General features: G+C 71.5%; 39 protein-coding genes and 2 pseudogenes (1 of these 41 only partly in view). 6 read left to right on the top strand and 35 right to left on the bottom strand.

Going from position 1 to position 53,266, the window contains the following annotated elements; all coding sequences use genetic code 11:
- Positions 1–158: 158 nt before the first annotated feature.
- A complete protein-coding gene (locus tag ACGFYV_RS18070; protein WP_393879380.1) occupies positions 159–1,844 on the top strand; it encodes a hypothetical protein in 1,686 nt (561 codons plus the stop codon).
- A gap of 125 nt (positions 1,845–1,969) precedes the next feature.
- Here ACGFYV_RS18070 and ACGFYV_RS18065 read toward each other — a convergent pair whose 3' ends face one another.
- Positions 1,970–4,495 (bottom strand): NB-ARC domain-containing protein, encoded by a 2,526-nt coding sequence (locus ACGFYV_RS18065; RefSeq protein ID WP_393879365.1) that lies wholly within the window; start codon positions 4,493–4,495, stop codon positions 1,970–1,972.
- 156 nt (positions 4,496–4,651) lie between these two features.
- On the bottom strand, positions 4,652–5,362 hold the full coding sequence (locus ACGFYV_RS18060) for a DUF998 domain-containing protein (RefSeq protein ID WP_393879364.1): 711 nt from the start codon (positions 5,360–5,362) through the stop codon (positions 4,652–4,654).
- 189 nt (positions 5,363–5,551) lie between these two features.
- Between ACGFYV_RS18060 and ACGFYV_RS18055 the strand changes: the two genes are divergently transcribed.
- Positions 5,552–6,256, top strand: coding sequence for a phosphatase PAP2 family protein (locus tag ACGFYV_RS18055; RefSeq protein ID WP_393879363.1), 705 nt, complete (start codon positions 5,552–5,554; stop codon positions 6,254–6,256).
- Positions 6,257–6,263: 7 nt separating this feature from the next.
- Here the strand turns inward: ACGFYV_RS18055 and ACGFYV_RS18050 are convergent, their stop codons facing one another.
- The 23 genes and pseudogenes from ACGFYV_RS18050 to ACGFYV_RS17940 all read right to left on the bottom strand — a co-directional run bounded on the left by ACGFYV_RS18050 (position 6,264) and on the right by ACGFYV_RS17940 (position 39,873).
- A complete protein-coding gene (locus tag ACGFYV_RS18050) occupies positions 6,264–7,574 on the bottom strand; it encodes a glutamate-1-semialdehyde 2,1-aminomutase (protein WP_393879362.1) in 1,311 nt (436 codons plus the stop codon).
- A 76-nt stretch (positions 7,575–7,650) separates the two neighbouring features.
- Positions 7,651–8,202, bottom strand: a complete 552-nt coding sequence (gene rfbC / locus ACGFYV_RS18045) for a dTDP-4-dehydrorhamnose 3,5-epimerase (RefSeq protein ID WP_393879361.1) — start codon at positions 8,200–8,202, stop codon at positions 7,651–7,653.
- The gene (locus ACGFYV_RS18040) at positions 8,199–9,491 is read right to left on the bottom strand and encodes a polysaccharide pyruvyl transferase family protein (RefSeq protein WP_393879360.1); all 1,293 of its coding nucleotides are present in this window, start codon (positions 9,489–9,491) and stop codon (positions 8,199–8,201) included. The genes rfbC and ACGFYV_RS18040 overlap by 4 nt, the downstream gene beginning before the upstream one ends.
- Positions 9,488–10,435: a glycosyltransferase family 2 protein gene (locus ACGFYV_RS18035; RefSeq protein WP_393879359.1), complete on the bottom strand. Its 948-nt coding sequence runs from the start codon at positions 10,433–10,435 to the stop codon at positions 9,488–9,490. The genes ACGFYV_RS18040 and ACGFYV_RS18035 overlap by 4 nt, the downstream gene beginning before the upstream one ends.
- The gene (locus ACGFYV_RS18030) at positions 10,432–11,742 is read right to left on the bottom strand and encodes a hypothetical protein (RefSeq protein ID WP_393879358.1); all 1,311 of its coding nucleotides are present in this window, start codon (positions 11,740–11,742) and stop codon (positions 10,432–10,434) included. Before ACGFYV_RS18030 ends, ACGFYV_RS18035 begins: the two co-directional genes overlap by 4 nt.
- 5 nt (positions 11,743–11,747) lie before the next feature.
- The gene (locus ACGFYV_RS18025; RefSeq protein ID WP_393879357.1) at positions 11,748–13,028 is read right to left on the bottom strand and encodes a DUF4910 domain-containing protein; all 1,281 of its coding nucleotides are present in this window, start codon (positions 13,026–13,028) and stop codon (positions 11,748–11,750) included.
- Positions 13,025–14,050 carry an NAD-dependent epimerase/dehydratase family protein gene (locus ACGFYV_RS18020; RefSeq protein WP_393879356.1) on the bottom strand — a complete coding sequence of 342 codons (1,026 nt, stop codon included), beginning with the start codon at positions 14,048–14,050 and terminating at the stop codon, positions 13,025–13,027. The genes ACGFYV_RS18025 and ACGFYV_RS18020 overlap by 4 nt, the downstream gene beginning before the upstream one ends.
- 3 nt (positions 14,051–14,053) lie before the next feature.
- Positions 14,054–14,701, bottom strand: a complete 648-nt coding sequence (locus ACGFYV_RS18015) for a PIG-L deacetylase family protein (RefSeq protein WP_393879355.1) — start codon at positions 14,699–14,701, stop codon at positions 14,054–14,056.
- On the bottom strand, positions 14,698–15,495 hold the full coding sequence (locus tag ACGFYV_RS18010; protein ID WP_393879354.1) for a glucose-1-phosphate cytidylyltransferase: 798 nt from the start codon (positions 15,493–15,495) through the stop codon (positions 14,698–14,700). The genes ACGFYV_RS18015 and ACGFYV_RS18010 overlap by 4 nt, the downstream gene beginning before the upstream one ends.
- The gene (locus tag ACGFYV_RS18005) at positions 15,492–16,745 is read right to left on the bottom strand and encodes a class I SAM-dependent methyltransferase (protein ID WP_393879353.1); all 1,254 of its coding nucleotides are present in this window, start codon (positions 16,743–16,745) and stop codon (positions 15,492–15,494) included. Before ACGFYV_RS18005 ends, ACGFYV_RS18010 begins: the two co-directional genes overlap by 4 nt.
- Positions 16,742–17,989 (bottom strand): glycosyltransferase, encoded by a 1,248-nt coding sequence (locus ACGFYV_RS18000; protein ID WP_393879352.1) that lies wholly within the window; start codon positions 17,987–17,989, stop codon positions 16,742–16,744. The genes ACGFYV_RS18005 and ACGFYV_RS18000 overlap by 4 nt, the downstream gene beginning before the upstream one ends.
- A gap of 2 nt (positions 17,990–17,991) precedes the next feature.
- Positions 17,992–19,389, bottom strand: a complete 1,398-nt coding sequence (locus ACGFYV_RS17995) for an O-antigen ligase domain-containing protein (protein WP_393879351.1) — start codon at positions 19,387–19,389, stop codon at positions 17,992–17,994.
- 1 nt (position 19,390) lies between these two features.
- On the bottom strand, positions 19,391–20,944 hold the full coding sequence (locus ACGFYV_RS17990) for a right-handed parallel beta-helix repeat-containing protein (protein WP_393879350.1): 1,554 nt from the start codon (positions 20,942–20,944) through the stop codon (positions 19,391–19,393).
- 8 nt (positions 20,945–20,952) lie between these two features.
- The gene (locus tag ACGFYV_RS17985) at positions 20,953–23,010 is read right to left on the bottom strand and encodes an alginate lyase family protein (RefSeq protein WP_393879349.1); all 2,058 of its coding nucleotides are present in this window, start codon (positions 23,008–23,010) and stop codon (positions 20,953–20,955) included.
- Complete coding sequence (locus tag ACGFYV_RS17980) at positions 23,007–25,274, bottom strand: bi-domain-containing oxidoreductase (RefSeq protein WP_393879348.1); 2,268 nt, start codon at positions 25,272–25,274, stop codon at positions 23,007–23,009. The genes ACGFYV_RS17985 and ACGFYV_RS17980 overlap by 4 nt, the downstream gene beginning before the upstream one ends.
- Before the next feature lie 29 nt (positions 25,275–25,303).
- Positions 25,304–27,238, bottom strand: a complete 1,935-nt coding sequence (gene asnB / locus ACGFYV_RS17975) for an asparagine synthase (glutamine-hydrolyzing) (RefSeq protein ID WP_393879347.1) — start codon at positions 27,236–27,238, stop codon at positions 25,304–25,306.
- 3 nt (positions 27,239–27,241) lie between these two features.
- Positions 27,242–28,762: a Wzz/FepE/Etk N-terminal domain-containing protein gene (locus tag ACGFYV_RS17970; RefSeq protein ID WP_393879346.1), complete on the bottom strand. Its 1,521-nt coding sequence runs from the start codon at positions 28,760–28,762 to the stop codon at positions 27,242–27,244.
- On the bottom strand, positions 28,759–30,126 hold the full coding sequence (locus tag ACGFYV_RS17965; protein WP_393879345.1) for a Wzz/FepE/Etk N-terminal domain-containing protein: 1,368 nt from the start codon (positions 30,124–30,126) through the stop codon (positions 28,759–28,761). Before ACGFYV_RS17965 ends, ACGFYV_RS17970 begins: the two co-directional genes overlap by 4 nt.
- Positions 30,123–31,387, bottom strand: a pseudogene (locus ACGFYV_RS17960) (glycosyltransferase family 4 protein). The gene ACGFYV_RS17965 and the pseudogene ACGFYV_RS17960 overlap by 4 nt, the downstream one beginning before the upstream one ends.
- Entirely contained in the window at positions 31,377–32,702 is a 1,326-nt protein-coding gene (locus ACGFYV_RS17955) for a nucleotide sugar dehydrogenase (RefSeq protein ID WP_393879344.1), read from the bottom strand. The pseudogene ACGFYV_RS17960 and the gene ACGFYV_RS17955 overlap by 11 nt, the downstream one beginning before the upstream one ends.
- Before the next feature lie 74 nt (positions 32,703–32,776).
- On the bottom strand, positions 32,777–34,255 hold the full coding sequence (locus tag ACGFYV_RS17950) for a sugar transferase (RefSeq protein WP_393879343.1): 1,479 nt from the start codon (positions 34,253–34,255) through the stop codon (positions 32,777–32,779).
- Between the two features lie 651 nt (positions 34,256–34,906).
- Positions 34,907–35,497 (bottom strand): two-component system response regulator, encoded by a 591-nt coding sequence (locus tag ACGFYV_RS17945; protein ID WP_393879342.1) that lies wholly within the window; start codon positions 35,495–35,497, stop codon positions 34,907–34,909.
- A complete protein-coding gene (locus ACGFYV_RS17940; protein ID WP_393879379.1) occupies positions 35,494–39,873 on the bottom strand; it encodes a HAMP domain-containing protein in 4,380 nt (1,459 codons plus the stop codon). Before ACGFYV_RS17940 ends, ACGFYV_RS17945 begins: the two co-directional genes overlap by 4 nt.
- A gap of 292 nt (positions 39,874–40,165) precedes the next feature.
- Between ACGFYV_RS17940 and ACGFYV_RS17935 the strand changes: the two genes are divergently transcribed.
- Complete coding sequence (locus ACGFYV_RS17935; protein WP_393879378.1) at positions 40,166–41,998, top strand: SpoIIE family protein phosphatase; 1,833 nt, start codon at positions 40,166–40,168, stop codon at positions 41,996–41,998.
- 76 nt (positions 41,999–42,074) lie between these two features.
- Here ACGFYV_RS17935 and ACGFYV_RS17930 read toward each other — a convergent pair whose 3' ends face one another.
- The 6 genes and pseudogenes from ACGFYV_RS17930 to ACGFYV_RS17905 form a co-directional block, all read right to left on the bottom strand.
- Positions 42,075–42,638: a hypothetical protein gene (locus ACGFYV_RS17930; protein WP_393879341.1), complete on the bottom strand. Its 564-nt coding sequence runs from the start codon at positions 42,636–42,638 to the stop codon at positions 42,075–42,077.
- Positions 42,639–42,774: 136 nt separating this feature from the next.
- Positions 42,775–43,011, bottom strand: a pseudogene (locus ACGFYV_RS17925) (recombinase family protein); the annotation flags it as partial.
- 246 nt (positions 43,012–43,257) lie between these two features.
- Positions 43,258–43,704, bottom strand: a complete 447-nt coding sequence (locus ACGFYV_RS17920; protein ID WP_393879340.1) for a DUF6262 family protein — start codon at positions 43,702–43,704, stop codon at positions 43,258–43,260.
- Positions 43,694–43,897, bottom strand: a complete 204-nt coding sequence (locus ACGFYV_RS17915; protein WP_393879339.1) for a hypothetical protein — start codon at positions 43,895–43,897, stop codon at positions 43,694–43,696. Before ACGFYV_RS17915 ends, ACGFYV_RS17920 begins: the two co-directional genes overlap by 11 nt.
- Positions 43,898–44,581: 684 nt before the next feature.
- Positions 44,582–45,697, bottom strand: a complete 1,116-nt coding sequence (locus tag ACGFYV_RS17910) for a tyrosine-type recombinase/integrase (protein WP_393879338.1) — start codon at positions 45,695–45,697, stop codon at positions 44,582–44,584.
- 254 nt (positions 45,698–45,951) lie between these two features.
- Entirely contained in the window at positions 45,952–46,245 is a 294-nt protein-coding gene (locus ACGFYV_RS17905) for a muconolactone Delta-isomerase family protein (protein ID WP_393879337.1), read from the bottom strand.
- Positions 46,246–46,402: 157 nt separating this feature from the next.
- On the opposite strand from ACGFYV_RS17905, the gene ACGFYV_RS17900 reads away from it, so the two are divergent.
- The 3 genes from ACGFYV_RS17900 to ACGFYV_RS17890 all read left to right on the top strand — a co-directional run bounded on the left by ACGFYV_RS17900 (position 46,403) and on the right by ACGFYV_RS17890 (position 48,662).
- A complete protein-coding gene (locus tag ACGFYV_RS17900; protein ID WP_393879336.1) occupies positions 46,403–47,335 on the top strand; it encodes a LysR family transcriptional regulator in 933 nt (310 codons plus the stop codon).
- 194 nt (positions 47,336–47,529) lie between these two features.
- On the top strand, positions 47,530–48,246 hold the full coding sequence (locus ACGFYV_RS17895; RefSeq protein WP_393879335.1) for an SDR family NAD(P)-dependent oxidoreductase: 717 nt from the start codon (positions 47,530–47,532) through the stop codon (positions 48,244–48,246).
- Positions 48,247–48,287: 41 nt separating this feature from the next.
- A complete protein-coding gene (locus tag ACGFYV_RS17890; RefSeq protein ID WP_393879334.1) occupies positions 48,288–48,662 on the top strand; it encodes a hypothetical protein in 375 nt (124 codons plus the stop codon).
- 297 nt (positions 48,663–48,959) lie between these two features.
- Here the strand turns inward: ACGFYV_RS17890 and ACGFYV_RS17885 are convergent, their stop codons facing one another.
- The 4 genes from ACGFYV_RS17885 to ACGFYV_RS17870 all read right to left on the bottom strand — a co-directional run.
- Complete coding sequence (locus ACGFYV_RS17885) at positions 48,960–50,084, bottom strand: transposase (protein ID WP_393879333.1); 1,125 nt, start codon at positions 50,082–50,084, stop codon at positions 48,960–48,962.
- A complete protein-coding gene (locus ACGFYV_RS17880; RefSeq protein ID WP_393879332.1) occupies positions 50,081–52,171 on the bottom strand; it encodes a DUF4158 domain-containing protein in 2,091 nt (696 codons plus the stop codon). The genes ACGFYV_RS17885 and ACGFYV_RS17880 overlap by 4 nt, the downstream gene beginning before the upstream one ends.
- A gap of 266 nt (positions 52,172–52,437) precedes the next feature.
- Positions 52,438–52,893 carry a tellurite resistance TerB family protein gene (locus ACGFYV_RS17875; RefSeq protein WP_393879331.1) on the bottom strand — a complete coding sequence of 152 codons (456 nt, stop codon included), beginning with the start codon at positions 52,891–52,893 and terminating at the stop codon, positions 52,438–52,440.
- A 235-nt stretch (positions 52,894–53,128) separates the two neighbouring features.
- Positions 53,129–53,266 carry the 3' end of a DUF899 family protein gene (locus ACGFYV_RS17870; protein WP_393879330.1) on the bottom strand. Its footprint extends 645 nt past the window's final position, so the window shows 138 of its 783 coding nt (coding positions 646–783); its start codon lies beyond the right edge, outside the window — the gene reads right to left on this strand; the stop codon is at positions 53,129–53,131.

Below are 53,266 nucleotides of genomic sequence, written 5' to 3'. Positions count from 1 at the left end.
CCGCGAGCCGCGAGCCGCGAGCCGCGAGCCGCGAGCCGCGAGCCGCGAGCCGCGAGCCGCGAGCCGCGAGCCGCGAGCCGCGAGCCGCGAGCCGCGAGCCGCGTGGGGAATTGGGCCTGTCGGAGGGGGCGGCCTTGTTCGGTAGCCGGCCGCTGCGGGTGCCCGTGGGGCATGACGCCCACCGGTGGAGCACCTTCCACGGCGAACGAACCCTGGTCGTAGCCGTCCGTACGGTCACCTCGGCCGTGCGCGTCCTCGAAGCGCTGCCGCCGCTCCTGCGCGACGACAGCCGCGTGACCGTCGTCTTCGCCTACGACCCCACCTCCGCGTTCAACGCCGGCGTCCTCGATCTCCTCCACGCTGCCGGGTGCCGGGTCGCCCCCTGGGAACAGCTGGGGAGCATCGCCCCCGATCTCATCCTCTCCGCCAGCGAGAACATCGACGTGCCGGAGGGCGACTGCCCGGTACTGGTGCTGCCGCACGGGGTCGGCTTCCAGAAGCTCGTGCCGGATTCACGCAGCGAGCGCGAGAGGCTTTCCGGGGTCGTTCCGGATTCCCTGCTGGAGAGCGGGCGGGCATGGCTCGCCATCTCGCATCCGGCGCAGGAGGAACAGCTGCTCGCCGCCCACCCGAAGGCTGCCGGGCGCACACTGCTGGTCGGCGACCCGTGCTTCGACGAGCTGGTCGCCAGCCGGACGCACCGGAAGGCGTACCGGGAGGCGCTGGGCGTCGCGGACCATCAGCGTCTGGTCGTGGTCAGCTCCACCTGGGGACCGACCTCCCTCCTGGGGAGTCATCCGGACCTCCTCCCGCGTCTGCTCGCACAACTGTCCTGCGACGAGGCCAGAGTCGGCGCGATCGTCCACCCCAACGTCTCCTCGGCCCACGGAACCTGGCAGCTCCGTACCCTGCAGGCCGCCGCCCTGGACGCAGGGCTGCTGCTGATGCCTCCCGTCCATGCGTGGCGGCCCGCGCTCGTCGCCGCGGACGTCCTCGTGGGCGATCACGGATCGGTGACGCTGTACGGGGCGGCGGCCGGCACCCCGCTGCTGCTCGCCGCGTTCGGCAGCGACGCGGTGCCAGGTACGGCCGCCCACGCGCTGGCGGCCGTCGCGCCCCGGCTCGATCCGCGCGGGGACCTGCGCCGGCAGGTGGAGGATGTCGTACGCGAGCACACGCCCCAGCGGTACGCGGCAGTCGCGGCTCAGGCCTTCGCCGAACCGGGACATGCTCTCGCCCGGCTCCGTGCCGCCCTCTACCAGCTGCTGAAGCTTCCGGAGCCGTTCTCCCCTCCGCCGGCGTCCCTGGCGCTGCCGGTTCCGGATCCACCGGCCGCGCCGGTCACCTCGTGGCAGGTGACCACGGACGTCACCGGGAACGGCATCGCACCGACGGTCACCGTGCACCGCGTTCCGGCGACCGTCAGCGCGTACGGCGCGGCACGCCCCGACTCCCCCACCCGCTTCACACACCTGGCCTGCACCGACGACGAACGCGACCACCGGCTCACCGAGAGCGCCTCGGTCCTCGTCCAGCGGCACCCCGCACCCACGTCGGTCGGGGCGCTGCGCTGGATCGAGGACACGCTCACCCGGCTGCCGGGCAGCCTGCTCGCGGCATCGGCGGTGCGCGGGGGCGGCCATCTGGTCGGCCTGCGGGACGGCCGGGTCGTGGAGGCGGCGATCACGGGCCCGGCGGTGGATCCCGGTCTGCCGGCGGCGGTCGTCCACGCCTGCCTGCTCGTGGGCGCTCCGCTGGACGACACCCAGGCGACGCTGCGGATCGGTGGTTCGCGGGAGGAGGACGTCGTCCTGCGGATTCGTCCCGCCTGGCCGATCGGATAAGCCGGCGGCCCGCCTCCACCCGTCAGGGGAGTCGGCCTCCGCCCGTCCAAGCAGCCGGCCTCCGTCCGGGCAGCCCGCCTCCACCCGTCCAGGGAGTCGGCCTCCGCCCGCCCCGGGAGCCTGCCTCAGTCGCCGAGGCCCTCCGAGCGCCGCCGCAACTCCTGCGCCCGGGAGAGGTTGCCCAACGCCTCGTGCACCTCGGCGGCCCGGGTCAGGCACTCACGCACCAGTTCCGAACGGCCACCCACCCGCTGGGCGATGTCGGCGAGCCGCTCCCTGGCCTCCGCCTCGTAGGCCATCCATTTCGCCTCCGCGCCCAGGGCCTCGGCCGCGGCCCGCAGTTCGCGGATCGCTTCCTCGGTCTCACCGAGATGGCCGTGTGCGACACCGATGGCGGCCCTCACCCGGGCGGCCATCCGCCGGTCGGGCTCCGCACGGCTTTCGAGTTCCCGCTGTGCACGACGCAGCAGCGCCATCGCGTCCGCGTGATCGCCCCGGGCGTCCAGCGCGCACCCGAGGAAGAAGGTGGCGAGCGCGACTCCACGGGTTTCCCCGGCCCGCTCGTTGAGGTCGAGGGAACGCTGATACGCCCCGACGGCGCCGGACGGGTCGACGACGTCCAGGTAGCGGCCGAGGAACTCCTGCACCGAAGCGCGCAGTGCGAGGTGATCGGTCGTCTCGGCGAGGGCGACGGCCTTCTCCAGCTGGTCTCCCGCCCGGTCGTTCTCACCGAGATCCAGCAAGGGACGCGACAGCAGGCTGCGCAGCCGGGCCTCCCCCGCTCGGGCAGCCGCCGCGACCTCCTGCGGCGTGTCCTCGCGGGCCGCTGCCGCCCCGGCCGCCTCGATCCCCAGCTCCAGCGACTCCTGCCACGCCCCGAGGTAGCGGTGGTACAGGAACAGCACCGAGAACGCCTCGGCGAGCTGCCAGCCCAGGACGTACAGACCGCACCCGACGGACATGCGCAGCACCGCCAGGATGGCGGGACGCTCGGTGTCCAGCCATTCCAGCGGAGGTGGCCCGCCGGCCGTGGTGAAGGGATCGGCGGCATCCCTCAGCAGATCCGTGAGGTCGGCGATCCGCAGCCGCTCCCTCCTGAGCGCCCGGTCGGCGAACGCGGTCAGGACGAGGTAGTGCGTGCCCACCCGCTCCGCCAGCGCCGCCCGCTCGCTCTCCGGCTCCACCTCGGCGGCGCACTCCCCGGCGTGCAGCCGGACCAGATCGTGCAGGCGGTACCGGCCGTCGCCCGTGGCCTCCACCAGGCTCGCCTTCGCCAGGACGCGCAGCAGGCGTTTCGCGCTCCTCGTGTCGATGTCGGCGGCGACCGCGGCCACCCCGGCATCGAAGACACCGAACGGCAGCCACCCGAGCAGTCGGTAGAGCCGAGCGGCATCAGGGGGCAGCAGCCGGTACGAGGGACCCAGAACCGCGGACACGGAGGACTCCTCTCCGTCCAGCGCCAGACCGGCCAACCGGCCGGCCTCCGCATCGAGTTCGGTGACCAGTTCCGCCATGGTCAGACCCTCGTCGGTGACCAGACGCGCCGCGACGACCTGCAAGGCCACCGGCAGGCCGCCGCACAACTCCACCAGCCGTTCCGCGGCCTCCCGTTCGGCCTCGACCGCTTCCACTCCGCAGCGGTCCGTCAGCAGCTCCAGCCCGCCGTGCGCGTCCAGCGGCCTGACGGAGATCAACCGGGCACCGTCCTGCATCGCCAGTTCACTCAGCCTGCTTCGGCTCGTGGCCACTACCGCGCTTCCCGGCCCCTTGGGGATCAGCGCACGAACCTGTCCGGGCTGGTTCACATCGTCGAGAACGAGCAGGATCCGCAGGTCGGCCGTGCGCGACCGGAACAGATTGGCCCGCTCGGCTAGAGAGTCCGGCATACCGAGGTCGCCTCCCGGCAGCGACCTCAGACACATGGCCAGCGCCTCGGACACGTCCCCACCGGGACCGGTCATCGGCGTGACCTGGTCGCGCAGGGCGGCGAAATCCACGTACAACTGGCCGTCCGGGAAGCGGCTGCGGACCAGCTCCGCGTGTCGGCAGGCCAGAGCCGTCTTCCCGACACCGGGAAGTCCCTCCAGCACGTCGATGCCGACAGGCCCGGGGACTCCCTCCCGTGCGCCGGGCGTCCCGTCCAGGTCCGCGAGTTCGGCTCGCCGATTGCTCCACGGCACGGTCACGACGGGCACCTGGTCGGGTCTGACGGGACGACCCGCCGCGGGCGCCGGTGCCGGCCGGACGTTGAAGGTGATGCCGCCGTGGATGTGCGAGCCCTGGAAGGCCGGGCCGTAGTTCACCCCACCGCTGACCAGGTTGACGAAGGTACGTGACGCGTCGGGTGCCTGTGCGGACAAGAACTGCGCCAGTTCCTCGGCCGAGCCGGGGTCGTCCTGGAAGATCTCTTCCAGTCGCTGCCGCAGGCGCTCGTGGACCTGTTCCCGGGCGCGGGTGTCCCCTGCCGCGCGCGCCCTGTCCAACTCCTCCCGCTCCGACTGCAGTTCCTCCTGGGCGGCAGCCTCGTCCGCGGCGCGTCGCCCGAAGAACCGGACCAGGCCGTCCTTCGCCCGCCCCCAGGACTCCGACACGATCAACCCGACCAGCGTCGTCGCCCCCGACGTGGCAAGAGCCGCCAACTCGGCTTCCACACGGCCCCCTTCGACCATCCAGCCCCTCAGAGCATGCGCACACCAACCCTAGAGAGATCTTGGACGGTTGGACAGTCGGGCTCGCCGCGCGTCCCCCGAATGCGTTCCGCCGCGCGAAGCCCATGCGCGAAGCCCCACGGAGGGCAGTACCGTGCCTCACGCCGTCGAGATGCCGTCCTTCGTGCCGAGAACCGCGCTGGTGGTGGCCGCGCGCAGCAGGGAGACGCCGGTGACGGCCTCCCAGGCCACGATCGTGTAGACGGCGATGCGCTCGGGGACGCCGCCTGCGGCGACGTAGAGCGTGTGGTCGGCCTGGAGCAGCGCGAACGCCGCGAGGCCGATGACGCCGAGGGTGATGCCCAGCGCCTTGTGCCAGGTCGGGGCGCCGAGTTGACGGTCGCCTGCGGCGCTGACGAGCAGAAGGACGTTCCCGCCGACGATGGCGCCGATCGCGCCGACGCTGTGGGCGATGATGACGCCGTTGGTCAGTGCGGCGGCGGATTCGGGGAACAGGCCCACCATGCCCACGCCGATGCCGTGGATGAGGGCGAGGACGAGGACGGCTTTGGCTTTTCGGCCCTCAAGTGACCGGTACACCAGCGCTGTCGCGGCGATGAACAGCGCTCCCTGCGTGAGGAACGCGAGGTCCATCAGCAGGTGCAGGGGCGAGTCGATGGTCCGGCCCTGGAACACGTCCCCCGGGACGGGGTTGCCGAGGTCGGAGATGAAGTTGACCGCATAGCTGTAGCGCGGATGTCGCCAGGCGGCAGCGGCGACGGCTTCGAGGGCGAGGTACTGGACGGCTGCGACGAGCAGGAGCAGGCCGGCTGTCGCGTGTGACCGCGAGCGAGAGTTTTGGACCTCCATACCCAAAAGCTTCCCGCCCCCAGCTTGGACTTTCAAGTCCAAAATGTAGACTCGTCGCATGAACACGGCGGCGAGGGGCGAGGCGAGGGGTGCGGCGACCAAGGCCCGGCCCTCGCGCGATGCGGCACTCCGGCCGGGTCGGGCCTGACACGCTACGAACCTGACACGCTACGAAACAGGGGGCTCGCGATGGAACGCCTGGCAGGAGCGGACCGCCCGACAACGACCGGCCGGCCGGCGCCCGCGGCGCTGCCCCCGTCGCTGCGCGGCCGGCTCGGGCCGATCGCGGCGCTCGCCGTGGTGGTGGTCGTCGCGCTCGGGGTCCTGTACGCCGGCCACAGCGAGCCCGGCAGGGTGGACAGGTGGATCATCCGGCCGACGGCGGACAGCGTGGGACCGCCGTGGCGGCACGTCGCTCTGGCCCTGGACTTCCTGGGGGAGCCCTCTGGAGCGGCCCCGCTGGTGGTGGCGATCGTGGCGGTCTGCCTGCTGCTGCGGCGTCCTCGTGCGGCGGTGCTCGTCGTTGCCGGGGCCGCTCTGGCCGTGGGGACGACGACGTTGCTCAAGTCCCTGGTGGGACGCACCATCCACGGCGGGCATCTGTCCTACCCGAGCGGGCACACCGCCTTCGCCACCGCGATCGCCCTCGTGGTGGCGCTGCTCGCGGCCGGCCGGCTCGGCCTCGGCAGGACGGCCGGCACGTCGCTCGTGCTCGCCGCGGCGCTGGTCGCCGGCGCCGCGATGGGATGGGCGCAGGTCGCCCTGGGCGCGCACTACCCGACCGACGTCCTCGGCGGCTGGTGCACCGCGCTGGCGGTGATTCCCGCGACCGCATGGCTGGTCGACCGGATCGCCGACCGGATGGCCGACGCCGGCAGGCGGGCGCCTCGCTGACGTCACGTCAGGCCAGGCGGCGGAATACGGGCTTCACCGGGCGCCCGCCCAGCCAGGGGGCGGGGTCGCCGGCCTCCAGCGCCTTCCTGTACACCGCGCATGCCTGGGCCACCACGTCGACGGTGCGGTCGATGTCGGCGTCGTCCAGTGCGCTGCTCACCACGAACGACGGGGCCAGCACTCCGCCCGCGAGGAGCCGGCGCAGGAACAGCGTGCGGTACCGCTGGGACGGCTGCCGGTTCTCGTCGAGGGTGGCGAAGACCAGGTTGCTGGCCCGGCCCCGGACGACGACGTGGTCGCCGACGCCCGCGGCGGCCGTGGCATCGCGGACACCGGCGGCCAGCCGCTCGCCGAGGGCGTGCAACCGCGCGGTGATGCCCTCCTCGACGTAGGTGGTCTGCACGGCCATCGCGGCTGCCAGGGAGTGCGTCTCCGCACCGTGCGTGGTGGAGAGGAGGAACACGCGCTCGCCGGAGTGGCGCAGCCCGCCCCGCTCCATCAGCTCGCGGCGCCCGGCCAGCGCGGAGACGGCGAACCCGTTGCCCAGTGCCTTGCCGAACGCGGAGAGGTCGGGGACGACGCCGTACAGGCTCTGGGCACCCGCCTCGGACCAGCGGAAGCCGGTGATCATCTCGTCGAAGATCAGGACGCAGCCGTGCCCGTAGGCCAGCTCGCGCAGGCCGGCGAGGTAGCCGGGCGGTGGCTCGGTGTGGCCGGCGGGTTCGAGGATCAGGCAGGCGACCTCGTCCTGGTACCGGGTGAGCAGTTCCTCCGTGGCGGCCAGGTCCCCGTACGGGAACGCCACGGTGAGGCCGGTGGTCGCCGCCGGGATGCCGGCGGACATCGGCGTGGTGCCGATGAACCAGTCGTCGACGGAGAAGAACGGATGGTCGCCGCAGACGGCCACCCGTGGGCGCCCGGTGACGGCGCGGGCGAGGCGCACCGCGGCGGTGGTGACGTCGGATCCGTTCTTCGCGAACTTCACCATCTCCGCGGTCGGCACCGTGGCCAGGAAGCGTTCCGCGGCCTCGGCCTCCACGACGGACGGGCGGACGAAGTTGCTGCCGCGGCCGAGTTCCCGCCGCACCGCCTCGATCACGCGCGGGTGGGCGTGGCCGAGGCTGACCGACCGGAGCCCGGAGCCGTACTCGATGTAGCGGTTGCCGTCGACGTCCCAGACGTGGGCACCGCGGCCGTGGCTGATGACCGGGGCCAGGTTCTCGGGGTACTGGTCGTCGCCCTTGGCGTAGGTGTGCGCGCCCCCGGGGATCACGGCGTGCAGCCGCTCGTTCACCTCCCGCGACCGGGGCAGGAGCAACTCCCCGGTCCCTTCAGTGTCTTCGGTGTCTTCGGTGTGTTCAGTGTGTTCGGTGTGTTCGGTGTCCACGCCGGCCTCACTTCTCACTGTGCTTCAGTACCTCGGCGAGGCCCGGCGCCTCCCGGTCGCGCCGGGACATCGATGTGACCGGCAGCGGCCAGTCGATGGCCAGCTCCGGGTCGTCGAAGGCGATCGTCACGTCCTCGGCCGGATCGTGCGGGCGGTCGATCCGGTAGGAGGTGTCGGCGGTCCCGGTCAGCGCCTGGAAGCCGTGCGCGCACCCCGCCGGGATGTACAGGGTCGCCTGCGTCTCGCCGGACAGCTCGAAGGTGGCCACGTTGCGGTACGTCGGCGAGTCGGGTCGCAGGTCCACGGCGACGTCGAAGATCCTCCCGTACGAGCACCGCACCAGCTTGGCCTCGCCGGCGCCGGAGCGCAGGTGCAGGCCGCGCAGCACGCCCCGGACCGAGCGGGACACGCTGTCCTGGACGAAGGCGTGCGGGTCGAGGCCCACCGAGCGGACCATGTCGGCGTCGAAGGTGCGGCAGAAGAAGCCGCGTTCGTCGGCGTACGGCGTCGGCTCGAACAGGTACGCGCCGGTGATCTCCGGGACTTCGGTCGCCTTCATGGAGCCTCCCGCGGGGCATGAGCGTGGGCGTCTGCGTGAGCGTGGCCGTCGGCCTGGGCGTGGGCGTGGATGTCGGCGTCGGCGTGGTCGGCCGCCGGAAACAGGGTCTCGGTCAACTCGGCGAACTGCTGCTCCAGTTGCCGGGCGGCGACCACGTTCCGCTCGGCGAGGGCCCGCCGCAGCTCCGTCGACCGCTTCTCCAACGCCCGGAACTGTTCCAGCAGTCGGTCGGCGTCGACCTCGCGGGCCGGGTGGCAGTACGCGCCGAGGCCCATCCGGTCCATGAGCGCGTCGCTCTTCGCCGCGTAGCAGAGGGCGAGCACGGGCGTTCCGGTCTTCAGCGCGCAGATCAGGTTGTGATAGCGGACGGCCACCACGGTGTCGGCGACCGCCATCTCGTTCATCAGGTCCGCCAGTGAGGTCGGTTCGGCCGCGGTGACCAGCGGTGAGTCGACCGCGTCGAGGATAGCGGCGACCACCGACCCGTCGCACGTGTCGCCGGTGAGCAGCCGGACCGGTCTGCCCTCCTCGACCAGCGCCCGGACGAACCGGATCGTCCCGTCGAGGTAGCGCCGGTGGATCTCCTCGGCCCGCGCACGGTCGTCGTTGCCGCCGTGGAAGTCCATGACACCGAGGCAGACGGGACCCGGCGTGCCGGTGGGCGCGTTCACCTGTGGCGTCGGCAGGGAGAACGCGAGGTCCGGGTAGACCTCGTCGCGCGCGGTGTCCACGCCCATCGCCCGCATCGCGTCGCGGGACTGGGCGTCCCGGTACGAGCGGTAGGTGGCCAGCCGCGCCGACCAGCGCACCAGGGCCCGGGTCGGCCGGTTCCCGATCGTGGCGGCGCCGACGCTGACGAGCGCGACCCGGGTGCGAAACAGCCGGCCGGACGCGCAGAGGAGGAACAGCGCGTACGGAAAGCCCCACGGCCGCAGCGGCAGGGTGGCCTCCAGGACGCCCATGCCGGGCACGATCACCACGTCGTGCCGGCGCACCCAGGCGGCGGTGCGGTAGACGTCGACGAGTTTGCCCAGGCCCTTCGACGCGATCGCGCCCGCACGGGACGCGGTCCGGTACTCCGCGCGGTTCCAGTGCAGCCGTGTCGCGGGGATCCCGAACTTCGCCGTCACCGCCTCGGGTCCGCCGCACAGCGCGTCCACGACCGCGTCCGGATGTTCGGCACGGAGGTATCCGAGTACGGCTTCCAGCGATCCGTCGTTGCCGAGGTTTCCGGAGCCGAGCAGGCCGAACAGCCCTACGCGCACCGGAGTTTCGTGCGTCGGTGTCATGCCTTCCTCCCTTCGCGGCCGGCGACGAGGGCGTCGACGCAGACGGTGAACAGGCCCGGGTCGACGGGGTCGCGGTCCTCGACCCGTTCGCCGGCGCCGGGCCGGGCCCGGCTGGTCATCCACGCGGCCAGGTGGCGGTAGCACGCGCGCCGGTCGGCCGGGGACAGCGGCGCCCGCCGGATCGCCGAGGCGAAGCCCCAGACGTACTCGGCGAGCAGCCGGGGTGTCGGGTGCAGCGGGCCTGCCCGGCGCGGGTCCAGGTTGACGCACCGGGCCCGCTTGGAGGGGTTCGCGCGTTCGGCGCGGGTGGGGTGGTCGCGGCGGAAGTACAGCAGGTCCGGCACCTGGTGGAAGGGGCCGTGCAGGGTGATCTCCGCGACGAACGTGCGGTCCGCGTGGTGATAGCTGTCGAGCGGCTTCACCCGGCGCAGCACGTCGGCCCGCATCACCCCGTAGAAGTCGTCGCCACCGGGCTCGAACAGCAGGCTGCGAAAGCGCTGCGGCGCGTGCGGCGAGTCGGTGGCGAGGGTGTACTCGTAGGGGACCTTCACCTGGCCGTCGCCGTCGATGACCGCCTGGCCGGTGTGCGCGAGGATGATGTCCGGCCGTGCGTCCAGCGCCTCCACACAGCGCCGCAGCAGGTCACGGCCGTACAGGTCGTCGTGCGAGGCCCACTTGAACAGTTCGCCGCGGCACTCGGCGAAGACCCGGTTGTGGTTCGGGGTGGCGCCGATGTTCCGGGGCAGGCGGAGGTACCGGATGCGTGAGTCCTTCGCCGCGTACGTGCGGCAGATGTCCTCGGTCCCGTCGGCGGAGGCGTTGTCGGAGATGACCAGCTCGAAGTCCTCGTAGGTCTGGCCGAGGAGGGCGTCGAGCGATTCGGCCAGGTACTCCTCGCCGTTGTAGACGGGCAGGCCGATGCTCAGCCTGGGGTGGGCGGTCATGAGGTCCTCACTTCGGGGATGGGGTTCTGGTGGCGCTCGCGCAGGGCGGAGCGCAGTTGCAGCCACCACACGGCCGAGCCGCTGACGGTCGCGACGGCGACGCCCCAGGCCGAGCCGACCGTGCCGGCGGCAGCCGCGCCGCCGAGCCCGCCGCCGACGTAGCAGGTGGAGGCGAACAGCTGGCAGCGCAGGCTGCGCCGGGCCGCGCCGAGCGCGCGCAGCCCGGCCGCCGCGCCGGTGCCGAGTCCGGCGCCCGCGACGCCGAGGGTGATCGCCGCGATGAGCTGTGAGGCGGAGTGCCAGACACCGCCGAGCGCCAGCTCGCCGAGCCGGCCCGGCATCAGGAGCAGCGCCGTGCCCCAGACCAGCGCACCGGCGGCCTGTCCCCCGCCGAGCAGGAGGCAGAACGTGCCGAGCCGGTGCGGGGCCTGCCGCAGCACTCGTGCCGCCTCCGGGACGGTGACCAGCGACAGCCCCATCAGCACGGCGAGGAACGGGCCCATCAGGAGCTCGGCGCCCCGCACGGCGCCCACCGCGCCGACCCCGGCGATCGCGCCGAGTCCGTACGCCCGCAGCTGGCTCGCGCCGCTGAGACTGACGTTCTCGACCAGGTACCGGTAGCCGAGGTCGCGCTGCTCGCGCAGCCAGCCGCGCGCCCGGGACATCCTGGGCCGGATGCCGGACTGGAGGCAGCCGTACCCCGCCGCGACCGCGGCGGACGCGCCCCAGGCGAGCACGAAGGCGGCCACGCTGCCCACCCGGGCCGCCACCACCATGGCCGGGACGAGCGCGACGCCCCACACGACGTCGTTGACGAACGCCTTCCGGCCGGCGCCGGCGGCGAAGAACGAGAACCGCCAGGCGTCCTGCAGCAGCAGCCCGGGCAGCAGGACGCCGAGGGCGGCGAACGCGGGCCCGACCCGGCCGCCGAGGCCGAGCCCGGCCGCCAGACACACCGCGCCGATGCCGGCGCCGACCGCGAGTGCGGTCCCCGTCGACCGGGCGACCGCCCCGCGCCAGTCCGCCTCCGGCGCGCCGCTGAAGCGCACCACGAGCGGATCGGTGGCAAGGCCCCGGGAGACGTTGAGCACCACGCCGTAGGTCACCCAGGCGAGGCTGAACACGCCGAAGGCGGTCACCCCCAGTGAGCGGGCGACGTAGATGCCCACCACGAAGTTGCTCACGCTGGAGGCCGCCTGGTCGGCCAGTCCCCAGGACAGCCGGCCGACGAGGGCCCGGCGGGCGGAGCGCCGGGCGGGCTGGGCCGGGGCCGCCCGTGCCGTCGTCTTCTCCCCCTCGATGGTCATCGGCGTCACGCCTTGATCAGCCCGGCGCCGTGCAGGGCGCCGGCCGCGTCGGCGACGGTGTCGAACGGCAGCCCGGCCCGCTCGGCGACGTCCAGCAGGCTGTGCTCGCCGTCGGAGAGGCTGAGCACCCAGAGCATGGCCATCTGGGCCTGCTTGGCGTCGCTGCGGCCACCGAGCGAGCCGTACAACCCGCGCCGGCCCAGCTGTGGTTCGCCGTAGGGGCTGAGGTTGAGGTAGCGCCGGTTGCGGTCGAGCACGGCGAATGCCTCGCGGCAGACGGCGAGCGTGTCCGCCATCGCCTCCGGGCGGACGAAGTCCACGTCGTCCGCCGAGGTGTGGTACTCGGGGTAGCCGGCGTACGGGGTCCGGCTGAGCGAGCCGACGCCGAGATCGAACCCGGGCGAGCAGAACTGCCGTTCGTCGTAGCCGTACGGGGTGAACTCGGTGATGTGGTGCGGGCGTTCGGACGCGCGCAGCACGTGCCGCAGCACCCGGTCGATCTCCGCGTCGCCGCGCCTGCTCTGCTTGTACGTCAGTCTGCCCGGGTCGCCGGCGCAGGCCAGCACGAGGCCGTGCTTGACCCGGTCGACGCGCTCCGAGTTGCGGGCCAGCCAGGTGATCGCCCCGATGGTGCCGGGCGCGAACAGGAACCGGTAGGTGTAGTACGGCGTCCGCTCGGCCAGCTCTCGGGCGAGGAACGCCGCCACCGCGATGCCGGCCAGGTTGTCGTTGGCCAGCGACGGGTGGCAGACGTGGCAGGAGACGATCACCTCGTCGGGGACCTGCCCGGGGACCACGTGCTCGGCGTAGGTGAGGTGGCCGTCGGCGAGCGTGGAGTCGATGCGCACCTCGTACTCGCCGTCCGGCAGCGCGTCCAGGGTCTCCTGGGCCAGGCAGAACCCCCACTGCGGCTGGTAGTAGCTGGTGCGGTACGGCACCCAGGACGGGTGGTCGGGAAGCGTGTGCAGGTGTGCGCGGAGTTCGGCCAGCGGCATGGTCGCCGACACCGGCACGCTGTAGCCGAGCACGTGCAGGCTGGACGCGGCGAAGTCGACGACCCGCTTGCCGTCGGCGTCGGCGATGTACGCGTCCTTGATGTTCCACTCCTGCGGCACCGTCCAGTCGAGGACCTGGGTCCCGGTCGGCACCTCGTGCACCCGCAGCGGGACGTACTCGCCGACGATGTCCAGGGTGGCGCGCACCCCGTCGCCGGTGATGCTCCGGCACAGCGGGTACAGCCGCCGCACCAGCGCGTGCATCTCCTCGCCGGGAGCCGCCGCGTTCATCGGCGCCACCGCAGGGTGTCGTCGACGGCGCCGGCGTCGGACGCCGCGCGCAGCACGGCGAGACGGGTGAAGCGGCGCTCGAAGTCCTCCTGGGTCAGGCCGAACTCCCGGTAGGCGTCGGCGAGTTCGAGTGCGCCCTGCTTCACCGTCCACTCGCAGTCGAAGCCCGGGACCGCGGCCCGGAACCGGGAGAAGTCCACCCGGTACGACCGCGGATCGGCCCCGGTCTCCCCGGTGATCACGACCTTCGAGCCGGACACCGCCTCGGCGACCTGCTCGGCGATCTCGGCGACCGTGACGTTGTTGGTCTCGCTGCCGATGTTGAACGCCCGGTCGTGCACCGCGTCGCGCGGCGCGGTCAGCGCGGCCGTGAAGGCCCGTGCGATGTCGGCGGCGTGCACCAGCGGGCGCCAGGGGGTGCCGTCGGAGAGCACCAGCACCTCGCCGGACAGCAGCGCGTGGCCCACCAGGTTGTTCAGGACGATGTCGGCGCGCAGCCGGGGCGAGAAGCCGAAGGCGGTGGCGTTGCGCATGTACACCGGGCTGAAGTCGCCGTCGGCCAGCTGGTGCAGGTCGTCCTCCACCCGCACCTTGGACTCCGCGTACGGCGTCACCGGGCGCAGCGGGGCGTCCTCGGCCACCAGGTCGTCACCGCCGGCGGCGCCGTAGACCGAGCAGGTCGACGCGTACAGGAAGCGCCCCACCCCGGCGTCGCGGGCGAGGCGGGCAAGGCGTACGGACGCGTGGTGGTTGATGTCGTAGGTGAGTTCCGGCGCCAGCGAGCCCAGCGGGTCGTTGGACAGCGCGGCCAGGTGGATCACGGCGTCCACCCCGGCCACGTGGTCGGCCGTGACGTCGCGCAGGTCCACCCGGCGGCCGGGCGGGTCCGCGGGTGTCGGGCCGAGGACACAGTCGGCGAACAGGCCGGCGTCGAGACCGACGACCTCGTGCCCGGCGGCCGTGAGGACCGGGGCCATCACGGTGCCCAGGTAGCCCTGGTGCCCGGTCAGCAGTACGCGCAAGGTTCAATCCCCCAGGTCGAGAGTGAGTTTGGTGACGGCGAACGCCTCGGCGTAGCGCGCCTGGCATTCGATGCCGCGGATGCGTGCGAGGCCGAGGAAGGCCTCCCGGTCGTACCAGGGCCGGTGCCGCTGCGAGGGGTAGTGCTCCTGAAGCAGCCGCACCTTCGCTTCGGCGGTCTCGGGCGCCAGCGGCTGGTACACCGCAGGGCGGCCGAGGTCGCCGTCCCACTTGACGATCTCGTAGCCGAGCACGAGGTGGTCGCGGAACGCGGTGGGTATCAGCCGTGCCAGGCCGCGGTGGTCCTGGTGCGCGTCGTCGGTGCGCGGGGCCAGCACGAGGTCCGGCTCGGTCCCCGCGCGCAGTTCCTCGACGGCGGACTTGGCCTCCTCCCAGTGCGCGGGCAGCCGTCCGTCGGGCACCTTGTGCACGGTCAGGGTCAGTTCGGCGCCGGGGCAGAAGGCGGCGAGCGCGGCCCGCTCCTCCTGCTCCCGCTCGCCGCCACCGCCGGAGAGGACCAGCGCGTCGACGCGCAGGCCCGGCCGCGCGAGGCACATCGTCAGCAGCGTGCCGCCGGCGCCGATGGCGATGTCGTCGCAGTGCGCGCCCACCGCGACGATCCGGTCGAGGCGCCCGGCGCCGAGGCGGATCACGCGGTCCCCACAGCGGCGCCGTCGCGTTCCCACACGGCCCACGGGCGCTCACCCCTGGCGTACCCGGCGTCGAGCGCGGCCCGCTCCTTCACGGTGTCGGTCGGCTTCCAGAAGCCGCGGTGCCGGTGTGCCACCAGCCGTCCGCGCTTGGCCAGTTGGGCGCATCCGTCGGCGACCAGGTCCCCGTTCTCCGGTATGTGGTCGAAGACCTCCTGGCGGAGCACGAAGTAGCCGCCGTTCTCCCACAGCGGCAGTTCGCTCACCGCGGTGATGCCCCCCACCAGGCCGTCCTCGCCCAGGTCCACGCAGTGGAACGACGACTGCGGCGGCACCACCATCATCGACGCGCCGGCGTCGCGCCGGGCGAAGGAGTCGATCATCTCCGGCAGCGGGGCGTCGGTGAGCACGTCGGCGTAGTTGGCGAGGAACATCTCGTCGCCGTCCAGATGGTGCCGCACCCGGCGCAGCCGCTCCCCGATCGGCGACTCGACACCGGTCTGCGCGAACGTGATCGTCCAGTCGGCGATGTCGGTGGACAGCAACTCGGTCCGCCCGCCCCGCAGCACGAAGTCGTTGGACGTCGTCTCCTCGTAGTTGAGGAAGAAGTCCTTGATGTGGTGGGCCCCGTAGCCGAGGCACAGGATGAACTCCGTGTGCCCGAAGTGCGCGTAGTAGCGCATGACATGCCAGATCAGCGGTCTGGGGCCGACCATCGCCATCGGCTTGGGCACGTCGTCCGCCGCGCCGCTGCGCATCCGCATCCCGTAACCGCCGCAGAACAGAACGACCTTCATGCGGTGACCTCCTTCACGACCGCGCCCTCGGCGATGCTCAGTTCCGGGATGGGGAAGACGAGCCGACCGCCCCACTCGTGCACGTACGAGAGTTGCTCGGTCAGCTCGGCCCGCAGGTTCCAGGGGAGGACGAGGACGTAGTCCGGCTTGTCGGCGGCTATCTGCTCGGGGGCAAGCACCGGGATGCGGGTGCCCGGGGTGTACCGGCCGTGCTTGTAGGGGTTGCGGTCGACCGTGTACGGGAGCAGGTCGGGGCGGATGCCGCAGTGGTTGAGCAGGGTGTTTCCCTTGCCCGGGGCGCCGTAGCCGACGACGGTCTCGCCGCGCTCGGCGGCCTCGATGAGGAACCGCAGCAGGTCCCGGCGCACCTTGGCGACACGGGCCGAGAACTCGGCGTAACCCGACAGCTCCTGGAGCCCGGCGGCCTTCTCCCGGGCCAGCGCGTCGGCCACCCGCCCGGTCGGTTCGCCGGCCGCGTCGGAGGGCCGGGCCCACAGCCGGATCGAGCCGCCGTGCGTGGGCAGCAACTCGACGTCCACGAGGGCGAGTCCGCCGCTCGCCAGCGCCCGGATCGCGGACGCGACCGTGTAGTACTGGAAGTGCTCGTGGTAGATCGTGTCGTACTGGTTCTCCTCGATCAGGGTCAGCAGGTGCTGCACCTCGATGGAGACCCAGCCGTCGTCGGCGACCAGGGCACGCAGCCCCTGGGTGAAGCCGACCACGTCGGGGATGTGCGCGTACACGTTGTTGGCCACGACCAGGTCGGCCGGGCCGTGCTCGGCGCGGACGGCCGAGCCGGTGTCCGGGGACAGGAACTCGGTGAGCGTGGGCACGCCCGCGTCCCGCGCCGCGGCACCGACGTTCACCGACGGCTCGATGCCGAGGCAGCGGATCCCCCGGTCCACCACGTGCCTCAGCAGGTACCCGTCGTTGCTCGCGACCTCGACCACGAAGGCGTCGGGTCCGAGACCCACCCGCGCCACCGCGTCGGTGACGAACGTGCGCGCGTGCTCCACCCACGAGGTCGAGTAGGAGGAGAAGTACGCGTACTCCTCGAACGTCTCCTCCGGCGTGATCAGCGGAGGGATCTGCGCGAGCCAGCAGTCGGTGCAGACCCGCAGGTGCAGCGGGTACGCGGGCTCCGGCCGGTCCAGTTGGTCAGCGGCGAGGAAACTCTCACATGGTGGCGTCGCCCCGAGGTCGACGACGCTCGCCATCGCCTCCGAGCCGCACAGTCGGCATCGTGTCATCTACTGTCCCCATCCCCCCTGCTCGCGCGGGTGTCCCCGCCGCGAGCCAGTGCCGACCGCCCCGCGATCGCGGTGCGGTACTCATCCAGCAGGCGTTCGAGGCCGACGGCCGGGCTGAAACCCTGCTCGTAACGGCGCCGGGCCGCCTGGCCCATCTCCCGGTTGCGGGCCGGCTCGCCCGCGATCCGGCGTATACGGGACACGAGCGAGTCCGGCTCGCCCGGCCGGTGCAGCAGCCCGGTCACCCCGTCCTCGACGAGTTCGACGAAGGCGCCGTGACCTGCGGCGACGACCGGGACCCCCGCCGCCATCGCCTCCACGACCACGAGACCGAACGCCTCCAGCCAGGTCGAGGGGGCCACCACGGCGACCGCTCGCGCGATGACCTTGCGGCACTGGTCCGTGTCGTACAGGCCGGCGTACCGCACGTCGTCCCGGCCCGCCGCCCAGGCGGTCACCTCTCGCTCCAGCGGCCCGGTGCCCGCGATCACGAGCGGCACGCCCACTCCGCCGCTCGCCGCGATCTCGTCCCACGCGGCCATGAGCAGCCGCACGCCTTTGGCCTCGGCGAGCCGGCCGAGGTAGAGCACATGCTCGCCGGGGCCCGACCGGCGGGCGTCGGGGCCGGGGTCGGGCACGAAGTTGTGCTTCACCGCCAGCCGCCGCGCCGGCATGCCGGCCCGCACCAGGACGTCGCGCTGCGCCGCGGAGATGCACAGGAACCGCTCCACGCCGGACCACCACCGTCGCCGGTTGACCGACAGGCTGACCGCGAGCGGCACCGTCGCGAGCCGGGAGCCCCGGTAGCAGCCGTGCCGGACGGCGGGCAGCGGCGTCGACCCGACGCACTCGGCGCACGGCCGGCCGTCCCGTTGCAGCGTGCCGGGCGGGCAGATCTGGGTGTAGTTGTGCAGCGTGGCGACGGCGGGCACGCTGGCGTCGGCACAGGCGGCGAGGACCGAGGGCGACAGGAGCGGGAAGACGTTGTGGACGTGCACCACGTCCGGCCGCTCGGTGCGCAGCCGGGCGGCGAGTTCCGTGCGGACCGCCGGGTTCCAGGGCACGAGCAGGGGCAGCGCGGCCTTGGCGGGCAGGGATCGGGCGGCGATGTCGTCGCTGCGTCGCTCGAACACCTCGACCCGGTGTCCGGCCGCGCGCAGCAGCGCCACCTCCTGGTCGACGACCTTGTTCTCCCCGCTCGGCTGCGCCGAGCCGTAGCGGTTGTGCACCACGAGGACGCGCATGGTCAGGCCACCTCCGGTCTGCGGGCACGGCGCGGGACGCGCCGGGGAACGTCGGGTGCCGGGACGGGCATGGCGGAGGCGGGCGCCGCCAGCAGTGAGGCGGCGACGGCCAGGTGCAGCAGATACGGCGAGGCGTCACCGAGTCCGGCCTCGGTGTACGACGCGATCGCGCAGTAGCTGATCAGGAAGATCGCGCAGGCCCGCTGCAGCGACGGTGGCCGCAGCAGCGCGACGCCGCCCAGCACGATGACGACCGCCGCCACGAGGGCGACGCCGATCAGGCCCTGCTCGTTGTAGACGGCCAGCCAGCTGTTGTCGATCGGCAGCCCGCCGAACGACTTGTCGCCGAGGCCCACGCCGAACGCCTGCTCCCCGCTCGTGCGGGGAGCCGCCAGCAGGGCGTCCCAGACCTTGGCCCGGCCGGTGAGGCTGGAGAAGTTCTCCTTGCTCTGCCCGCGCAGGAACCAGGCCTGCAGCACGGAGCCGAGCGCCACGACGGCCATCGCGGCGCACAGCACCGCCCAGGTGAAGAACCGGCGGGCGGCGGCGCTGGTCAGCACGAGCGAGCCGATCGCGAGCGCCAGCCCGATGACCAGGCCGAGCGTGGCCGTCCGGGTGTGGGTCAGCCCGAGCAGGACGAGCGAGGGCACGATGACGACGACCGCGCTGGTCCTGTCGGTGCGGCGGCCCAGTACGAGCAGCGCGGTGAGCCCGATGATCACCGCTGCGTACTGGCCGATCTGCGGCGGGGTGAGCGGCCACAGCGCGCCGACGAGCCGCCCGCCGTAGAGGTCGGGCAGGGCCGCACCCGGTGACACGGCCAGGCCGGCGGCCACCGAGCCGAGTACGGCGAAGTACGCCCGGATGTGGTGCCGGACGAACGTCAGGCCGCCGTCCCACCAGCGGCTGAGCAGCCACAGCGTGCCGACGAACAGAGCGAGCCGGGCGCAGCGGAACAGCGCGCCGAACCCGGACTCCAGGTGCGCACTGGAGATCACGCTCTCCACCAGCAGCAGGGTGAGCAGGAACAGGAAGGCGCTGGGCCGGATGCGCAGCCGGGGATTGAGGGCGAGCGCCAGCGCGAACGCGGCGACCAGCGCGCCCATGGTGACCAGCTGGATGAGGGAGCGGGGCAGCGGGACGATGGTCTTCGCCCCGGCGGAGCCGAGCGTGTTGAGGACGAGGAGCCCCCAGACGGCCCCGACGAGCTTCGGGGTGCGGTGTGCGTCCGTCGGGGTGCGGTGCGCGTCCGTCGGGGTGTGGTCCGCGGCCGTCGGCGTGTTCTCCGCGCGCGTCGGCGTGCGGTCGGTGCCCAACGGCGTGCGGTCCGCGCCCGTCGGCGTGCGGTCCGCGCTCACCGGAGTGCGGTCCGTGCCCGTCGGCGTGTGGTCCATTCCCATCTCAACCACCGTCCTGGGCGCGGAAGGTGCTGCCCGCGTCCTGCAGGTACGGCGCGCCCTGCCACTGCGTGAAGTCGAGCACCCGGCTCGGGTCGTGGACGACGAACGTCCACGACCCGACGTAGACGTTGTCGTGCCAGCGGTTGTGCTGCTTGCCGGTGATCGCCTCGGCCACCCCTTCGCCCTGGTACGGCGACCAGTCCGGATAGGTGCCGTAGTTGGCCAGCACCGCCATCCGGTCGCATTTCACGGTGCACTTGACGACGGACTCGTCCAGCACGAAGCGGTTGTCGTGGATGTCCACCCGCTGGGTCTTCCACCGGCAGTCGGAGTAGAGCGGTGCGGTGGCGATCCCCGGCCGCGCGCACCGGTGGGTGTCGCGCACCAGCAACGTGCACTCACCGGAGGAGGTGTTGGCCGGGCTGTTGCAGAACCGGTCGGCGTTCTCCCACAGGGTGATCCCGGACCAGTTGTCCTCCAGCACGTTCCCGTAGATCTCGATCCTGTCCGTGCGGGCCCGGACCCGTGGTTCGCCACCGGACTCGGACAGGTAGATCGTCGCGTACGGGAAGGTGTCGCCGCTGTCCGCCGCCTTGCGGCCCTCGACCCAGTTGTTCCGCCGGATCGTGTTGTTCCGGATGACCGCGTTGTAGCTGGTCTCGTAGATCAGCGCGGCGCCGTCGTTGGCCTCCAGCACGTTGTCCTCGATGCGGAAGTCGTTGTTGTCGGTGTCCGCCCACAACCCGGTTCCGCGGTTGTCGTGCACCCAGTTGCCGCGCACGTCGGCGCCGTCGACGTCCCAGAACTTGATGCCTCCGGTGCAGCCGCAGCCCTTGCGCCGCCGCTCCCAGTCGTCGGTGTTGTTGCCCACGATCTCGTTGCCCTCGACCACCAGATCGCTGATACGGCCGCCGGATTTGTACGCGTTCATTCCGTACTGCCCGTTGTCGCGCAGGCAGTTGGCGCGGACCCGCTGGCGGGCACCGGCCATCAGACCGGCGCCGGAGTTGTGCTGGATCGTCGCGTACTCGATCACCCAGCCGTCGGCCGAGTCGTGGTTGACGACGCCCTCGTCGGGCGGCGCCACGAAACGCTGCACGGTCAGATAGCGGATGGTGACGTCGCGCGCGCCGCCGCCGAACGCGTACTGGTTCTTCTTCCGGCCGTCCAGCACCGCGCCCGGCGCACCGAGGTAGCGGTCCCCCTCCTTGGGGACGACCTGGGCGTAGCGGTCCGGGTCGAGCCTGTGCATGCCCGGCCGCAGCCAGAACGTGGTGTGCGGGGGGCTGTTCCTGGTCTTCGCCGCCAGGTCGCCGACCTTCGCGGGGTCGACCGTGACCGCGCCCGCCGGCGCCTTCGCCGGCCCTTCGGCGGGCTCGGCGCACACCCGGGCCACGGCTCGGGCCGCCGACGTGGCGGACGTGGACCGCGCGGTCTTCGACTCCGTCCCGGCGCCCGGCGTGCTCTCACAGCCGGTCGCCGTCAGCAGGGCCAGTGCAAGTGCCAGTGCCAGGGTTGTCGCCCCCCACGGCCGGTGCCGTCTCTTGATGTCCACGCGCCCCCCTAGCCGCGGAACCTGAGCACGGTGGTGAAGCTCTGCGCGCCGTCGGCGGAGCCGGTGCCACTACCGGTGCCCGTGCCCGTGCCGGTGCCGGTGCCGGTGCCGGTGCCGACCAGCGTGGTGCTGGGTTCCTTGCGCCCGAAGCCGGCGGAGTACCAGCCCAGGGGCGGGCCGGTCTCACCGCGATGGGCCCGCCAGTTCAGCTCGCCGGGCAGGTCGAGCACCGCGGAGCGGTCCTCGCCGTCCCGGTTCCAGGTGAGCAGGGCCCGGTTGCCCGTCAGGTCCGCGGCGATCGCCGGGCCGAGGTGGAACGCGAGGCGCACCTCGGCCCGGTGCGGGCCGCGCACCTCGTCGACCACCCTCAGCTCCCGGCTCCCGGCCGTCAGCTCCACCAGGCGGCGGTGCACGGAGCTTCGGTAGCCGTCGTGCTCGGCACACCAGCGGGCCACACCCCCGCCGGATGTGTCCGCGACCGTGTCCGCAGACGTGTCTGCCGCCATGTCCGCGACCGTGTCCACCGCCAGGACGCGGCTGCGCGCATGCCGGGTCCACAGGAACGGGCCGCCTGAGACGGACTGGTCGCCGCCGTCCAGTTGCAGGGTGTTGTGGCCGAGGGTCGAGCGGAAGTACTGCCGCCACTCGGGCTGCCCGTGATAGCAGAACGTCCCGGGGTCGGCGAGCACGTCGACCCCGTCGTGCCGGACCTCCACGGACAGCGCGTCCGCGTGGGCGTGCGCGGCGATGGACAGAAAGCCGTGCGGACCGCCGTCGCAGCGGCACCAGATCTCCTCCGGGCCGCGCAGGATCGTCATGCCCGCGTCGGCGAAGTGCGCGGGCCGGCTTGCCGGGCGGGTCACGGCCGGTGCGGTCGCGTCGCCCGGGTACGGCCGGACGAGCGCGGCCAGCAGCGGGGTGCGCACGTCGGTGCCGGTCGCCTCCGGCCACCAGGCGAGCCGGCCGAACACGGCGTCCCCGGTGGCCAGCAGCGAGGCCCAGCGGTCGGTGCCCGCGCCGTCCACGACCAGGCCGTGCCCGTCGTCCGCGTCCCCCTGGCGCGGCGGCCTCAGCCGGTTGTCCACGACGGCCGCGAGCGCGTCGGTCATCCGCAGCAGCACCAGCCGGACCGGAGCGGGGACCGGCACGCCGGCCGCGTCCGCCTCCGCGAGCGCGGCCAGGCCGAGTTCCAGCACCAGTCCGTGGTACTCGGTGGCCAGCTCGCGGTTGATGCCGGACGGGAAGGTGTTGCCGCGCAGGTGCCGTTCCAGCAAGCGCAGAGCGTCGCCCCGCCAGCGCGCCGAGGCGGGGAACCAGCCGAACGCGCAGGCCGCGGCGAACTGCCCGGCGGCCTCGGCGACGACGTGGTTGTTCGCCGAGGACCCCCGGCTGGGGAAGGCGGCCAGCCAGCGCTGGTGGTGCCAGATCTGGTTCAGGGCCACCGGGTTGCCCTCGAACAGCCCGGCCGCGCCCGGCCAGCCGTCGAGCAGCCGGCGGATCCACACCCAGGACAGCAGCCGGATGCCCAGCTCGATGCCGCTGATCCAGTGCACCCCGCGCAGCGGCGGGTTGGCCGTCCACCACGACCTCAGATGCTCGGCCACGCGCTCGGCGTACCGCTCGTTCCCGGTGATCGCGTAGGCGGCGGCGAGCACGGTGAGGTACTGGTGCCGGGACAGCTCCCAGATCTGCTTGATGTCCCCGGCCGTCTCCTCGTCGCGGTACGGCACGTCGAAGGCGTAGCCCGACGGAGCGCGGCGCCCGGTCTTCGGGTCGTACGCCCAGTCCGGGGCGGTGAGGTCGTCGCGGACCACCCCGAAGTACTCGGCGTGCCCGTCCATCAGCCGGTCCGCCTCGGCGACGAGGCGTTTCGCGGCGTCCGGGGGGATGGCGGCGATCGTCCCGGGGGGCAGGACGGCGGTGAAGCGGGCCCCGGTCACGGCCGGGCAGCCCGGCAGCGCGGAGCGCCACCGCCGCCTGCGCACCACGTCACCCGCCCGGCCGCCGACCTCCCGCGGCCCCATCCGGGAAAGGCGTCGCAGGTACCAGCCCGCGCTCATGGTCATCGCGTCCTCGCCAGCATCACCGGCGCGCCGCCGGCCACCGAGACCTGCACGGCGAGGGTGGCCGCCGTGGTGGCGACCAGCGACCGTAGCGGCACCGGCATCGGCCCGCCGGTCCGTACGGCCTTGACGAACGCGGCCAGTTCGGCGGACTGGCCCTTGTCGCGGGCCTTGGGCAGCCGCGAACTGACCCACCGCTTACGGCCGTGGACACTGGCGCGGACGAAGTCGTCGAGCCACAGCACCTTGCCGTCCGCGACCAGGTCCAGCGTCTCCTTGGGGAAGCCGGGCGCGCCGGTGGTGACGTAGCTGATGGTGGCGGTGGACCCGTCGGGGTAGCGCAGCACGACTTGCAGGTCCTCGTTGCCGGACGCGGCGACGGCGTACACCGAGACCGGGTCGGCGTCCAGGAGCCAGCTCGCCGTGTCGATGAAGTGTCCGCCCTCGCCGGCGAACCGCGAGCCCTCGGTGCCCTGTTGGAGGTACCAGCTGCCCTGCTGCAGCCGGCCCGCGTTGACCAGGTAGCGCAGGCTCGCCGGTCCGGTCCGGGTACCGAACCGCTTGCCGGCCTCCTGCAGCAGGGGCGCGAAGCGGCGGTTGAAGCCCACTTGGATCCGGTCGTTGCCGGACTCCTCGACCGCCGCGAGCACACCGGCCAGTTCGTCCTCGGTGAGGGCCAGCGGCTTTTCCACGAACACCGTCTTGCCGGCCAGCAGCGCCCTGCGGGTCAGTTCGGCGTGGGAGCTGTGCCGGGTGACCACGAACACCGCGTCGACTCGGTCGTCGCCGAGCACGGCGTCGAGATCGGTGGTCGCCCCGGAGAAGCCGAACTTCCGCTGGGCGTTGGCCGCGGACAGCGCCGTCGTGGTGACGACGGTCGACAGCTCGACGCCGTCGCGCCGTGCCAGGTGCGGGAGCAGCATCGACGTCGCGTAGTTCCCGGCGCCGACGAACGCCAGCCGCACCGGCGTTCTGGCGGACCGGGCCGGGCTCCGCTTCACGTCCACGGCGGGCACGGCGACTTCGGGCACGGCGACTTCGGGCACGGCGACTTCGGGCACGGCGACTTCGGGCACGGCGACCTCGGGCACGGCGACCTCGGGCACGGCGACCGCGAGGGCCTCCGTCTCTTTTGCCCCCTCGTGTTCGGGGTACCGGAACAGCACGGCCACGGCCTTCAGTTCGCCGTCCTTCAGGCGCCGGTACGTCTCGACGGCGTCGTCGAATTCGGCGACGTGGGAGACGAGGGGCTCCACGTCGACGCGGCCTCGGGCGGCGAGATCGAGGAAGCACGCCAGGTTGCGGCGCTCGGTCCAGCGCACGTAGCCGATCGGGTAGTCGCGTCCCTCGATCTCGTACTCAGGGTCGTAGCGCCCGGGGCCGTAACTGCGGGAGAACCGGACGTCGAGTTCCTTCTCGTAGTACGCGTTCCACGGCAGGTCCAGGCGGCACTTGCCGATGTCGACGACCCGGCCGCGGTCCCGGCAGAGCCGGGCGGCCAGCTCGACGGGCTGGTTGCTGGCGCCGCCGGCGGCCAGGTACACCTGGTCCACGCCGTGTCCGCCGGTGAGTTCGGCGACGGCGCCCTCCACGGCCGCGGACGCGGGATCGCCGCAGGCCGCGGCGCCCAGACGCTCGGCCAGCTCGCAGCGCACCGGGTCGGGGTCGGCCCCGACGACGCGGACGCCCGAGGCGGCGAGGAGCTGCACCACCAGCTGTCCGATCAGCCCGAGGCCGATGACCAGTGCCACGTCGCCGAGTTGGGGCTCGCCGCGGCGGACGCCCTGCATCGCGATCGACCCGACGGTGCCGAAGGCCGCGTGCCGCGGCGCGAGGCCGTCCGGCACCGGGGCGTAGAGGTTCTTCGGCACCCAGTTCAGCTCGGCGTGCAGCGCGTGTTCGTTGCCGGCGCAGGCCACGAGGTCGCCGACCTTCACGTCGTCGGTCCCGGTGCCGACCTGCTCGACCACTCCGCACAGCGAGTAGCCCAGCGGCGTGTAGGAGTCCAGCTTGCCCATCACCTTGCGGTAGGTGGCGGGCAGCCCGTTGGTGGCCACGCTCTGCATGACCTTGGCCACCTGGTCGGGGCGGGAGCGGGCCTTGCCCAGCATCGACATGCCGGCCTCGGACACCTTCATGAGTTCGGTCCCGGTGGAGATCAGCGAGTAGGCGCTGCGGACCAGCACACCGCCCGGCTTGCATCCCGGTACCGGCACGTCGAGCACCGCCAGCTCGCCGCTCTTGTAGTTCTGCACAACCTGCTTCACCCGAAGTCCCCTTGTTTCTACGCCGTCTTCTAAGCCGCCGAGCGAGCGCTGCGGCCGGATCCGGAGGTCGCGCCGCGGTACCAGTACTCGAGCGTCAGCACATGCCACAGATGCTTGGAGAAGTCCCGCTGCCCGGCCGCGTCCTCGGCGGCCATGCGCGCCAGCGCGTCGCGGCGCAGCAGCCCGGAGCGGACGAGTTCGCCGTCGTGCACCACCTCGCGCACCAGCGGTGCCAGATCCCGGCTCATCCAGGCGCGCAGCGGGGCGCTGAACAGGCCCTTGGGCCGGTAGACGATCTCCCGGGGCAGGATCGAGGTGGCCGCCTCCTTGAGGACGGCCTTGCCCTGCCGTCCGACGATCTTGCGGTCGCCGGGCACGGCGAAAGCCGCCTTGACCACCTCGACGTCCACGTACGGCACCCGCACCTCGGTCGAGGCGGCCATGCTCGACCGGTCCGTGTAGGCGAGGTTCAGGCCCGGCAGGAACATCCGGGCGTCGCCCAGGCACATGCGGTTGACGAAGTCGTCGAGGTCGTTGTCCTGGTAGACGTCCGTGTGCTCGCTCAGCACGTCCTCGACCGCCCCGGCCAGGTCCGGATCGACCAGGGCGAGCAACTCGTCCTGGTCGTACATGGTGTAGCTGCGCCGGAACGCGGTCTCTTCCGGCAGGTCGGCGAAGGAGAGGAACCGCTTCGCGAAGCGCACCGACCGGTAGCCGCGGCGGCTCGTCGCGACCGGCAGCCGGTCCACGGTCGCCGCTATCCCGCGCCGCAGGGGGCGCGGGACGCGCTGGTAGCGCAGGGCGAGCAGGTTGGCCAGGTGCTTGCGGTACCCGGCGAACAGTTCGTCGGCGCCCATCCCCGAGAGCATCACCTTGACCCCGGCCTCCCGGGCGGCCGAGCAGATCAGGAACGTGTTGATCGCGGCGGGGTCGCCGATCGGCTCGTCCAGGTGGTACGTCATCCGCGGCAGCAGGTCGAGCACGTCCGGGGCGATCTCGATCTCGTGCAGGTCGACGCCGAACCGCTCGGCGACCTGCCGGGCGTAGCGCAGGTCGTCCGGCATCGCCTCGAACCTGGCGTCCTCGGCGCGGAACCCGATCGTGTAGGCGGAGATCCCGGGCCGGTCGCGGGCCGCCAGCGCGGTCAGGTAGCTGGAGTCGAGACCGCCGGACAGGAAGGTCGCCACGGGGACGTCGGAGAGCAGGTGGCGCCGGGTCGACTCCTCGACGACGGCGGCCAGGTCCGGCTGTTCGCCGCTACGGGCCCGCTCCCGGCCCTCGGCGGCGACGTCCTTCAGGTGCCAGTACCGGCCGCGCTCCACCCGGCCGTCGGGCCGGCACCGCAGCCAGCTCCCCGGCGGCAGCTTCTCCGCCTCGCGGAACGCGCACCGTGAATCGGGCACCCAGTAGTAGAGCAGCGAGGCCACCAGCGCCGCATGGTCCACCTCCAGCGACCCGCCGGTCGCGGCGGCGAGCGCCTTGAGTTCGGAGGCGAACACCAGCCCCTCACCGCGTCGGATCAGGAACAGCGGTTTGATGCCCAACTGGTCGCGGGCGAGCACCAGTTCACCGGTCCGCTCGTCGAAGACGCCGAACGCGAACATGCCGCGCAGCCGGGGCAGGCAGTCCGTGCCCCAGCGCCGCCAGGCCTCCAGGAGCACCTCGGTGTCGGACGTACCGCGAAAGCGCACCCCCGTGGCCGCCAGCTCGGCACGCAGTTCGGGCGCGTTGTACAACTCGCCGTTGTAGGTGAGGACGAGGCCGTCCGAGACCATCGGCTGGGCGCCGGTCCCGGACAGGTCGATGATGGCCAGCCTGCGGTGCCCGAGGTGCACCTCGCCGTCACCGGCGGGGTGGCTGTACCGGCCGGATCCGTCCGGACCGCGGTGGGCGAGGGTGTCGGTGAGCCGGTCGGTGACGGCCTTGCCGTCCGGCCATCGGTACGTTCCTGCGATGCCACACATGGGCTAGCGCGCCTCCTGGTCGCTGTCGGGGACTCGTGCGGCCCACATCGGCTGCCTCTCCGTGCGGTGCCGGCCCGCCCCGTTCTGCCGGGCCTGCCGCTCGCCGGGGCCGCGCAGGGCGGTGTGCGGCCCGTCCCAGAGCGTGCCGTCGGTCCGGTCGCGCGGGTCGGGGTCGATCAGCACCACGCCGATCACCGCGATGCGCTGGTCCGCGAGTTGCCGTGCCACGGTGTGCAGCCATGCGGCGCTGCCGTGTCCGGCCCGCACGACGAGCACGGTCCGGGTGCCGAGGTACTGCAGGTCGGTCCACGCGGTGCCGGGCGCCACCGAGCCGACGCCGACCCGGCGCTCCTCGTACGACGCGCTCACGGCACGCTCGCCGGTGACCACGGTCGGGGTGCCCTGTCTGCGGCGGCGGTCCGCGAGCTGCCGGCCGGGCAGACCGTCGACGACGACCACGGGCCCGTCGTCCGCCAGCGCCCCGGCGAGGTCCAGGGCGAGCACGCCCGTGGTGCGCGCACAGCCCAGTTCCAGCAGCGACACCGCTTCCGTGGAGCCGCGCACGGTGCGGGCCAGGGTCGTGGTGAGGCGTTCGCGTGCCGTCCGGGTCCGTCGGCGCTGCCACCGCCTGCCCGTCCGGTGGGGCAGTTCGGTGAGGACCGAGGCGCCCAGGTTCGCCGCGATGTCCCGGCGCAGCACGGGCCGGTCGGCCACCACCACGCCGACCGCGGCCAGCGCGAGTCCGAGGACGAGCCCGAGGACGAGCCCGATCGCGGCGTCGGTGGCGGCGGATGTGGCCAGGGAGTGCCGCACCGCGCGCGGGGCGTCCACGATCTGCGTTCCGGCGACGACGTCGGGCGTGCCGGTGCGCGCGTCGGCGGCGCGCTGGTCGAAGTCGGCGATCCGCGAGTTGAGTTCGGCCCGGCGGGCGAAGAGCGTCTCGATGCTCGCCGACGCCCCGGGGGCGCTCTGCGGCGACCGGTCTCCGATCGCCTTGTTGACCTGGGTGAGTTCGGCGCGCATGCGGTCACGCTGGTCGGTCAGCGCCTTCGCCTCGGCCTGCGCGGCGTCCCGCATCCGCTGCACATGGTCCGCGACGAACGCGTCGGCCAGCGCCTTGGCCCTGGCCACCGCCTGCGCGTCGCTGTCCGCTGTCACGTCGATCCGCAGCAGGTTGTTGGTCAGGCCGGTGCCCCGGTACTCCCGCATGAAGTCCTCCGGTTTCTCGGGGGACTTGAGGGAGTGCAGGGCCCTGGCGGCGATCCGCGAGGTCCCCAGTACGGCGACGTCGGTGCGGATCAGCGTTCCGGTGTCGTTCGGCTGGTCCTCCTTGTGCGCGACCAGCACCTTGGTCATCGCGGCCGGCGGTGGCGGCAGCAGGACCGCCATCGCCGCTCCGGCCAGCAGCCCGAGGAGCGCCATGGAGTACCACAGGCGGCGGCGTCTGCGCACGGCCACCACCAGCGCCTGCAGGTCGAGCAGCGGGGCGGCGGCCGGCGGCTGCGACGGCGTGCTCGTCGTCACAGCGCACCTCCCCTCGCGTGGCCGCGAACCGCGAGCGCCAGGGTGGCGTCGTCCGGCGGGTGGCCGGTGGACCGCTCCGGACGGGCGCGGACCGGGTCCGCGAGGACGACGCCGACGACCTCGTGCAGGGCGTCCGCGCACGCATCGGCGATGCCGGCGAGTTCCTCGGCGGTCCAGTTGCCCGCGCTGAGGACGACCAGGGCGCCGGACTCGGTGTCGCCGTCCGGCACGGTCGGCCGGTCCACCGGGACCTCCACCACCTTCAGCAGCGGATCGCTCCTGGCCTCGGTCACGAGCTGTCCGGCGGCCCGGCGGGCGATCTCGTCGCCGTCCGGTACGACCAGCAGCAGCCGCCGGGGGGCCGGGAGCCGCTCCCGCAGTCGCGCGCACACCCGCTGCCGGCGGATCCGTCTGCCGTCCTCGTCGCCCGACCTGTGCGGGGCCGGCATGTCCCACCGGGTGTCGACGCCGAGGAGCCGGCGGATCCGGGCCCGCGGGCCGCGGCCTTTGGGCCGGTGCGCGGGCCGTTCACCGGGCACGTCGACGGTGCCGAGCGGTTCCGTGCCCAGCGCCGCGGCGATCTCCGCTTCGGTGCGCAGCCGGCGGTTCGTCCGTGCGGCGACGAGGTGGCCGATGACCGCGAGCAGGAAGAACAGCAGCGCCCCGCCGGCGATGAGCTGCGTCCTCGTCGGCGGCGCCTCGCCGGTCGGCCGGGTGGCGGGACCCATGACGACCATGCCGGCCTTTCCGGTCGCCGGGGCGGCCTCGTCCAGCTTCGTCATGGCCTCCTCCAGGGAGGTGCGCAGGTTCTCGAGCGCGGTGCGGGCCTGCACGCTCTCCACGGTCTGCCCCGGATCGGCGGCATTGGCCAGGTCGGTGATGCGGCGGTTGGTCTCCGTCACCTTCTGGCGCAGTGCCTCGGTCCCCGTGGCCGCGCCGGAGTCGGTGGCGCCGCCCGCGATCCGCGCGGCGAACTGGACGAACTGCCCGGCCACCTGGTCGGCGAGCTGCTGGGCGTGTGCCGGGGTGTCGGCCGTGCCGGAGATCGTGATGATGTTCCCGTCGGCGGCCTTGGCGCTCACCTGGTGACGCAGCTCGCTGCCGCTGACGTCCCGCCGGCCGAGTTTGGCGGCGGCGAGGTCGACCACCGACGAGCTGGTCGCGATGTCCACCTGGGTCAGCAGTTCGCGCTCTTCCCACTGTCCGGGCAGCAGGACCGACACCGACGCCGTGTAGCGCGGCGGGAACAGCACCGAGGTGCCGTAGCCGACGAGCGCGCCGACCACGGTGAGGACGGCGAGGAGCCGCCAGCGCCGGCGCAGTATCCGCCCGATCGTGACCAGACGGATCGTGTCATCGCTCAACGACCCGGCCCCGTCCCTGTCCGGACCGGGTCGAGCGCCGACCCGGAGTGCGCTCGCGGCAGGCCGCGTCGTAGGCGGCGAGCAGCGACGCCTGCGAGTTCTGCCAGGAGAGCTGCCCGCCGATCCGCTCCTGGCCGATCTTGCCCATCCGGGCCCGCCTCTCCGGATCGTCCAGCAACTGTGCGATGAGCCCGGCGAATTCGGCCTCGTCGTCGGCGGACGCGTAGACGGCGGCGTCCCCGGCGGAGACGCGTGCCTCCCGGAGGTCGAAGGAGACGATGGGCCGGCCCATCGCCATGTACTCCAGGACCTTGTTCATGGTCGACACGTCGTTGAGCGGATTGCGTGGGTCCGGGGAGAGGCACACGTCCGCGGTGGACAGGTAGCGCACCAGATCGGCGTCCGGGATGCGCCCGGTGAACCGCACCTGGTCCAGGAGCCCGAGCCGCCGGGACAGTTCCACCATCGCGTCGAAGGCGTCGCCGGCGCCGACGAACACCGCGTGCCAGTCGGTCCGCCCGAACTCGTCGCGCAGCTTCGCGAGAGCCCGCAGGGCGTAGTCGACGCCGTCCTGGGGGCCCATGACGCCGAGGTAGCACAGCAGATGAGGCTTGCCGCGCTTCAACTCCGGTTCGGGCGGCACCGGTTGGAACCGGTCGACGGCGGGCGCGCTGCGCACCACGAAGACGTCCTCGGGCCGCTTGCCGCCGCGGCGCAGTGCGACGTCCCGGTAGCTCTCGTTCGTGGCGAGCACGATGTCCGCGGCCCGGTAGGTCCGCCGTTCCAGCGCGCACACGGCGCGGTAGAGCAGGTCCTCGCCGCGGTCGAACCGGGAGAGGTACAGCTCGGGTACGAGGTCGTGCTGGTCGAAGACGAACCGCGCGCCGCGCCGCTTCAGCCACAGGGCCGGCAGGAACAGCAGGTCGGGCGGGTTGCAGGCGTGGACCACGTCGACCGGGCCGACCTTGCGGGCCAGCCGGGCCGTGTGCCACAGGGCCGTACCGTACTCGCGCAGATAGCCGGCCGGTCCGCCGGTGGCCGCGCGCAGCGGGTAGCGGTGGATGCGCACCCCGTCGATCTCCGCCTCCGTCTCGGTGTCCCGCTTCTCCCCCCGGGGACAGATGACGTGCACCTCCCAGCCCGCGTCGCGCAGCGTCGTGCACTCCTGCCACACCCGCCGGTCGAACGGCACCGACAGGTTCTCCACGAGGATCAGCGCGCGCCGGCCGTGCCGGTCGCCGCCGATCGCGTCACCAGGCAAGGCCCACGTATCCCGGTTCGGTCCGGCGCTCTTCGGCGTCGGGAAGGCGGATGAGGTCGACGAGCACGGGCCCCTCACCACGGGGCAGCGCCGACAGCACGGCCGGGTCCCTGGTCCCGACCAGGCATACCTCGGCGTGTTCGAGCACCTCCTCGACGGACCCCGCGAGCAGTTGGGTGAGGTGCGGCAGCCGGGTCTCGATGTACTCGCGGTTCGCGCCCATCAGCCGGGAGAGGGTCACGTTGGCGTCGTAGATCCGCAGGTCGTACCCCTTGCCGAAGAGCCGTTCCGCCAGTTCGACGAGCGGGCTCTCGCGCAGGTCGTCGGTGCCGGGTTTGAAGGACAGCCCGAACAGGCCCACCCGGCGTCTGCCGGTGCGCTCGACCAGGTCCACCGCGCGCTGCAGATGCGCGGCGTTGGAGGTGAGCACATGGGCGAGGATGGGCACCGAGACGTCGGCCCGCTGCGCCGCGTGGACGAGGCTGCGCAGGTCCTTGGGCAGGCAGGAGCCGCCGAAGGCGAAGCCGGGGCGCAGGTAGGCGGGGCTGATGTTCAGCTTGCGGTCGGCGAGGAACACGTCCATCACCTGGTGCGAGTCCACCCCGAGCGCCTGGCACACCGCGCCCAGCTCGTTCGCGAAGCCGATCTTGAGGCCGTGGAACGCGTTGTCCGCGTACTTGATCGCCTCGGCCGTCGGGACCGGCACCCGGAACACCTCGCCGGGCAGGCCGTCGTACAGCGCCTCCACCACGTCGCCGCTCGCCGCGTCGAGCGCGCCGATGACGGTCTTGGGCGGGTCGAAGAAGTCCCGCACGCTCGTGCCCTCGCGCAGGAACTCCGGGTTGACCGCGACCCCGAAGTCCACCCCGGCGGTGCCGCCGACGTACTTCTCCAGGATCGGCACCAGCAGGTTCAGGCAGGTGCCCGGGAGCATGGTGCTGCGGAACACGACGGTGTGCCGGCCCCCCTGCCCGGCGCGCTCGGCCAGCGCGGCCCCGATCTGCTCGGTGACCCGCTCCAGGTATGTGGTGCACAGGCTGCCGTTGGGTTCCGACGGCGTGCCCACGCAGACCAGCGACACCTCGCTGCGCATGATCGCCTCGCGGACGTCGCCGGTGGCGCGCAACGCTCCCTTCTGTACGACCTCGGCGGTGAGTTCGCCGATCCGTTCCTCGACCACCGGGGCCCTGCCGTCGTTGACCAGGTCGGCCTTCGCCCGGTTCACGTCCACCCCGATGACCTCGTGCCCCATGCCGGCCAGGCACGCGGCCGACACGCAGCCCACGTAGCCGAGCCCGAAGACGCTCACTCTCATGACGCGTTCCTCCCCCCCAGGCAGGCCCCTGCGGCCTGCGATCCCTGCACCGGCCCGATGACGCCCCCCGCGCATCAGTAGGCCCCCTGTCCCTGAAGCACCGCACGCAGCGTCTTCCACAAGATCACCGTGTCGAGGGCGAGCGACCAGTCCTCCACGTACCGAAGGTCCAGTCGGACGGCCTCCTCCCACGGCAGGTCGCTGCGTCCGCTGATCTGCCACAGGCCGGTGAGCCCTGGCTTGACCAGCAACCGCCGCCGGATGTCCGGGCCGTAGGCGGCGGACTCCTCCGGCAGCGGAGGTCGCGGACCGACGAGCGACATCGATCCGGTGAGTACGTTGAAGAGCTGCGGGAGTTCGTCGAGCGAGTACCGGCGCAGCACCGTTCCCACCCGGGTCACCCGCGGATCCCGGCGGAGCTTGAACAGCAGGCCGGCGCCCTCGTTGCGGTCGGCCAGCGCGGCGCGTGCCCGGTCGGCCCCGGCGACCATGGTGCGGAACTTGAGGATGGTGAACTCGCGGCCGTCCTTGCCGACCCTGCGCTGGCGGTAGAACGCCCCGCCCCGGCTGTCCAGCAGCACGAGCAGCCCGACGAGCACCATCAGCGGCGCGAACAGCATCAGCAGGACCGCCGCGCCCATGCGGTCGACGACCTCCTTGACCGCCCGGCGGCCCCCGGTGAAGGTCGGCATGCTGACCCGCAGCAGCGGGATCCCGAGCACCGCGTCGACGTGCAGCCGCGGGCCCGCCACCTCCATCAGCACGGGGGCGACGATCATCTCGGCGTCGCTGCCTTCGAGGTTCCAGGCCAGCCGCTGCAGCCGGTCCGGTGACCAGTGCGGGTCCGGGGTGACCGCGACGACACGGTAGCCGTCCTGGCGGACGTGGCTCGCGACGTCCGCCAGCCGGCCGACGACCGGCACGCCGTCCAGTTGGTCACCGTCGAGCCCGAGACCGTCCGTCGTGCACACCGCGTCCACCCGCCAGCCGAGGTGCGGGAACTTGCGGGTCCGGGTGATCAGGTCGCGCACGGTGGCCGGGCTGCCGGCGGCGAGCACCGGTCTCAGGCACTGGCCTTCCTGACGGTGTCTGTGCAGCCTGAGGCGGAGCAGATACCGCGCGGTCATGGTGACGAGCGCGATCGCCGGTATCGCGACGAAGATCCAGAGCTTGATGTTGCGCGAGGTGAGGGCGATCCCGCCGAGCGCCAGGACGACGGTCGCCGTGAACAGCGCGCGTCCGAGCCTGCGGAATTCCTCGGCGCCCTGGCCGAGCACGGCCGGCGCCCACGACCGGCTCACCGCGAGCGCTCCCAGCACCAGCAGTTCGGTGCCGAAGGCCAGAATCCCCCATTTCTCATGCCAGTTGGCCGCGTCCCGGGCCCCGAAGAAGTTGCCTATCGCCGCCACCACCATGGCGGTGGCCACGGTGTCGCTGGTGATCACGGTACGGCGGTACCGCTGCTCCCAGCCGCTCACCGGCTCGCTGATCGTCCCGTTCGCCACGCGCTCGCGCGCAGACGGAACAGGGCCGACAAGTCCCCCCTGCCGCACAGAAACCCCCCGGTTCCCAGTGGTACATGGTCGCCCAACGCAGATGCCCACGGCAGGCCCCCGCCTCCCGCGCCGCACTGTTCCTCCCCCACGGGAGGCCCCCGCCTCCCGCGTGTCACATTCCGGCCGTTCCGGCTCTGCTCGGGCAATCCATGCATGGGCTGTCCGTGCATGGGCAATCCATGCCTGAGCAGTCCAAGCGTGAGCAGTCCGTCCGGACGGCAGCGGACCCCTATCCCCTGCCGAACAGCCGCGTTACGTGGAAACCCGTCGAGACCTCGGGTGCTCCCCGCGCACCCAGGGCCCCTTGCGGGCTCCGGAAATCGGTCATCCCCACGTCCGGCACCGCGAGGGCGGCCGATGACCGCCCAAAGCGCCGGACCTATAGATCATCATTTGTCGCCCCGTGTCCCAGCATGTGAAGCACGGTCAATCTAGACCATCAGAGCCCGTCTGAAGAGAGGGATGTGTGGAATTTGTGCTTGTCATTTGATGCCGGTTCCACGAAAAAGTGACCGTCCGCGATGCCATGATGACGGAGAGGTCCCGTGTGACCTGCATAAACAGGAGTATTCCGGGCTGCCGGCACCCGGCTCTCCAAGGAGTCCCCGGAACCTCCGCGACGAGGTGTCGAACTGATGAACTGATGAACTACCGGCAGTCGCCGCCGGGGCCGGGCAGGAGAGTGCTCACCGCGCGTTCCACCTCAACGATGCGGTCGGCGAGGCCGGCCGTGCCGGGTTCCTCCCGATTGCGCAGCAACAGTTCGATCTGGGCGAGCCGTTCGGTGATCTCCGCGATCCGGTCCGTGTCCGCGGGGTGCGCGCGCAGCGCCAACTGGCGGTTCTTCCGGTGGAGATCGAGAAAGACGTTGATCTTGGTGCGCAGCACCCACGGGTCGATGGGCTTGGTGATGAAGTCGGCGGCACCGACCGCGTATCCCCGGTAGGCGTAGTCGGCGCCCGGCTCGGTCCCCGTCACCAGGATGACGGGCACGTCCTTGGTCTGGTCGAGGCGCTTGATGTTGGCGGTGGTCTCGAAGCCGTCCATGTCGGGCATCCGGACGTCCAGGAGGACGACCGCGAAGTCCTGCCGCAGCATCGCCTTCAGCGCCTCCTCCCCGGAGCGCGCGCGGACCAGATGCTGGTGGAGCGGGCCGAGTACGGCCTCGAAGGCGATGAGGTTCTCCTCCATGTCGTCCACGACCAGGATGCTGCACCGGTCGGCCAGGCCGGTGGTCATGGCGCGCCCTCGGGCGGATCGACGGGGCTGTCCTCGGTGCCGGAGGGGCCGCCGGAGGAGCCGTCGGAGGAGCCGTGGGAGGAGCCGTCGGAGGGTTCGCGGTCCTGCCCCGGCTCCGGGTGGCCGTTCTGCGGGTCGAGCAGATCGCAGATGATCGACAGCAGCCGGTCGACGTTCACCGGCTTGGGCACGTAGTCGGAGGCGCCGCTGTCTATCGCCTTCTCGCGGTCTCCGGGCATCGCCTTGGCGGTGAGGGCGATGATCGGCAGGTGCGCGAGACGGGGGGTGGAGCGGATGATGCGGGTGGTCTCGTACCCGTCCATCTCCGGCATCATGATGTCCATCAGGACCAGGGACACGTCAGAGGTCCGTTCCAGGACCTCAAGGCCCTCCCGGCCGTTCTCCGCGTACTTCACGGTGATGCCGACACGGCCCAGTACCTGCGTGAGGGCGAAGACGTTGCGGATGTCGTCGTCGATGATGAGGATACGATGGCCCGCCAGGACGCGGCCGGGGCGCCCGCGGAGCCATTCCTTGAGCCGAGTCGTCTCCGGCCAGGTGTCCTCGCGGCCGTCGGCGCTCCCCGCGGCTCCCCTGCCCCTCAGGTCGTCCGGGCTCAGCCGGCCGGCATCCAGGAAGTCTGCCCCCAGCCCCCCTGCGCTGTCGAACACGTGCACAGACGAGGCGTCCTCGGCAGAGGCTGCCGGCGCCAGGCTCCCGGCAGGTGGGACGGCGGGTGCCACGGCAGGCGTGACGGTGGGGGGAACGGCAGCGGGAGCGGTGGGCGGAACGGCGGGTGAGAGGGCGGGCGGAGCGGTGGACGGAACGGCGGGTGAAAGGGCAGGCGGAGCGGCGGTCGGAACGGGAGACGGGGCCGTGGAGGAAGCGGCGGACGCAGCCGTGGACCGGACGCCTATGGAGTGCAGCCCCGCCAGGCCCTGCCCGATGGCGGCGCCGGGGTAGTGCGCGGGGATGTAGAGGGTGAAGCAGGAGCCCACACCCAGCTCGCTCTCGGCGACGATCTTGCCGCCGAGCATCCCGGCGATCTCCCGGCTGATGGACAGACCGAGGCCGGTGCCGCCGTACTTGCGGTTGGTGGTGCCCTCGGACTGCTGGAACGCCTCGAAGATCAGCGGAAGTTTCTCGGCGGCGATACCGATCCCGGTGTCCTTGACGGAGAAGGCGACGACGGCGTCCGCGTTCTTCAGCGTCTCCTCCACGAACTGCTCCCCCGGCACCCGGTCCACACGCAGCTCCACGCTGCCGGCGTGGGTGAACTTCAGCGCGTTGGACAGCAGGTTGCGCAGCACCTGCTGGAGGCGCTGCTCGTCGGAGTACAACTCGGTCGGCATGTCCTCGCCGACGGCGATCTCGAAGCCCAGACCGCGGTCGATGGCGAGTGGCCGGAACGTGGCGTCGACGTAGTCGAGCAGCTTGACCAGCGGCAGTGTCGTCGGGCGTACGTCCATCCGGCCGGCCTCGATCTTCGACAGGTCGAGGATGTCGCTGATCAGCTGGAGCAGGTCCGAACCCGAGCGGTGGATGGTGGTCGCGAACTGCACCTCCTCGTCGGACAGATGGCCGTCGGGGTTGTCGGCGAGCAGCCGGGCCAGGATCAGCAGCGAGTTGAGCGGGGTGCGCAGCTCGTGCGACATGTTCGCCAGGAACTCCGACTTGTACCGCGAGGCGGTCGCGAGCAGGGCCGCCTTCTCCTCCAACTCGGCGTTGGAGCGCTGCAGTTCGTCCGAACGTTCCCGCAGTTCGGAGGTGAGGCGCTGGGACTGCGACAGCAGGGACTCCGTCCGGGAGTTGGCGATGATCGTGTTGATCGAGACGCCGATCGTGTTGGCGAACTGGTCCATGAAGGCCAGGTGCACATCGCTGAACCTGCTGAGCGAGGCCAGTTCGATCACGCCGAGCACCTGGTCCTCGAAGAGGATCGGCAGGATGACGATGCTGGCCGGGTACGCCATGCCGAGTCCGGAACTGATGGTGATGTAGTCCGGCGGGACCTCGGCGATGAGGATGCGCTGCTTCTCCTGCGCGGCCTGGGCGATCAGGCCGCGGCCCGGGGTTCCGGTACCGGGGAGCGGGCTGCTCCCGTCGTCCTGGTCGGTGCCGTACCCGGCGATGAACTGCAGGCCCTCGCCCTGCGGCGAGCCGCCCTCCGCCAGGAAGAACGCACCGAACTGGGCGTTCACCAGCGGCGTCAGCTCGCGCAGGATCAGGTCGGCGACCTCGACCAGGTCGCGGTGGCCCTGCATCAGGGCGGCCATGCGGGTGAGGTTGGATTCCAGCCAGTCCTTGGCGCGGGTGGTCTCACGGAGGTTGGAGACCATGAGGTTGATGTTGTCCTTCAGTTCGGCGACCTCGCCCTGCGCCTCGACCGTGATGGCGCGGGACATGTCTCCCTGGGTGACCGCGCTGGCCACTTCCGCGATCGCCCGGACCTGGGTGGTGAGGTTCAGGGCGAGTTCGTTGACGTTGGTGGTCAGCCGCTTCCATGTGCCGTAGACGCCCTCCACGCGGGCCTGGCCGCCCAGTTGACCTTCGCTGCCGACCTCGCGGGCGACGCGGGTGACCTCGGACGAGAACGAGGAGAGCGTGTCGACCATCGTGTTGATGGTCGTCTTCAGTTCGAGGATCTCGCCGCGCGCGTCCACGTCGATCTTCTTCGACAGGTCGCCCTGGGCGACGGCGGTGGCGACCTGGGCGATGTTGCGGACCTGCGAGGTCAGGTTGGACGCCATGAAGTTGACGTTGTCCGTCAGGTCCTTCCACACACCCGAGACGCCGCGCACCTGGGCCCGGCCGCCGAGCCGGCCCTCGGTACCGACCTCGCGCGCGACACGCGTGACCTCGTCCGCGAACGCCCGCAGCTGGTCGACCATCGTGTTCACGGTCTCCTTCAGCTCCAGGATCTCGCCGCGCGCGTCGACCGTGATCTTCTTCGACAGGTCGCCGTTCGCGACGGACGTGGTCACCGTGGCGATGTTGCGGACCTGGGAGGTCAGGTTCAGCGCCATGAAGTTGACGTTGTCGGTCAGCTCCTTCCACACGCCCGACACTCCGCGGACCTGGGCCTGTCCGCCCAGGTTTCCCTCGGTGCCGACCTCGCGGGCGACGCGGGTGACCTCGTCCGCGAAGGCGGAGAGCTGGTCGACCATCGTGTTGATCGTCGACTTCAGCTCCAGGATCTCGCCCTTCGCCTCGACGGTGATCGTCTTGCCGAGGTCGCCCTGGGCGACGGCGGTGGCGACCTGGGCGATGTTGCGGACCTGCGAGGTCAGGTTGTCCGCCATGAAGTTGACGTTGTCCGTCAGGTCCTTCCACACCCCGGACACCCCGCGCACCTGGGCCCGGCCACCGAGCCGGCCCTCGGTACCGACCTCGCGCGCGACACGCGTGACCTCGTCCGCGAACGCGGAGAGCTGGTCGACCATCGTGTTCACGGTGCTCTTCAGCTGCAGGATCTCGCCGCGCGCGTCCACCGTGATCTTCTGGCTCAGATCGCCGTTGGCGACCGCCGTGGTCACCTGGGCGATGTTGCGGACCTGCGAGGTCAGGTTGGACGCCATGAAGTTGACGTTGTCGGTGAGGTCCTTCCACACGCCCGAGACGCCCGGCACCTGGGCCCGCCCGCCCAGCTGTCCTTCCGTTCCGACCTCGCGGGACACGCGCGTCACCTCGTCGGCGAACGCGCGCAGCTGGTCGACCATCGTGTTGACGGTGAGCTTCAGCTCCAGCAGCTCACCGTTCGCCTCGACCGTGACCTGGCGGGTCAGATCGCCGCGGGCGACCGCCGTGGTCACCACGGCGATGTCGCGCACCTGCGCGGTCAGCCGCGCGGCCATCGTGTTGACCGCCTCGGTCACGTCCCGCCAGTCGCCGACCAGGCCCTGCCCTGTGGCCTGTCCGCCGAGGCGGCCCTCGGTGCCGACCTCCCGGGCGACACGGGTCAGCTCTCCGGTGAACAGCGACAGCTGCTCCACCATCCGGTTCACGCCGCTGCCCAGGCAGCGCAGATCGCCGCGCAGTTGGCGTTTGCCGTCGCGCAACTCGACGCGCTGCGTCAGGTCACCGTCCGCGACAGCGTCCAGGACGCGCGTGGCGTTCACGACCGGGACGACCAACGCCTCCAGCAGCGTGTTGGCCGCCTCCACGTTCGTGGCCCACGCTCCCTGGCCGGGACTGGCCGCGATCCGCTCGTCGAGCCGCCCCAGGCGCACCACTTCCCGGCGCACCCGCGCGAGTTCCGAGGCCAGATGCGCGTTGCGCATGATGATCTGGTTGAGCACGCCCGCCATCTCGCCGACGACCCCCGAGGGCAGCACCTCTGTCCGTACGGTGAAGTCGCCGTCACAGAACGAGTTCATGGCCGCGAGCAGGGGGCGCAGTTCGGCCACGCGTATCCACTCGCCGTCCGGCGGGGCGCCGGTCTGGGCGACAGGCGCGCCGCCGGATTCGACGGGCCCCTGCTCCCGGAGCTCCGGCTCACGAGGCGCGAGCTCGGGCTGGGTGGCAGGCTTCATGGCGACCCACTTCCCGGCAAACAAAAGATCCGATTAGCCCGTTTTTAGGCTACATTCATCACGTATGAGCCGACAGCGGACCGGCAGGGGGTGACCAGTGCCGTCGTCCCTCGACCTGGGTGATCCCGTGTCGCGGATGCGGGTGCCCGCCGACGAACTCGCGCCCTCGGTGGCGCGCAGATTCCTGCGCGCCGCGCTCGTCGAGCGGACCGGCCGGCGGTTTCCCGGGGTGCCCGCGATCGGCGAGAGCCTCCTCGACGACGCCGTGCTCCTCGTCAGCGAGCTGGTCACCGAGGTCGCGGCACAGGCCTCGTTCGAGGTCGAGGTGGTCTGTCGTCTGAACACCGCTCGTGGCTCGCCGGCCGATGCCGCGCGGCGCGGGACGGGGCGGGCGGGCGTCCTGGTCGAAGTGGTGGACCCCAGCCCGTCAGGCACCGTCCGCGACGACAAGGGCGCGCACAGCGACGTACGCGGCTACAGCCGGCGGCTGATGGACGCGCTGGCCCAGTCGTGGGGGGTGACGCACGAGCACGCGGGGAAAACCGTCTGGTTCTGTCTGGACTGCGCGACGAAGAGCCCGCTCGGGACCGGACGGCAGGATCTCACCGAAGCCGCCCTGCGCGAGCTGCCGGGCCCCGGAGCCCCCGCGTCCGGATGGCGCCTTGACAGCCGGGCTCACGACGTGGAGTGGGCCGAGCGCGAGGCGCAGTCGTTCCTCGCCGAGGCCGGCGAACTCCTCTCGGGCCAGCTGGACGAGGACATGGTCGCGGCGCTCGCCGGACAGCTCCTGGTGCCGAGGCTCGCCGACTGGTGCGGCGTATGGCTGACCACGGGCAGCGGCGAGATGCGGCTCTCCCATGTCTGGCACAGGGACGAGCGGCGGATCCGCCCGCTCCGCCTGGCGCTGGAGAAGGACCGGCCGACCGCCCGGCTGGACACGGCCGGTACCCCGTGGCCCTGGCCCTCCCATCAGGGTGCCGAGCAGGGCGGCTCCGCGTTCGCGTTCCCGCTGGTCGCGGGCGGGCAGTGCCACGGCGTGCTCCTGACCGGCCAGGCGCGGCTCCCGCGCATGACCGGCGCCGTCGTGCGGCTCGTGGAGGACGTGGCCCGGCGGGTGGCCCAGGCGGTCGTCACCGCCCGTCACTACACCCGGCAGGCGAGCATCAGCCGCACGCTCCAGCGCGGCCAGCTCCCCACGTCCCTCGCCACCATTCCGGGCGTCGACACGGCGATCGTCTACGAGCCCTGCGGTGAGGGCCAGACCGTCGGAGGCGACTTCTACGACCTGTTCCCGATGGGGGACCACCGCTGGTGCTTCCTGCTCGGCGACGTGTGCGGCCACGATCTGGAGGCGATGTCGGCCACCGGCCTGGCCCGGCATCTCGTACGGCTGCTCGCCCGCGAGGGCCACGGTGTCGAGTCCCTGCTGAACCGGCTGAACCTCGCGATGGCGGAGGAGGCCGCCGAGGCCATGACGTTCAGCGGCGAGCAGGAGGGCTCCCGCTTCCTGAGCCTCCTGTACGGGGAGCTGGAGCCGGACGGGGTGGGCGGCGGCGCCAGATGCACGATCGCCAGCGCGGGCCATCCGCTTCCGCTGCGCCTGTCTCCGGACGGCTCGGTGGCCACGGCCGCGGAACCGCAGATGCTGCTCGGGATCGACAAGCTGGAGGAGTTCCATTCCAGCACCTTCACCCTCGCGCCGGGCGAGACACTGCTGTGCGTGACCGACGGCGTGACCGAACGCCGTTGCGGCACAAGGCAGTTGGACGACGACGACGGTCTGGCGACGGTGCTGCGGGGATGCGTCGGACTCGGCGCGAAGGCCGTCGCCGAACGGGTAAGGCAGGCCGCCCACGCCTTCGGCACCGAGCCGATCCACGACGACCTGGCCGTGATGGTCCTGGAGGCGATCCCGGTGCCCTCAAGGAGGCCGGCACTCAAGGAAGCGGGCCGGTCCGCGCCCGAGTGATCAGTCCCACCGGGGGCATGACCCAGATACGCCAGAAACCCGCCACGGGATGATCTTGGAGCCTTGGGGGGGCTCGCTACGGGGTGTTGCCCGTGAGGGCGGTGACGCGGTTCTCGTACTCGCGGCGGGCCTTGCGTTGCGCCGGGATCGCCGGGGCGCCCTGGATGCCGTCGAGGGGTTGGCAGCGAGCGAGGAGCTGGCGGTGGACGGCCGGGGTGGTGCCGACGCGCAGGCTGTAGCCCTGGCCGCGCCGTACGGTGACGCCCTGGTCGAGCGCGGCTCGTTCGGCGGGCTCCAGCTCGGTGGCGCGGAGGAAGTCGGCAACCTTGCCCGGCATGTCGAGGGTGACCGGCAGCTCCGGGGCAGGGGCGTCCTCCTGACCGTCGGTGGTGTGCTCGGACAGAAGGTCGGCGACGGCGGTACGGATGGCACCGCGGCTGACGTCGTGGTCGCGGGCGAGGGCGGCGATCGAGCGGCCCTCCAGGTACGCGGTGCGCACGGCGTCGGTCTTGTCGGCCGCCACGGCGGGGCGGCGCCCGCCCTTGCTGCCCTTGGCCTCGGCGGCCCGCGGCCCGTCGTAGGTCAGCTCTCGCTGGAGGTCGCGTTGGAGTTCGCCGGCGGCGGCGAGGGTCTGCACCATGAACTTCACCGTGGACAGCAGCTCCGCGGTCCGCGGTCCGCGGGTGGCGGGCGGTGAGGTCCATCGCGGAGAATGCGCCGTCGTGGATGCGCAGCGCCACCTGGTCGCGGTGGAGGACGTCGAGCACGTCGAGAATGTGCCCGGTGCCGCGTACGAGGCGGAACATCTCGGAGATGTGCACGGTGTCGCCCGGCCGCGCGTAGTTCAGCAGCTCGCGGAACTTCGGGCGCTGGAGCGGGTGGAGGCGGCTGGAGGTTCCCGGGTCCTCCTCGAAGACGACCGGGTCCTCGATCCCGTCCTCGTCCAGGACGAGGTTCTGCCGGGCGGTGGACTGCTGGTCGGTCGAGACCCGCCTGTAGTCCAGGTTCGCCACTCGGGGCCCCTTCCGTACGGGGGAATGAACCCTATCCGTCGTCAAACCCTGTCATCAATCACCATCGGATCTGATGGGATTCGGGCCGCCGCGAACCCCCGGATTGCACGGGTTCATTGGACGCGTGGGTCGCCTGTCGGCAAACGAAGGTTATCTTGAGCTGTGAAATGCTGTGCCTCGCTGACCTGGGGCGATGCGGTGAGGACAGTGTCCACGAGGTAGCTCGTGAGGCTGCTCAGGGGCCTGTCAGCAGGGCCCGATCGTTGCTGAACCTCGACCTTGGCGGCGGGCCTCCGGGATGGGTGGGCTCTGGAGCCTGGCGGCGCGGAGGTCGCCGAGTGCGTGGGCGAGTTGTTGTCGGAGCTGGCGGTTTTCTTCGGTGAGGCGGCGGTTGCGTTCGTTGGCGGCCTCCAGGCGCCGGATGAGCGAAGCGTCGGAGGCTCGCTGTCGGGCCGGAACAGGGTTGGTAGAGGCTCGCTGCCGTTCGGTCCGCAGGCGTTCGATCTCGGCTCGCAGGTCGGGCTGGGTGTAGAGCCAAGATCTTGAGACGCTGGCGGCACGGGCCACGATGTCGAAGGTGACGGCCGTGCCTGCGGCGTCGATCTCGCGTAGGGCCTTGATCGCTTTGGCCCGGGTGTACTCGTGGCGGTTGCGGGCTGCGGCGGCGATATGGCGGGAGTTGTCAGCCCGCATCGGCCACCTCCGCTCCGCTGGGAGCTTCGTCGTCCTCCAGGGCGGTGATGATCCGGTCGAGGTTGCCGAGGGCCTGCTGGTTCATCTCGACGATGCGGAGCTGGCCGCGGGCCTCGGCCGCCGAGACGATCTGTAGGAGCTGTTGGCGCTGCTGCCGGTGCTGGGGCAGGAACTCCGGGGTTGTCACGAACATTGGGCAGCCGCACCGTGTCGGTGATCCTCAGTCCGCAGCGCATCAGGATGAGCGTGGCCAGTCGGTTGGCCGGGTTCTTCCACCGGTCCAGGTTCGAGGGCTGCTCCAGCTGTGTCATCACCGGTTCGCTCAGCGCCCGGGGCAGCCGCTCGTCGAGACGGGGAAAGTCCTCGGGGAAGAACACGGCGCTTGCGGGCAGGCTGTCGTTCCAGCGGTGCTGACGGATGGCCAGGAAGAAGAGGTTGAGCTGTCCGATGAAGTTCCGGTGCACCGCTCGGCCCGCGTAGTCGGCGTGCGGATGGGCGAGATATCTCTCCAGCAGCGGCCGGTCCACCTGGTCAAGGCGGACGACGCAGATCGCAGGGGACGCGAGGAACTGCGCGAAGTGGGTAATGGCTCGCGTGGCAGAGGCTGCCGACTCGGCGCCAAGCCCCGTGCTGAGCCGCCATCGGGCCCACCGCTTTGCCAGATCTTTCAGCCAGGGCTGTGGGATCCGGGCGAAGAGGATATGAGCGGTCTTGGCCTTGATCCCCAGCTCGCGCAGCCGCCAGATGTCCCGGTCGTACTCACTGTCCCAGCCGTTTCGGTGACTGGCTTCCTCGATGCGTTGTCCTGTGTGGAGCTGGAGCCCGGGGCGTTCGGGCCCCTCCTCGCCCGGGTCGGCGGGCATGTGCGAGGTCTCGCTCATAGCCGCACCTCCGTGCCGTCGAACCAGCCGGCGGCCTCCAGCGTCTTCCGGGCGTCCTCGGCGGTGAGGTGCCCGTACGTCTCGGTCGTAGTGGTCAGGCTGACGTGTCCCAGAAGCTTGCTGACGACCTCGACCGGGGTGCCGCCGCGCAGCAGCCTGGTGGCGTAGGTGTGCCGGTACCAGTGCGGGTCAAAGGAGATGCCGGTCCTTCGTCGGAGCCGTCTGACCAGGTCGTAGGCCGCCGCGTAGGTCATCGCGTGCCCGCGCGGGGCGGCCCAGAGGTTGACGAAGACGTAGTCGTAGTCGGAGTCGAGGTCGCCGTACTCGGTGTGCATGTAGTCGGCATACAGCCGGATCAGTTCGGCGCTGACCGGGATCGTCCTGGTCGTCGCCGATTTGGTGCGGGCGCCGTTGTCGTTGAGCCGCGGCACCACCGACAGCTCGCGCTCAGCGGCAGCCCAGTCCTCGTGCCGCAACCCGAGGGCCTCCCCGATCCGCATGCCGGAGTCGAACAAGACAGCGAACAGCAGCCGGTCCCGCAGCCTCTCGCAAGCATCCAGGACGGCTTGGGCCTCGGCGGCGGTAAGGATGCGGGGGAGCTTCCTCGCCGTCTTCAGCGATATCGCCCGCCGTTGCTGTGGTCGGCTCTTGGCGACGTGGCGCAGGAACGGTTTCCACGCGGTGCTGCGGCGCCCGGCCGGCTGCCAGGTCGTCAGCAACCCGCCCAGGTCGACGCCATGGCGGGCGGCGTGCCGGTAAAAGGCGCTGACTGCCGAGAGTTTCCGGTTCACCGTGGTCTCGCCGCAGTGGTGCTCGACCGACGGCAGCACTGCAACCGCCCCAGTCCGGGCCGTCGGCGGCAGCCACAGCCAGGCGACGAACTCTCCGACGTCCTCCAGCCGGACCTCGCGCCAGTCCAAGCCCTGGACGCTGAGGAAGGAGAACCAGTCCTTCAGATCGTGCGCGTACGCCTTGACCGTGTTCGGGGACCGCTCGATGTCGGTGAGACAGGCCAGGTAGCGCTCGATCGGCTCGACCGGGGCGGCGTCCTCGCCGAGCACCGTCCATGACTCAAGGGGCGAGGACGCCATCACCACGCGCTGTACAAGCATCGGACCTCCGGGGAATCTGCGTGATGGACAGCGGCAGATAACCACATCCACCAGGCAGTGCCCGGGGCCTCACCTGGGCTTGTTCAACATCAAGGACGCCCTCCGGGCGGCTCAAGATAACAATCGTTTGACGACAGGTTGGGATGCTGACCCGACGGCCGGGCACCGTCTGCTTGTCAACGGTGCCGGAGCACTCCGTGCGCACCAGGGGCACACACCTGCCCCTCGACCGTCTCCGCGTTGCCGGCCGGTGGTCAGGAACTCGAGCCGGGGTCGTTGGGATGGGGTTCGAGTGCGGTGACCGTGATGGTCATCCACGGGCGGAGCGGCAGGGTCGCAAGGACCTTGTCGTGAAGCTCGTCCTCGTCGGCGGCGCGCCAGATGCCGATGCTGCGCAGTTCTCCGACCGGTCTCCACAGGCGTACCAGGTGGCCATCGGCGGCCAGTTCGCGGGCGCGTACGGCCTCGGCGGCGCGGCGCCGGCCGACTTCTTCGGGCGTGGTGCCCTCGGGAATGGTGGTGGTGATCTCGACCAGGTACTCGTTCATGGGATTCTGCTTTCTTTGGAAGTCTGCGGCGGTCCCACAGGGGTTCGGGCTACGGGCTGTGCCGTGTCCTCATCGTGCGCCCGGCGCCGGGCCGGCGCTACGACCGGTGTCCTTCCTGGTGATAGGCGGGGCCTTCTACCGGCCGTAGCATCGGGTCGTGGAGCTTCGCCAGTTGCGGTACTTCGTCGCGGTCGCCGAGGAGCTGAACTTCGGGCGGGCGGCCGCCCGGCTGCTGATCGCCGGGCCGTCGCTGTCCCAGCAGATCAAGGCGCTGGAGCGGGACCTGGGGGTGGTGCTGTTCGAGCGCGACCGGCGTTCGGTGGCGCTGACCGCGGCGGGCACGGCGCTACTGCCGCACGTGCGGTCCCTGCTGGACCGGGCCGATGACCTCAAGGCGCGGGCGGGACGGCTGGCGGGGTCGCAGCCAGTCCGCCTTGGCTACGTCAACTGGCTGCCGCCCGATCTCGCCTCCCGCGTAGCGGGGGCGGCGAGGGTGCATGTGGACGCGTGGGTCGCGCCGTCCCACACCCAGGCGTCCCGGGTCGCCGACGGCAGCCTCGACCTCGCGGTGTGCTGGGTGCGCCAGGGGGACCTGGAACGGCTGGGTCTTGCGGAGCGTCTGGTCGGCGCTGACCGCCTCTACGCCGTGTCGCCCGAGGCCGGTACGGGGCCGGTGCGCGCCCAGGACGCCGTCGTGCTGCTGGACGGGGATGCCACGTCCTGGTCGTCGTGGAACGACTACGCGCAGGAGCTGTCCCAGGACACAGGTGCCCGGGTGGAGCGGATCTCGGACGGCGGGGTGACCGGGCCCGCGTTCTTCGACCACGTAAGGCGCCTCGGCCGTCCGGTCCTGAACTCGCCGAAGGGCCAGACCGCCGCGCTCCCACCCGACCTGGTCCACCGCCCGGTGACGGGACCGCGGGTGTACTGGACGTGGTCGCTGGTGCGGCGCGCGGACGAGCAACGTCCCGGGGTGCTCGCCGTGGTCGACGCACTCTGCGACGGCGTCGGCGATCTCGGGCTGCGGGGCTCCGACGTCTGGCTCCCGGCGGGCGACCCGTACCGGCCTGAGTCCGGCCAGGGGACCTGACCGAGAGCGCTGACCAGGGCTGGAAGGCTGGGCCTTTCAGCAGGGAGGAACCCGGTCCCGGGGAGGGGCCGGTTCGGCGTTGCCCGGCGCGGGGCGTGCTGCCTACTGTCGAGGAGTCGACCGGCGGCCGGAGCCGAGGTCGAGGAATCCATCCCCGAGCGCGTACTTGTGCTCGCCCTCACTGGAGAACTGTCATGGGCATGCTCGACATTCAGAAGGTTGCCGTCATCACCGGAGCCTCGCAGGGTATCGGCGCCGGCCTGGTCGAGGCCTACCGCAAGCTGGGCCACGCCGTCGTCGCCACGTCACGCACCATCGCCCCCGCCGACGACGCGGGCGTGCTGGCCGTCCCCGCCGACATCGCCGACCCGGCCACCGCCGACCGCCTGGTTGCCGCCGCCATCGAACGCTTCGGCCGGATCGACACCCTGGTCAACAACGCCGGGATCTTCGTCGCCAAGCCGTTCACCGACTACACCGACGAGGACTATGCGTCCGTGCTCGGCGTGAACCTGACCGGGTTCTTCCGCCTCACCCAGCTCGCGGTCGGCCAGATGCTCGCCCAGGGCGGCGGTCACATCGTCAACGTCACCACCAGCCTCGTCGATAACGCCGACGCCCGGGTCCCCTCCGTCCTCGCCTCGCTGACCAAGGGCGGCCTCCAGTCGGCCACCAAGTCCCTCGCCATCGAGTACGCCACCCGCGGCATCCGCGCCAACGCCGTATCCCCGGGCACCATCCGTACCCCGATGCACGCCCCCGAGACCCACCAGTTCCTCGCCGGCCTGCACCCCGTCGGCCGCATGGGCGAGATCTCCGACATCGTCGAGGCCGTCCTCTACCTGGAGAACGCGCCCTTCGTCACCGGCGAGATCCTCCACGTCGACGGCGGCATGAGCGCCGGCCACTGAACACGACCACCCCGACCCACCCGACCTCCGGGAGAACCGCCATGCACCAGACCACCATGGACGACGAGAAGATCCTGCGCGGCGTCCTCGACGGCTGGAAGGACGCCGTCGACCAGCACCAGCCCGACCAGGTCGCCGCCCACTTCACCGAGGACGCCGTCTTCCAGGGCCTGCACCCCTACACCGTCGGCCGCCCCGGCATCGCCTCCTACTACCACGCACAGCCCCTCGGCCTGAGGGCCGACTACCGCATCCTGGAGACCCGCCGCCCGGCCGACAGCCTCATCCTCGGCTACCTCGCCGTCGACTTCTCCTTCACCGACCGCCCCACCCTCACCGTCAGCCTGGGCATCCTGCTCCAGCAGACGGACCACGGCTGGGCCATCGCCCACTACCAGGTCTCCCACCTGGCGTAACCACCGCGCACAGTCGCACGCGTTCCGCCTTGGCCGCTGGACTCGAACAGGTGCCTGACGGCATGGATCTGTGGGACCTGGTCGTCGACGTCGACCAGGTCCCACAGATCGAGTCCCTGGGACCAGTCCCACTCGTCCATCGCTGTCCCGCGGTGGTGTGGCCAGCGGCGTACAAGCCGAGGATGTCGTGGGCCACACCGTTTTCGTCGACGTAGGCGTGCTCGACGCGGTACAGACGCCAGCCCGCGCGTACGGGGCTGTTCATCGGTTCGTCGTTCGTCCCAGCCGCGCCCGGCATCAGGCTGCCTGGCCGTAGCCGTCCGGCGCGGGCGGGCCGTCGCCGCGCAGCGGGCTGAAGTCGACGTCGAGGTGCGGGTCGTACGCGTCGGGCACGAGGCCGAGTTCGTGAGTGGAGTACTCGCCGAAGCGGCGGACGTGCTCGGTCAGGTACGGCGAGATGTGGACCAGGTCCTCAGGGGCGATGACGTAGCCCTCCTCCTGGAGCTGGCGCACGATCTCGGCGATGTCCAGGGCATTGTGGAAGATCACCGCGCTCGTGAGCAGCGCGTTGAATTTCGCGGTCTTCTCCTGCTCGACGGGGTCGTTGTCGGTGATGACGCCGCCGTTGCCGAAGCCGATCCATTGGGAGAAGCCGTTGAACGCCTCGACCTTGTTCGTGGCGGCGGTCACCCGCCGGCGCAGCGGGGCGTCCGAGAGGTAGCGCAGCAGCTGGACGGTGCGGATGACGCGGCCGACTTCGCGGAAGGCGGTGTAGGTGGCGTTCTTGCGGGAGCCGGCGCGTAGGCGCCGCAGCAGCAGGGTGGAGGAGATGGCGCCCTCGCGCACGGAGACGGCCACGCGCATCAGGTGCCGGAACTGGGACTCGATCAGGTCGAAGTCGATCGAGTTGCGGCCCGGCTCCCCGAACAGGGCGTCGATGTGCAGGTACTCCGTCCGCTTCGTAGGCCGGTAGAAGGTCAGGTCCTTCCAGTTCCTAATCCTCGGCATCAGGTCGAAGCCCAGCAGGTGGGCGAGCGCGAAGACCGGGAACGACTGGCCCTGCGTATCCGCGTGCACGGTGGTCGGCTTCACCTCGGACGTGTTCTTCAGCAGGCCCTCGATGATGTAGACGGCCTCCCACACCCCGCACGGGATGAAGTGGGTGAACAGAGCGATGTAGGTGTCGGAGATGTGGTGGTACGCGATGCCGCCCGGCTTGCCATACCGCACGGACGTCTCGGACAGCAGGTTGTTGAGGTAGGTGTCCATGTGGGTGCCGTCCGCGGCGACCGCGGAGTCGTCGCCCCACGCCTGCGAGATGTCCAGGCGGGCGTGTGCGTTGACCAGGTCGGCGATTGCCGCGTTCAGCGTCGGGATGGAGAAATGCCGGTTCGCGGCCAGCGACAGCTCGTGCCCGCTCACGCCGGGGATGTGCCGGGAGCCTCGTAGGGGCCCATGTTGGTGCCCTTCACGAAGGTGGTGATCACGTACCGGCCGAAGGGGTCTTTCAGCTTCGGCTCGTTGCCCGAGGCGGGGCCGAAGCGACGCCACCACTCCACCCAGTACGCCGTACGGGAGATGATCCCGAGCAGGGAGCGCTCCGGCATCCGGGCCTTGATCTCCTGCTCCAGGGCCTTCGCTGAGGCGCGCTGGCCTTCGGAGCGGTGGGCCTTGAGGGAGGGAATACCGGTCTCTGGGTCGATGATCAGGCCCTCGTTGTCCGGGTACCCGGCATCCGCACTCGCGGCGACCGCGGTGAGCTTGTCCTCCAGCTGCCGGCGGAACGTCACCGCGTCGTACGGCGCGTCGTCGCCGGGCTCGGCGAGACCGACCTCCACCAGGTAGTCGCCCAGCTCCGCCTCGACGTCCTCCCATGACAGGAGCTGCTCGCTCCAGTCGGCGTACTCCTCGGACCCGGCCACCGCGACGTCACCGGTGCGAAGCTCCTCGGCGAGCGCGGCGAACATCATCGCCTCGAAGTGCTTGCGCACGAAGGCACCCGGCCGGTTCTTGTCCCGGACGGCCTTCTGCCAGTTCAGCGTGGCGAACGAGATGTCGACCGGGCGGCCTTCCTCGTTCCGCTCAGGGATGTAGTCGCGCAGGTTCTTGTGGCGGCGGGCATGCGCGAGCGCGTCCAGGACCCGGTTGTCTTCGGAGGTCGCCCGCAGCTCCAGGCGGCTGGTCAGGTCGTACATGGTGGAGCGGTCCTTGAGCAGGTGCCCGTACAGCAGCACCTCCCAGAAGTTGCCGTGATGGGCGGAAACCTTCTCGATCCGCTCGTACTGCCCCTCGAACCCGCCGAAGCAGTCCACCGCCGCAACCGGCGCTCCCAGGGCGCCGGCCTGCACGCGCAGGGCCTTTGCCATGGTGTGCAGCGCGGGTGCGAGCCCGTCACCGAGCCGGGCCGCGACCGCGTCAGGCGCGGCGTCCTGATCGAGTTCCCCGACCACCGCCAGGATCTCGGCGGTCAACGCCGCCGCGTTCTCCCGCGCGTCCTGGACGGGACTGTCGGCGTCGAGGTGCTGGAGCACCGTACGGTAATTCCCGATCAGCGAGTCCACGAGAGCCTGCTGCCGCTCCCGGATCTCCTCCAGCTCCGCCTTGGCCCACTTGACCTGCAACGCGATCCGCCTGCAGAACATCGTCGGCAGATCGTCCCGAGCCCGCATCCGCGCCTTGTGCACCAGGCACACCAGCAGCGCGAGCCGCTTCACCAGGCCGTAGTCCCGCAGCCCCGGCGCGTCCGCTGCGTCCGCCCCACCGGCGAAGTCCGCGATCTTCCCCGAGGCGACGCCGACCAGCCACACCCCGGTCTCGCCCAGCTCGTCCACCCACCCAAGGTGCTCCGCCTGGACGCGGAAGTGCGACCACCTCGGCGCCTTCGCCGACTGCTTCAGCCTGTTGTACTTCGTGGTGCCCGAGGCGTCCTTCTCCGACAGCAACGCCAGCAGCCGCTCCCGGTCGGCCTCGCCGAGCCGGTCGTAGACACCCACGCAGATCGAGGCGTTCACCTCGGTACGGACCTTCGCCGCGAGCGCGTCCAGCGTGGTGAAGCCCGGCAGCTCCAGCCCGGCCTCCACGACCTTCTCCAGCGCCATGTTGGTCAGATCGGCCGGACGGTTCTTCGACACGGCCTCGCTCCGCATCACCGCCTCGGCGATCCTCCGGGCCTTCGCCTTGTCGTACGACAAGCCCGTCCGCTCACGTACGGCGGTTCGCTGCCGCTCCGCCGTACGGTTCGCGGCCTTCGGCACCGTGCCCTCCGGCAACTCCACCGCGCGGCGGACGAAGCCGACCACCGTCTCCGGGATCTCGTCCAGCTTCGGGAAGCACCCCATGCGCTGGTACGACTTCAGCGCGAGCAGCTGGGCCAGGAGGTGCTCGTCGCAGTCGGTCCGGCCGGCGGCCCACTCGACCTCGTCACGGCTCGGCGCGAAGAACAGATGCAGCTCATGCGCGGTGATCAGCCGCTTGAACCGCGGATACGCGGTCCTCTCGATCGAGGTCACAGCCCACCCCGCCCCTGACGGAATCCAACATCACCATCAACGACACTGGGCCGTACGGGTGACGGGGCAAAGCCCTCGACAACGCAAGATCATCCCGTGGCGGGTTTCTGGCGTATCTGGGTCATGCCCCTACCGGGCCGGTGCGAGGAGGCGGTCGATGTCGGCTTCGCCGAAGCATCGCCGAAGCGGCGCGGGGGCCGGCGCCGGGGCCGGCAGGCCTGTACAGCCCGTCGGCCCCGGCGCCAGGTCGCGCGAGGGTGGTCCGGTCAGAGGTCGAACTCGTGCGGGGGAAGGTCCAGCGCGAAGCAGGCATCCCTGACCACGGCACGCTCGGTCTTGTCGAAGTCGCCGTCGGCACCGCCGATGACGATGCCGATCTGGATCACCGCACGCGCCTCGGCGGGCTTCTTCTTCGCCTTGGCGATCTCCTGGAGCACGCTCACCTTGCCGAAATCGAAGTCGGCGGTCAGCTTGTCGAGGTTGGCCTCGAAGCGGCGCCGGAGGTCGTCGGCGGGGAAGTTCTGCAGCACCTCGTTGCTGAGGATCAGCTGCGAGACCCGCTGCCGCTCGGACGGGTCGATTCTGCCGTCGGCCGCGGCGACCAGGGCACACATCGCCATGCTCGCGTCGCGGAAGGCACCGCTCTTGAGGTCGTTCTTCTTCGCCACCAACTGGGTCTGCATCTGCGACGCCGAGTCCTTGATGCGGTCCCACAGTGCCATGTCGAGCTCCCTTGTCTCTGCAGTGTCATAGAACGGCAGGGCGAAGAGAAACCGCCTCTTGCCCCCCAACGGGCCAACGTACGAAGCGACCGCGCCGTTCCCCTTCACCGACTTCCGTTCCGGTTCACCGAATCCCGTTCCAGTTCACCGGCTCCCGTTCCGGTTCACCGGCTCCCGTTCCAGTCCAGTTCACCGACTCCCGTTCTGGCGAGGCGTTTTCCGCCGCCACGGGACGTCAGCTGTGGGGGCCCTTCCGGCCGAGGGTGTGGACGGGAGTGACTCCGGGTCGGGTCCACTGCGGTACGGGGCGGCTGGTCGGGCCCCACGTGGCCCCGCCCTCCGCGTCCGAGCGCCAGAACCAGCACGCGTTGTC

This window comes from Streptomyces sp. NPDC048297, assembly GCF_043201585.1.
In the GTDB taxonomy this organism is placed as follows: Bacteria; Actinomycetota; Actinomycetes; order Streptomycetales; family Streptomycetaceae; genus Streptomyces.
This window is presented reverse-complemented; position numbering and strand designations above follow the sequence as displayed.

Coding starts and splice junctions, on each gene's coding strand:
- ACGFYV_RS18060 (WP_393879364.1), bottom strand. CDS start 5,362: ATGGAGGTCCAAAACTCTCGCTCGCGGTCACACGCGACAGCCGGCCTG.
- ACGFYV_RS18055 (WP_393879363.1), top strand. CDS start 5,552: ATGGAACGCCTGGCAGGAGCGGACCGCCCGACAACGACCGGCCGGCCG.
- rfbC (WP_393879361.1), bottom strand. CDS start 8,202: ATGAAGGCGACCGAAGTCCCGGAGATCACCGGCGCGTACCTGTTCGAG.
- ACGFYV_RS18040 (WP_393879360.1), bottom strand. CDS start 9,491: ATGACACCGACGCACGAAACTCCGGTGCGCGTAGGGCTGTTCGGCCTG.
- ACGFYV_RS18035 (WP_393879359.1), bottom strand. CDS start 10,435: ATGACCGCCCACCCCAGGCTGAGCATCGGCCTGCCCGTCTACAACGGC.
- ACGFYV_RS18030 (WP_393879358.1), bottom strand. CDS start 11,742: ATGACCATCGAGGGGGAGAAGACGACGGCACGGGCGGCCCCGGCCCAG.
- ACGFYV_RS18025 (WP_393879357.1), bottom strand. CDS start 13,028: ATGAACGCGGCGGCTCCCGGCGAGGAGATGCACGCGCTGGTGCGGCGG.
- ACGFYV_RS18010 (WP_393879354.1), bottom strand. CDS start 15,495: ATGAAGGTCGTTCTGTTCTGCGGCGGTTACGGGATGCGGATGCGCAGC.
- ACGFYV_RS18005 (WP_393879353.1), bottom strand. CDS start 16,745: ATGACACGATGCCGACTGTGCGGCTCGGAGGCGATGGCGAGCGTCGTC.
- ACGFYV_RS18000 (WP_393879352.1), bottom strand. CDS start 17,989: ATGCGCGTCCTCGTGGTGCACAACCGCTACGGCTCGGCGCAGCCGAGC.
- ACGFYV_RS17995 (WP_393879351.1), bottom strand. CDS start 19,389: ATGGGAATGGACCACACGCCGACGGGCACGGACCGCACTCCGGTGAGC.
- ACGFYV_RS17985 (WP_393879349.1), bottom strand. CDS start 23,010: ATGACCATGAGCGCGGGCTGGTACCTGCGACGCCTTTCCCGGATGGGG.
- asnB (WP_393879347.1), bottom strand. CDS start 27,238: ATGTGTGGCATCGCAGGAACGTACCGATGGCCGGACGGCAAGGCCGTC.
- ACGFYV_RS17955 (WP_393879344.1), bottom strand. CDS start 32,702: ATGAGAGTGAGCGTCTTCGGGCTCGGCTACGTGGGCTGCGTGTCGGCC.
- ACGFYV_RS17945 (WP_393879342.1), bottom strand. CDS start 35,497: ATGACCACCGGCCTGGCCGACCGGTGCAGCATCCTGGTCGTGGACGAC.
- ACGFYV_RS17940 (WP_393879379.1), bottom strand. CDS start 39,873: ATGAACTCGTTCTGTGACGGCGACTTCACCGTACGGACAGAGGTGCTG.
- ACGFYV_RS17935 (WP_393879378.1), top strand. CDS start 40,166: ATGCGGGTGCCCGCCGACGAACTCGCGCCCTCGGTGGCGCGCAGATTC.
- ACGFYV_RS17930 (WP_393879341.1), bottom strand. CDS start 42,638: ATGGTGCAGACCCTCGCCGCCGCCGGCGAACTCCAACGCGACCTCCAG.
- ACGFYV_RS17920 (WP_393879340.1), bottom strand. CDS start 43,704: ATGCGGGCTGACAACTCCCGCCATATCGCCGCCGCAGCCCGCAACCGC.
- ACGFYV_RS17915 (WP_393879339.1), bottom strand. CDS start 43,897: ATGTTCGTGACAACCCCGGAGTTCCTGCCCCAGCACCGGCAGCAGCGC.
- ACGFYV_RS17910 (WP_393879338.1), bottom strand. CDS start 45,697: ATGCTTGTACAGCGCGTGGTGATGGCGTCCTCGCCCCTTGAGTCATGG.
- ACGFYV_RS17905 (WP_393879337.1), bottom strand. CDS start 46,245: ATGAACGAGTACCTGGTCGAGATCACCACCACCATTCCCGAGGGCACC.
- ACGFYV_RS17895 (WP_393879335.1), top strand. CDS start 47,530: ATGGGCATGCTCGACATTCAGAAGGTTGCCGTCATCACCGGAGCCTCG.
- ACGFYV_RS17890 (WP_393879334.1), top strand. CDS start 48,288: ATGCACCAGACCACCATGGACGACGAGAAGATCCTGCGCGGCGTCCTC.
- ACGFYV_RS17875 (WP_393879331.1), bottom strand. CDS start 52,893: ATGGCACTGTGGGACCGCATCAAGGACTCGGCGTCGCAGATGCAGACC.